This is a genomic window from Phreatobacter stygius (assembly GCF_005144885.1).
GTDB classification, from domain to species: Bacteria; Pseudomonadota; Alphaproteobacteria; order Rhizobiales; family Phreatobacteraceae; genus Phreatobacter; species Phreatobacter stygius.
In genome coordinates this window covers 1,297,439-1,355,109 of the sequence record NZ_CP039690.1, presented here as the reverse complement: position 1 = coordinate 1,355,109, position 57,671 = coordinate 1,297,439, and the positions used below count along the sequence as shown (strand labels likewise).

Genomic DNA, 57,671 nt, shown 5'->3' with positions numbered 1-57,671 from the left:
GCCGGCACCCATACGGCGCGCTCGGGTGGAACCAGCCAGCGGCCGGTTGGCGTGGTGACCTGCATGGTGCCTGACACCGCGAAGATCAGCTGGGCCGTCTCATGCCGGTGCAGGGCGAGATGGGTGCCCTGCGGGTAGCGCCGGGCCAGCACGCCGATGCCAGCCTCGAACGCAGTATCTGGCGTCTTATCGACAGGAGTTGGCGTTACATCCTTCATAAGCCATCCTAGGCTGGCGCCACTGATCCTGCCAATGGACGTGCCTGATGAACCGCCCGACCACCGTCATCGCCTATATCAATATTGCCCATGCGCTCGACCATCTGATGATGCTGATCTTCGCCACGGCCGTGCTGACCATGGCGACCGAATTCGGCGTGCCCTTCGGCGACCTGCTGCCTTTGTCGCTCGGCGGCTTCATCGCCTTCGGCGCCTTGTCGCTGCCGGCCGGCTGGCTTGGCGACCGGTGGAGCCGGCGCAACATGCTGGTGATCTTTTTCATTGGCGGCGGGCTGGCGGTCGCGGCGACCGGTCTTGCCCGCAATGCCACTGAGCTTGCGATCGGGCTCACCGCCATTGGCGCCTTCGGCGCGATCTATCACCCGGTCGGCACCGCCATGCTGGTGTCGCATGCGCAAAGGCTCGGCCGCGACATCGGCATCAACGGCGTCTGGGGCAATCTGGGCGTCGCGCTGTCGGCGCTGATCACCGGGGCGCTGACCCAATGGTTCGGCTGGCGGGCCGCCTTCTTCATCCCAGGGGCCGTCAGCATTCTCGTCGGTGTCGCCTTCATGGCCAATGTCCGGGACGAGAAGCGGCTCGGCTCGAAGGCCGGCGGCCAGGCGCGCATCGGCCGCGACGAGATGATGCGGGTCTTCGTCATCCTGCTGTTCGTCGCCTTTTCGCTCGGCATCACCTTCAATGCCGTGACGGTGGCGCTGCCCAAGCTGATCCAGGAACGCATCACCCTGTTCGGCTCGGCGCCGGCGGTGATCGGCACGATCGGCTTCCTGGTCTATCTCTGCGGCGCGATCTCGCAATATACCGTCGGCCATCTGATCGACCGCTATCCGCTGCGCAGCCTGTTCATCCCGATCGGTTTCGCGCTGACGCCGTTCCTGCTGCTCGCCTCGGTCGCCCAGGACTGGACCATGCTGATCGCGGCGACCGGGGTGGTCACCATCATGTACAGCCAGGTGACGCTGAACGACGCGATGACCGGCAAATATACCAGCGACGAGTGGCGGGCCCGCGCCTTTGCGGCGCGCTACACCATGACCTTCGGGGTTGGCGCCGGCGCGGTCTGGCTGGTCGCCTGGCTGCATCGTTCCGGCGGCTTCACCCTGACCTTCCAGGTGCTCGCCGGCCTGTGCGTGCTGATCGCGCTGGCCGCCCTGACCTTCCCGCGCGACCGCGAAGAAACGGCCGCCATGCCGGCGGAATGAAAAAGGGCCGGCATCGCTGCCGGCCCCTTATCCTGGGCACAAACGTTTTGAATTGTAGCAGCGGAACGGAATGCACCTGAACCACCGCCCCCACCTCGCCCCGGCGGGGAGAGGTCGACCGGAGCGCAGCGCAGGTCGGGAGAGGGGGCGAGGAGCGAGACGAGAAGCCACCGTGCGACGAGGGCAAGGCGGATTCTAAAGTCTCAATTCCCGCTCTCCCGGCCTTCGGCCGACCTCCCCCCGCCGGGGGGAGGTTTAGGGGGTGTCCTCGCGACGACCTCGGCATTCATGAGAGATGTGAATGCCGCCGCCGTGAGCCTCTTCGTCGGCCCGGCTGCCGGCCCTTACCAGGAGGCGATCACGGAACCCTGGAAGGTCTTGTCGATGAAGGCCTTGACCTCCGCCGACTGGTAGCTCTCGACAAGCGGCTTGACCCAGGGTTTGTCCTTGTCGATGGCGCGCACCGCGATCAGGTTGACGTAAGGCCCCTTCGGGTCCTCGCGCAGCAGCGCGTCACGGGTCGGATTGAGGCCGGCGGGGATGGCGAAATTGGTATTGACCGCGGCGGCCGCGACGTCGTCGAGCGAGCGTGGCGTCTGGGCCGCCTCGATCTCCAGGAAGCGGAACTTCCTGGTGTTCTCGATGATGTCGACGACGGTCGGGCTATAGCCGACGCCGGGCTTCAGCTTGATCAGTCCCTTGTCCTGGAACAGGAGCAGCGTGCGGCCGCCATTGGTCGGGTCGTTCGGGATGGCGATCTGCGCGCCGTCCGGAACCTCGGCCCAGGTCTTGTACTTCTTGGAATAGACGCCGAGCGGGAAATTGACGGTCAGACCGACGCTGACCAGATCGTATTTCCGGTCGGCGTTCTGCTGATCCAGGAACGGCTTGTGCTGATAGGAATTGGCATCGAGCTCGCCGGCGGCAAGTGCCGCGTTCGGGATGATGTAGTCGGAGAACTCGGTGATCTTGAGGTCGAGGCCGCGCCTGGCGGCGACCGGCTTCACGGCTTCCAGGATCTGCGAATGCGGGCCGCCGGTGCCGCCGATGCGGATGGTGGTGGGCGCCTGCGCCCGGACGAGGCCGGGAGCGGCGAGGGTCGCGAGGGTGGCGGTGCCGGCGCCGAGCAAGGTGCGGCGGTCGAAGTTGAAGCGATCGGACATGGGTGTCTCCAGGTTCAAGATTTGAGGGCGCCGCTCAGGCGCGGCGGATGCGCTTGTTGACCTTGCGGGCAATGGCTTCGCCAATGGTCTGGACCGCCTGGACCAGCACGATCAGAACCACCACCACGGCCGCCATGACGTCGGGCATGAAGCGCTGGTAGCCGAAGCGGATGCCGAGATCGCCGAGGCCGCCGGCGCCGACCGCGCCGACCATGGCGGAGTAGCCGATGAGGCTGACCACGGTCAGCGTCAGGCCGAGCGCGATGGCCGGCAGGGCTTCGGGCAGCAGCACCTTGAGAACGATCTGCAGCGAGGTCGCGCCCATGGCCTTGGAGGCCTCGACCAGGCCCTGGTCGACCTCGCGGATCGCCGCCTCGATGATCCGCGCGATGAACGGGGTGGCGGCGACCGTCAGCGGCACGATCGCCGCGGTGGTGCCGATCGAGGTGCCGGCGATCAGCCGGGTGAACGGGATGATCGCCACCACCAGGATGATGAAGGGCGTCGAGCGGGTGGCGTTGACGACGATGCCGAGCACGCGGTTGGCCGAGACGAATTCGAACAGCTCACCCTTGCCGCTGGTGGCCAGGAACAGGCCGAGCGGCAGGCCGAGCAAAGTGCCGATGACCGCGGCGGCAGCGACCATGTAGAGCGTCTGGCCGGTGGCCGCGACGATCAGGTTGATGATTTCAGGCGACATAACCGAGCACCTCCGCCTTGAGCCCGTGAGCATGGATCAGACCGGTGACGGCGCCGACCGTTTCCTGGTTTGCCGGGATGGTCACCAGGAGGTTGCCGAACGGCCGTTGGCCGATCTCGTCGACCTGGCCGGACAGCACGTTGACGTCGATGTCGAGCGAGCGCGACAGCCGCGACAGGATCGGTGCCGTGGCGTTCTCGCCGGTAAAGACGATGCGCAGCACTGCGTGGCGGGCGCCATCCCGGCTGGCGGTCAGCCGCTCGGTGATGTCGCGCGGCAGTTCGCCGCCGGTGACGGAGGAGACGAAGGTCCGGGTCGTGTCGGTCCGGGGGCCGGCGAAGACCTGATAGACCGGGCCTTCTTCGATGATGCGGCCGGCCTCGATCACCGCGACCTGGTCGCAGATCTCCTTGATCACCTGCATCTCATGGGTGATCAGCACGATGGTCACGCCGGTCAGTTCGTTGACCCGGCGCAGCAGCGCGAGGATCGACCGGGTGGTTTCCGGGTCGAGCGCCGAGGTCGCCTCGTCCGACAGGAGTACTTTCGGTTCGGTGGCGAGCGCCCGGGCGATGCCGACCCGCTGCTTCTGGCCGCCCGACAGTTCGGCTGGATAGCGGCCGCGCTTGTCGGCGAGGCCGACGAGCTCGATCAGATTGTCGACGCGGGCCTTGATGGTCGCCTTCGGCGTGCCGGCAAGCTCGAGCGGCAGCGCGATGTTGTCGAACACGGTGCGCGAGGACAGCAGATTGAAGTGCTGGAAGATCATGCCGATGCGCCGGCGCAGGGTGCGCAGGTCGGTCGCGTCGAGCGCCGCGACATCGACATTGTCGACGAAGACCGAACCGGAGCTCGGCCGCTCCAGGCCGTTGATGACCCGGAGCAAGGTCGACTTGCCGGCGCCGGACCGGCCGATAATGCCGGCGATCGAGCCTGGCGCGACCGACAGCGTCACGGCGTCGAGCGCGGTGACGGCGGGATCGCCGTTGCGTGCGGAATAGACCTTGGAGACGGCCTCGAAGCGAATGGCCGGCTCGGCGGCCGCGGCGACGGCGACCGGATCCTTGAACTGGGTGACGGCGTTCATCTCGGCGGCCCTCACCAGGTCGGCAGGATCGTGCCGGCGAATTTCGCCTGCACGAATGCCTTCACCTGCGCCGAGCGATAGAGCGCGATGTAGCGCTGGATGCGCGGGTCGTCCTTGCGATCTTCGCGGGCGGCGAAGACCAGGGTCCACTGGCTGTCGACGCCTTCGAGCTTCAGCGCCGTCTTCTGGTCGAGCCCGGCCAGGAAGGCATAGTTGTTGGTGACGAAGGCCGCCGCGACGTCGGCGAGCGAACGGGCGAGCTGCGCCGCGTCGAGTTCGACAAAGGTGATCTTGCGCGGGTTCTCGACGACATCCAGCACGCTGGCCTGGGCGCCGGCGCCGGGCTTCAGCGTGATCAGGCCGACCTCCTGGAACAGGAACAGCGCGCGGGCGGCATTTGACGGGTCGTTCGGAATGGCGATGCGGGCGCCGTTCGGGATGGCGGCGATGGAGGGGAACTTGGACGAATAGATGCCGGCGGGAACGACGATCGAGGGATCGAGCGCCACGATCTTGTAGCCGCGCGCCTTGATCTGTGCGTCGAGATAAGGCCGGTGCTGGAAATTGTTGAGATCGATATCGCCGGCCTGCAGCGCGGCATTCGGCAGGTTCCAGTCGGTGAATTCGATGATCTCGACCTTCAGGCCTTCGGCTTCGGCAAGCTTGGCCGCTTCGCGCAGGATGTCGCCGTAAGGCCCGGCCGAGACGCCGACCCGCAGCACTTGGGACCCTTGTGCGGCAAGCCCGGTGCCGGCAGCGGCGCTCAACGCGGTCGCGGCGGCGGACAGGAGGAATGTTCTGCGTTTCATGATGCAATGTCTTCGTTCGAAAGGCGACGCTGCTGCGGCCGAAGCCGCAGATGTCGCTGGGGTGAGCCAAGGTCGATCAGGCGGCGCGCCGCCGGGTGGCCGCGATCAGGTCGCGGGCGGCGCGCTCGATGCCGTGGATCGAACGAAACACCTGATGGTCGAGCGACTGGACCGATCGGGCGGAGGCGAAGAAGCGCAAGCCGCCGCGGGTCCGCTGACCAAGGCCAATGGGTTCGTCGTCGAGTTCGATGATGATGGTGTCGGACATGAAAAAATCTGCCACCGGGCGTCGCCGGTGCCTCTTGGAGGGGAGATCGAGGGAGGGGTGATCAGACGCTTAAGAGCGTCGACACGAGCCCATCACCGACGACATCCGGTGGCAGTGTCCAGTCTGGGAGGAAGCGCCCGAAGGCCAAGTCCCGAAACTCATCGCAAACTCTCCAAAACGGGAGCCCACGAATTCGCTTCGTGGCGCTTTAGCCCTTGGTGACGCGGTGCAAGCTGCTCCATCAAATCCCGCGACCGTCCAACGTCAGGCGCTGGGCAGTGAGTTCAAAATGATAGCGCTCGGTCGTTATGTCAACCGAATTGTTCTTTTAAAAGAATGCGCGAATTGGAAATTTATTGTCGTGAATGGCTGCCGGGAGAACGCAATCATATCCAGCCATGGCTCGCAGGGCGCCGTGGCGACAAGATCTTCCTCTTTGTCCGGAAACGCAGCACGCCGCGAGCGGCATGGCGGCGGGACCCTGGCACAAGGCCCGGTGTCTCGCCCGCGACGGCTGCGGACGGATCAGACGGCCATGTTGGAGCTGGCGCCCGGCGTGACCAGGATGTTGCGGTCGACCGTCTTGACGTCGCGCAGCCCGCACAACGCCATGGTGGTGTCGAGCTCCTTGCGGATGATGTCGAGGCACAGAGTGACGCCTTGTTCGCCCATAGCGCCGAGCCCATAGAGGAAGGCGCGGCCAATGAAGACGCCCTTGGCGCCGAGCGCCAGCGCCTTGATGACGTCCTGGCCCGAACGGATGCCGCCATCCATCAGCACTTCGATCCGATCGCCGACGGTCTGGACGATCGCCGGCAGGGCAGCGATCGACGACAGGGCACCGTCGAGCTGCCGACCGCCGTGGTTGGAGACAACCAGGGCGTCGGCGCCGCTCCGGGCCGCCATTTCCGCGTCCTCCGGATCGAGAATGCCTTTCAGGATCAGCTTGCCGCCCCAGCGGTCCTTGATCCACTTGACGTCGTCCCAGCTCAGCGTCGGGTCGAACTGTTCGGCGGTCCAGGCCGACAGCGAGCTCATGTCCTCGACGCCCTTGGCGTGACCGGCAATGTTGCGGAAGGTGCGGCGCTTGGTGCCGAGCATGCCGAGGCACCAGCGCGGCTTGGTGGCGAGATTGATCAGATTGGCAAGCGTCGGCTTGGGCGGGGCGCTCAACCCGTTCCGGATGTCCTTGTGGCGCTGGCCAAGGATCTGCAGGTCCAGGGTGAGCACCAGCGCCGAGCATTGCGCCGCCTTGGCGCGGTCGATCAGCCGGTTGATGAAGTCGCGGTCGCGCATGACGTAGAGCTGGAACCAGAACGGGCTGGAGGTGTTCTCGGCGACATCCTCGATCGAGCAGATGCTCATGGTCGACAGAGTGAAGGGAATGCCGGCCTTCTCGGCGGCGCGGGCGGCAAGGATCTCGCCATCGGCATGCTGCATGCCGGTCAGTCCCGTCGGGGCGATCGCCACGGGCATGGCGACCTTCTGGCCCACCATGGTGCTCTCGAGCGTCCGGTTGCTCATGTCGACGGCGACCCGCTGGCGCAGCTTGATGCGGCCGAAATCAGCCTCGTTGGCGCGATAGGTGCTCTCCGTCCAGGCGCCCGAGTCGGCATAGTCGTAGAACATCCGCGGCACCCGCCGCTTGGCGATCAGGCGCAGGTCTTCGATGCAGGTGATGGTCCGGGACATTGATGTCTTCTTTCAACAGCACTGTTGCCTTCGGCGCTTCGGGTGCGCGGCCGATCTGTAGCACAGCCTGATAGAGCCGAGCGACAGGCCGCCGAGCGGCCCGCCCATGCCGCAAACGCCGGCGCGGCCGCAGTCGAGCGGCACCGGCCGTGACGCGCGATCGCTCAGGCCGGCCGCCGCGCGGCCAGGTAGCTTGCGAGATCCCGCCCGGGCTCGTCGGCAAAGGTCGCCGCCGAGATCCTCGGCTCCCTCATGCGGTCGAGCCGGAAGGTGCGAAAGTCGGTGCGCAGTTCGCACCAGGCGATCAGCATCCAGCCGTCCGAGAAGGCGGTCAGCGCCAGCGGCCGCACTGTCCGCCGGCTTTGCCGCGCCTCGGCATCGACATAGTCGAACGCGACCAGGCGTCGCGCCCGCAATGCCGCGCGCAAGCCGGCGGCAAAGGTGGGCGCGCGCCGATCAGGCCGTTGCCGGGCACGCAGCGGCCGTCCGGCGACGCCAGGGCTCGGCTGCCCGGTCCAGGCGCTGTCGATCTTGGCACGCGCCGCCGCCGCCGCGGCCGCCAAGGCGGGATCGCCGACCTCGACGACATAGGCGAGGCCGAGCGCCAGGGCCTCCAGCTGGTCGTGATCGAAGGTCAGCGGCGGCAGGTCGACCGGGCCGCGCAGCACATAGCCGACGCCGGCCTGGCCGTCGATCGGGAAACCCTGCGCCTGCAGCGTCGCGATATCGCGGTAGACGGTGCGGACCGAGACCTCCAGCCGTTCGGCGAGCGCGTCCGCGGTGACGAGCGTCTTGCCGCGGAAATGCGACAACAGGTCGATCAGCCGATCGGCGCGGCGCATGCCGTCTCTCCTGACGCAATGCTGTCAGGAGCCAGTCTCTAGGCTTGTCGGCTCCAAGGCAATCCGGAGCCACCGTGACCGATCTCCCCGCCATCCCGCATTCGCCGTCCGCCGCCCTGCTTGGCTGGCGCCTGCTGGCCTGTGACCGAGCCAAGGGCTGGGTCAGGATCGGCTTCGACGGCAAACGCGAATTCCTCAACCCGGCCGGCACCGTCCAGGGCGGCTTCCTGGCCGCGATGCTGGACGATTGCATGGGGCCGGCTGCCTGGATCATGACCGGCGGCGAGCGCTATACCGCAACCATCGACATGACCGTCAGTTTCCTGGCGCCCGCCAAACCCGGCCCGATCATCGGCGAGGGACAGGTGGTGCAGCTCGGCGGCAGCATCGCCTTCCTGGAGGCGCGCCTGTTCGGGCCGGACGACCGGGTGCTGGCACGCGCCACCTCGACTGCACGCCTGGTCGCCGGCACGGCTGCGGTCAAGCCGGCGACGGGCCGGGCTTAGCGTGGCGCGAGACCTCAGTTTCCCGCACCGAGGCGGTTCGTGAAGCTCCGGTCGAAAGCGGCCGTCACGTCGATCCTGGCAGGCAACACGCCGTGGCGGGTGAACAGATCGGCCTCGCCCTGGGTTTCGCGCACCACGGCATCGTCAATGGCGATCGGCGTCTCGCGTTTGGTTTCGAGCGAGCGCAGCACCGTCGCTTCGGGAATGCGGGTCAGGCCGGCGCTGATCCGGGCAATGGTGCCGGGATTGGCGAGCGCCCAGAGCTTGGCGCGGGCGACACGGTCGTTGAAGTCCTGCAGCGCCGCGCGCTTGTCGCGGATGGCATTCAGATGGGCATGAACGAAGGTCTTGCTCGGAAACACAGCCGTTGCGTCGGCCACGACCCGCGCGCCGTCCTCGATCGAGGAGATCGAGACATAGGGCTCCCAGATGATCCAGGCGTCGACCGCGCCGGTGACGAAGGCCGAACGGGCGTCGGTCGGTCCGAGAAAGACCAGCGTGACATCACTCGGTTTGAGCCCGGCCTGTTCGAGCAGGCCGAGCGCCTGGAAATGGCCGTTGCCGCCGCGATTGACGGCAATCCGCTTGCCCCTGAGATCGGCGAAGTTGCGCGCCGGCGAGGTCTTCGGCACCAGCACGGCATTGGCCGCCGGCAGCGAGCGGGAGGCGCCGATCACCCGGATCGGCGCGCCGGCGGCGTAGACGAACAGGAAGGGGATGTCGCCGGTGAAGCCGACATCCAGCGCACCGGCATTCAGGGCCTCGAGCAGGGGAGCGGCGGCGGGAAACTGCGACCATTCGATCTTGTAGGGCAGGCCCTCCAAGGCATTGGCGGCCTCCAAGATCGAGCGGACGCCGGCGATCTGGTCGCCGACCCGCAAGGTGATGTCGGCGCGTGCCGGGCCGATGAGGCCGAGCGCGATGGCAAGGCCGGCAAGAAGACGTTTCATGGATGTCACTCCGAGGGGATCGGGAAGGGCGCGCCGGCGTTCATCAGCCGAGCAGGTCCGGTTCGGCGGCGACGATCCAGTCCCACAAGGGCTGGAATGAAAAATAGCCGCCCTTATGGGTGCCGACCTGCGAGGCGGTCAGCCTGGCGATATCGTCGGAAATCAGCTTCGGTTCGCCGGCGGCTTCCGCGAGCAATTGGGTGCGTGCCGCATTGTCGGCAGCGATGAACCACCAGGCCGCGGCCTCGATGGTCGGACCGACGGTCAGGAAGCCGTGGTTCTGCAGGATGACCGCTTTTTTCGAGCCGATCGCTTCGGCGATCTTCTTGCCTTCGCCGTCTTGCAGCACGACGCCGGAGAACGGATCGAACAGGGCGTGGTCTTCATAGAAGGCGCAGGAATCCTGGGTGAGCGGATCGAGCAGCCGGCCGAGCGACGACCAGGCCTTGCCATAGGTCGAATGGGTGTGGGCGGCCGCCACGACATCCGGGTGGGCGGCATGGATCGCCGAATGGATGACGAAGCCGGCCTGGTTGATCGGCCGGTTGCCGATCAGGATCTGGCCGTCATGGTCGACCAGTTGCAGGTCGGACACCTTGATCTGGCCGAAAAAGGCAGCCAGCGGATTGATCCAGAAGCGATCGGGAAACTCCGGATCGCGCACCGTGACATGGCCGGCAAGCCCCTGGTCGAAGCCATAACGGGCGAACAGCCGGAAGGTCGCGGCGAGGCGCTGCTTGCGGTGCAGCCGCTCGTCCTCGAAGGTCGCCGCCGGTGCGCGCTCGACCAGGGAATATTGTTTCGGTTTCTGGACGATCTGGTTCACGGCCTGCTCCTGTTCGGTTCAAATTCCGGCGATGGGATCGGTAACCTCGGAGGCAGCGCCAGGCTCACGACAGGGCGCGCGCGAGGCCGTCGTTGAAGCGCCGGTCGAACAGCGGCGCGACATCGATCGGCCGTGGCAGCACCTTCAGGTCGCGGAACACGTCCGCGACGTTCTGCGCCGAGGCAATGTCGGCATCGGTGACGGGGAAGAGATCGCGCCGGCGCGAGGCCTTGGTCAGGATTTCGTAGTCGACCGCCGTGGGCACGCCGATCGCCCGCGAACGGATCTCGGCCCAGCGTTCGAGATTGGCCTCGCGCCAGACATAGGCCTGTCGGAGGCGGTGGAACAGATCGGCGATCGCGGCTGTGTGCCTCGCGTCCTGCAGCGTCGCCGGGTTGGCGGCATAGAGGGAATTGCCCGAGAGATAGCCGCTCGAGGTGATCAGGACGCGGGCGCCGTCATTGATCGCGAAAGGCACGTTGTAGCCGTAGATCGCCCAGGCATCGAGCGAGCCCTGGACGAAGGCCGACTGGCCTTCGGCAGGCGTCAGCGCCACCGGCGTGATGTCGGAAAAGGACAGCCCGACCTTGGCCAGCATCTTGGCGAGATAATAATGCGTGGTGGTGGCGCGGACGTAACCGACACGCTTGCCTTTCAGCTCGGCGACCGACTGGATCGAACTGCCCTTGGGCACCAGCACGACCTGCCAGTTCACGTCGTCCTTGATGACCGCGACAACAGAGATGCGCGCGCCGGCGGCGGCGCCGAACACCGGTGGCGTTTCGCTCATGCTGCCGAGATCGATAGCGCCGGCATTGATCGCTTCGACGATCAGATTGCCGGAGGCGAATTCGGCAAGCGCGATCCTGTAGGGCGTACGGTCGCGGCCGGCGGCCTTCAGCACCAGGCTGTCGCCGCCCTTGTAGTCGGCGAGCCGGAGCGTCACCCCGGTCAGGTCGACGGCTGGCGTCGCCGTTGCTTGCGCGTCGGCGGCTGTCCCAAGGCCGGCCAATGCCGATGCCGCAAGGCCGGATGCGGCAAGGCCGAGGACATGCCGGCGGTCGAGCGAGGCCGGCCGGGCGGGCGGGGTCTTGGCGGATCCATGCGACATGGTCGTTGCTCCGGACGGGGTAGGCGATCCGGTCAATGGATCGGCGCGTGGATCGACGCCGACCGGGCGGGCGCCGGATGAGGTTGGGCCGGTTCCCCGACGCCCGCCGGGCGACGGGTGGTGTCCGGAACCTCGACATCGGCGGAGCCGATCCCGGTCTCGTCGACCCCCAGTTCGGCGAGCAGGCGCGAGCGCAGGGCAATGAAGGCCGGGTCACCGTGGCGGCGCGGGCGGGAGAGACGGATCGGGATGTCGGCGGCGATCCGCCCTTCGTCCAGGATCACCGCGCGATCGGCGAGCAGCAGCGCCTCGTCGACGTCATGGGTGACCAGCAGCACCGCTGGCGCATGGGCTCGCCACAACGACGCGACGAGGCCCTGCATGCGCAGCCGCGTCAGCGCATCGAGGGAGGCGAAGGGTTCGTCGAGCAGCAGCAGTTTCGGCTCGCGGACCAGTGCGCGGGCGAGCGCCGTGCGTTGCGCCTCGCCGCCCGACAAGGTCAGCGGCCAGGCCTCGGTGCGGTGCGACAGACCAACCTCGGCCAGGGCTGCCAGCGCCCGGTCCCGGATGTTCGGCACGCGCAGGCCAAGGGCGACATTGCGCCAGACCCGCTTCCAGGGAACCAGGCGCGGCTCCTGGAATACCACGGCGCGCTCATCCGGCACCTCGACCGTGCCGGCCGGCGCTTCGTCGAGCCCCGCGAGCGTGCGCAGCAGCGTCGACTTGCCGGAGCCGGAGCGGCCGAGCAGGGCGACGAACGAGCCGGCCGCTATCTCGAGATCGAGGCCGTCGAGAATGTTCGGGCCGCCGAAGGAGCGGACGAGGCCGGAGACGCGCACCACGGGTTCGGCGGCGGTGTGAGCCAGATCGAGGTGAGCGGGATCGACATGGTCGGGGTCGACGTGAATTGTCATCGCGGTCATTCCTTGACGAAGCTGGGGCGCCAGACGAGCACCGCCCGCTCGACGGAACGGACGATCTGGTCGGTCGCGAGACCGAGCATGGCGTAGACGATGAGGGCGACGAAGATGATGTCGGTGCGCAGGAAGTCGCGGGCCGACATGGCGAGATAGCCGATGCCGCTGGTGGCATTGATCTGCTCGCCGACGACCAGGCTGAGCCAGCCGACGCCGAGCGAATAGCGCAGGCCGACCAGGAAGGAAGGCAGGGCGCCGGGCAGGATGACGTGGCGGATCAGTTCCAGCCGCGTCAGGCCCAGCGCGCCGACCGCCTCGACCACCTTGGTATCGACGCCACGGATGCCGGAAAACAGGTTGAGATAGATCGGGAACAGGGTGCCGAGCGCGACCAGGGCAATCTTGGGCGTCTCGCCAATGCCGAACCACAGGATGAACAGCGGCACCAGGGCCAGATGTGGCAAGGTCCTGACCATTTGCAGCGTGGCGTCGACCGCATCCTCGCCCTGTCTCGACAGCCCGGCGACCAGCGCCAGGACCGTGCCGAGCGACACGCCGATGGCAAGGCCCGCCGAGACGCGGCCGAGCGAGATCAAGAGATGCTCGAACAGCTCGCCCGACTGGATGAGGCCCCAGAAGGTCACCAGGATCAGCGCCGGCGACGGCACCGAGCGGGTCGGGATGAAGCCGAGCGAGGAGGCGATCTGCCAGAGACTGACGAGCGCCAGCGGCGTGGCGAAGCGGCGATACCGCGCAAGCGCCGCCAGCAGCGATGGGCGCTCACCCGGAGATGTCGTCACCGCCAATGTCATGGTCACCTCGATCGTGTTCGGTCGGATCGGCCGGCTGGAATGCCGCGCCTCGGAACGGCTCCTGGATGCGGTCCCGTTGGGCGCCCGGCTCGACCTTCCAGAGGCAGGTCGTCCGGTTGTTTCAGGGTTCCTTTCATCCCCGCCCATGTCAACAAGAACGTTCGTTTTAAAGAACGATTTCAGAGAACCAACCATTGCTGTCCACCCAGGCTTCGGGAGAAGCAATCGTTTCTTTGCCTGGATCGGAGGCGGATTTTCTGATGAGATGACCAGTCTTTCCTTGCAGTGGTCCGGAAAATAGCGCCTGCGTGCAGAAATGATGGCGACGCCTCCCGTTCCGGGGAACAATCCTCTCGCGGGGCCGGTCGATGGAGATGCCAATTTGCCTGTTGTCTCGTTCTTAATAAAGAACATTCTCATTGACATCAGGCGATCACCTCCGGACACTTCAGGCGCTCCGGCAAAGGCCTCTGCGGTTGCCGCCGGACGCGCGCCGGGAGCCCGGTTGATCGAGGCGCCGGGCGCGCGAAGCGCCAGGGGGATATCGAACCATGAGCAAGCAGGACATGCCGAGCCGGGCCCTTGATGTCGATCCGGCCGGCCGCCCGCCGGCGCCCTCGCGCCGGTCGCTGCTGGCAGGCGGGGCGGCGCTCGGCGCCACGTTCCTGGCCGCGCCGGCGCTGGTCCGGGCGCAGCCGGCCGTGCTGCTCCGGCTCGGCGACCAGAAGGGTGGGGTCGAAGCCTTGCTCAAGGCCTCCGGCCAACTCGCCGACCTGCCGTTCCGGGTCGAGATCAACCAGTTCGTCGCGGCCGCGCCGCTGCTCGAAGCCTTGAATGCCGGCGCCGTCGACGTCGCCTGGGCCGGCGACGCACCGACCACCTTCGCGCTCGCCAATGGCACGCCGGCGAAGATTGTCGCAGCCCATCGGACCACCGGCGCGGCGACCGCCCTGCTGGTCAAACCGGGTTCGCCGATCCGGAGCGTCGCCGACCTCAAAGGCAAGACCATCGGCACCAGCCGCGGCTCGATCGGCCAGGCCCTGGTGCTGTCGGCGCTGAAGGCCAATGGCCTGCCGTTCAATACGGTGAAATTCGCCTTTCTGCTGCCGGCCGAAGCCAAGACGGCGCTCGAGTCGGGCGCGGTCGACGCTTGGTCGACCTGGGGCGTGTTCATTGCCCAGGGCCGGGTCGTCGACAATTACCGGGTGGTGGTCGACGGCTCGAACGGCATCCTGAGCGGGCTCAGCTACCTCAATGCACTCGACAGCGCGATCAGGGACAAGCGCGCCGCGGTGGCCGAGATCGTTCGCCGGGTCGCCATCGCCAGGCATTGGGCGAACCGCCATGTCGACGACTATGCGCGGTTCTGGGCTGGTCTCGTCGGCGTCTCCTTCGAGGTCGCCAAGTTCTCCTTCGAGACGGCGCCGAGCACGCCGGAACGGATCGACGACAAGGTCGTCGCCGACCAGCAGGCGACCGCCGACCTCTACACCACGGCCGGGCTGGTGCAGCGCAAGCTCGACGTCAGGCAGTTCTTCGACACCTCGTTCAACGGCTCGGTCGTCGTTTGACCGGGATGTCCGGCATGGCCACGACGCCGAACCGCGAGGCCCCGCCGGACACGTTCGAGCGTGATGCCGACGTGCTGGTGATCGGTGGCGGCATGGCAGGAGCATGGGCGGCCGCTGCGGCGGCTGCCGAGGGCGCCGCTGTGGTACTGGTCGACAAGGGCTATTGCGGCACCAGCGGTGTCACCGCCGCCGCCGGGCCCGGTCATTGGTGGGCGCCGCCGGATCCGCCGCAGGCACGCGAGACCGCGATCCGCAATCGCCAGGCCATCGCCTTCGGCCTCGGCGATCCCGCCTGGATGTATGCCGTCCTCGACCAGACCTGGCGGACGTTGCCGACGCTCGGCCAGCATTACCGCTTTCCGATCGACGACCGCGGCCAGGTGAATTACCGCGCGGTGCGCGGCCCCGAATATATGCGCGCGCTCAGGGCCCTGATCGAAGAACGCGGCGTCACCGTGCTCGACCACAGCCCGGCGCTCGAATTGCTGGCGCGGCCCGACGGCACCATCGGGGGAGCGCAAGGGTTGCAGCGCCAGCAGGCGAACCGGCCCTGGCGCGTCCGGGCGGGAGCGGTGGTGCTCGCCGCCGGTGGCACCAGCTTCCTGTCGCATCTGCTCGGCGCGCGCACCAATACCGGCGACGGCTATCTCATGGCGGCGGAGGCCGGCGCCGAGCTGTCCGGCATGGAGTTCACCGCGGCCTATACGATCGCGCCGGAGCGCTCGACCATGACGCGCACCATGTCTTATGCCTTCGCGACCTATTACGACGCCGACGGCCGCGAGATCGACGCGCCGTTCGGGCCGGACCAGACCGAACGCATCGCGCGTGCCCTGTTGGCCGGTCCGGTCACTTGCTCGCTGCATCGCCTGCCGGCCGATATCCAGGCGCGGCTGCCGACCATCTCGCCCAATGTCATGCTGCCGTTCGACCGCTGGGGCATCGATCCCTACCGGCAGCGCTTTGCGGTGACGCTGCACACCGACGGAACGATCCGCGGCATTGGCGGGGTCAAGGTGGCGGACCGGGACTGCGCCACCACGGTGCCCGGCCTGTTCGTCGCCGGCGACAATGCCAGCCGCGAACTGGTGGCCGGCGCGAGCTCGGGCGGCGGCAATGTCAATTCGGCCTGGGCATTGTCCTCGGGCACCTGGGCCGGGCGCGGCGCGGTCGCCTTCGCGCGACGGGCGGGTGGCTCGGCGACGGCCCGGCTGAAGCCGCTCGGCCGCGCCGGCCTGCATCCGGTGGCATCGCAAGGTCCCGTCGATGTTGCGGCGCTGCGCGCCGCGGTCCGGTCCGAAATGCAGCCTTATGACAAGAACCTGTTCCGTTCCGGCGACCGCCTCATCCGGTCGCGCCAGGCGCTGGATGCCGCCTGGCGCCTCATCGCCGATCACGCCGGCGGCCATGACACGAACCCACTCGCCGCGCGTGAGACCGCCGCACTCATCGCCACGGCCCGCTGGTCGGTGACCGCGGCGTTGGCCCGCGACGAAAGCCGCGGCATGCACCGGCGCGAGGATCGGCCCGGGCTCAACCCGGCGCTCGGTCGTCGGCTGCTGGTCAGTGGCTTCGATGATGTCTGGATCCGGCCGGACGAGGCTTTGCCCGGGCCGGGCCTCCACGCCAGGGAGCTGGTGGCGTGATCGAGCTCGTCATCGCCGAGCGCTGCACTGCCTGCAATGCCTGCGTTGCGGTCTGCCCGACCAATGTCTTCGACGCGGTGGCCGCCGGCCCGCCGGTCATCGCGCGGCAGGCCGATTGCCAGACCTGTTTCATGTGCGAGCTCTATTGCCGTGCCGATGCGCTCTATGTCGCGCCGGATTGTGAGAGGCCGACGCCGTCCGACCCGGCCGCCATCGTCGCCTCCGGCCTGCTCGGGCAATATCGGCGCGATTCCGGCTGGGACGAGTGGGCGGAGCGCTATCCGAACGAGCAATGGCTGATGGAGACGGTGTTCCGCCGGGCCGCCGAAGCGGCGAAGGCGCCGCCGAGCCTTTAGAGTGTGATCGTTTCGAATTGAGGCGCGCGGCACAACCTGCCTCGGTAGTCTTCCCTGATCATGCCAGGACATTGCCCGATCGAAGCGAGACCCGATGCGCCGTTTCATGATGGCGGCTCCGGGCGCGGCGTCGCGCTGGCGCTTCGTGTCGCCCCCTGAGCATCTCCTCGCAGCCGAACGGACGCCAGCCAAACGACGGCCTTCTTTTTGCGCGCCGAGCCGAAACCTCGCCGGTCGAGCGGAGATGCCGCTGCGTTGGCAAGCGGTCCGGCGATCGGCCCCTGGTGATCATCCCCCGATGGGTTCGGGGTATTGCCCGATCCAAGCCGGCGCCATTTCGGCGTTCAGTGGGCCTGCTGCCGTCTGCGCCGAAAGCCGGGGGTTGAGCAAGGACCGCGTGTCGCCGCCCTTGGTGCAGGCAGGTTGGCCGGGCAATCGCGGATGGCACCGCCGAGGATGCGCCATGACGGTTGAAGCAGGGCAGGGTCAACCGATTGCCGGGACCGAGCCAATCGAGACGCCGCTGTTTCAAGGGGGGCCGCCGCACCGCGTGCAGAGCTGGATCGGCTTGGTTCGACCCGGTCGGCCCAATGTCCTGCGCCGGGCGCTGCTCGCCGTGCTGGTCGGCTGGGTGCCGCTGTTCCTGCTGGTCGCGCTTCAATCGGGCACGGCGCAAACCGGCGGGCTCGGAGCGTTGCTGCTCGATTGCGGCTTTCACGCCCGCTCGCTCATTGCCGTTCCCTTGCTGATCCTGGCCGAAGTGAGCTGTGCCCGGCAGCTCGGCGCCATCATCCGGCAATTCGGCGAAGCCCGCCTCGTTCGCGAGCAGGACAGGATCCAGTTCGATCAGGCGATCGCGTCAACCCGGTCGCTGCTCTGGTCGCCGCGCGCCGAACTGGTCGCGCTGGTCCTGACCTTCCTCATGGTGGTGGCCCTGATGACCTCGGTGCATCCGGAGCACATTCCGTCATGGCAGAAGTCGGCCGGAGCGGTCGAGGGTCTGTCGGCCGCCGGCTGGTGGCACGCTCTGGTCAGCTTGCCGCTGCTGCTCGTCCTGTTCATCGGCTGGCTGTGGCGCCTGGCGCTCTGGACGCGTCTGCTCTGGCTGATATCGCGGCTGGACCTGCGGCTGGTGGCGTCGCACCCTGATCACGCCGCAGGCCTGATGTTCGTCGGCCATTCGCTGCGCGCTTTCGCCGTCGTCGCACTCGCAACCAGCGCGATCGTCGCGGGCCGCTTCGCCAATGAGATCCTGGCGAATGCGGCCTTCTCGGTGGCCCAGCAGATCGCGGCAGTCAGCCCGCTGGTCGTCGTGCTTGGCCTGTTGGCGGCGCCGGTGGTCATGTTCACCGGCACGCTGGCCGGCCAGGCGCGTCGCGGCGTGTTCGACTATGGCAAGCTCGCCGGCGAGGTTGGACAGCAGTTCGAGGCGCGATGGATCAAGCGTGATCGCAAGGTCTCCGAGGATGCGCTCGAAGCGCCGGATTTCTCGGCGACCACGGATCTCTACCAGGTGGTCGCCAACGCTCAATCGATCCGCATCGTCCCGATCGACCTGCAGAGCATCATCATGCTGGTCGCCAGCATGGTGCTGCCCTTCATTCCGGTCATGTTGATGAAAGTGCCGATCGATGTCGTCCTGCACGGGCTGAAAGGCCTGCTGCTCTAGGTCGCCGCGGCCATGGTGCCGCCGATCGCCGGCCCGGCGGCCGCGCCATGCCGGCAAGCCATTCGGAGCCTGGCCGTTCCGGATCTAGGTGTATCGAAGCGAGCATGGCTATGATGGCCGCCGCAAACCTTGAGCCTGTCTGCCGAGCGGAGAGCCATCAATGCCTGTCGTATCGACCAACCAGATCGAGCTCGCTTATGACGAAGTGGGCGACCAGGGCGCGCCGGCGATCCTGCTCGTCATGGGGCTCGGAACCCAGATGACCGCCTGGTCGGAGGAGTTCTGCCGGTCGCTGGCCGGTCGTGGCTTTCGTGTCCTGCGCTTCGACAACCGCGACGTCGGCCTGTCGTCGAAGATCGAGACGGCCAAGCCGGTTGCGATCGCCGCGGCCTTTGCCAGCCTGATGACCGGCAAGCCGGTCGAGGCGCCCTATACGCTCGACGACATGGCCGCCGACACGGTCGGGTTGATGGATGGGCTGGGCCTTCGCCAGGTTCACCTGGTCGGCGCCTCGATGGGCGGCATGATCGCGCAGATCATTGCCGCCAAACATGCCGACCGCGTGTCGAGCCTCACCTCCATCATGTCGTCCAGCGGGGCTCCCGGCTTGCCTCAGGCCAAGCCCGAGGCGATCTCGGCCTTGCTGGCGCCGCGCCCGGCGAGCGAAGATCGCGAGCAGGCGATCGACCATGGCGTGAAGGTCTACCGCGTCATCGGCAGCCCGGGGTTTCCGACATCCGACGCGGACCTGCGGGTCAGGATCGGCAGGGCGGTCGATCGTTCCTATTATCCAGCCGGCGTCGGCCGCCAGTTTGTCGCGGTTCTGGCCGGCGGCAGCCGGGTCGAACTGTTGAAGCGGATCGTGGCGCCGACACTTGTCATCCACGGTGCCGACGATCCGCTGGTGCCGGTCGAGGCGGGCATCGACACCGCGCGGCATATCCCGGACGCGGCGTTGAAAGTCATCCCAGGCATGGGCCATGATCTGGCGGCCGGCCTGGTGCCGATCCTTGTCGATGCCATTGCGGCGCACTGTCAGGCCGTCGCGCATGTGAGATGACTGCGCGGCCGACGGCCGGTCAGCCGGCCAGCCGGCCATGGCCTCGCCCGCGGGATCGCCATCAGCATGACCAAACGTCGTCCGGACGCGGGCGAAATGCCGTCTATCGCCGCCGTTCCGGCGAAAGCCTGCGCTCGAGGAACTGGCTGTAGCGCGACAGGATCGTGCACAGGCAGAAATAGACCAGCGCTGCGAAGACATAGGCCTCTTTGGAAAAGCCGAGCCAGTTGGGATCGCCGAGCGCGGCGCGAATGGTGGTGAAGAAGTCGAGAATGCCGACCACCACGACCAGCGTCGTGTCCTTGAACAGGCCGATCAGGGTGTTGACCTGGGGCGGAATGGTGATCTTCAGCGCCTGCGGCAGGATGATCAGGCGCATCTTGCGCCAATAGGTCAGGCCGAGTGCGTCGGCCGCCTCATATTGGCCCTGCGGGATCGCCTGCAGGCCGCCACGAATGGCTTCGGCCAGGAAGGCGGCCGAGAAGATGGCGTAGGCGACGAAGACGCGGAACAACCGGTCAATGCTGACATCGCTCGGCAGGAACAGCGGCAGCATGATCGCCGACATGAACAGCACGGTGATCAGCGGCACGCTGCGGACGATCTCGATGAAGCCGGTCGCCAGCACGCGGTAGAGCGGCATCTTGGACCGGCGGCCGAGCGCCAGCGCGATCGCCAGGGGATAGCCGGACGTCAATCCGAAGATGACGATGAAAAAGGTGACGACGAGGCCGCCCCATTGCCGCGTCGGGACATAGGGGAGGCCGGCGAAACCGCCGATCATGATGGCGAACATGACCGCGGCGGACAGGATGCAGGCGACAAGCGTGGCGCGCGACCAGAGCCTGGGCGTCATGGCGGCAGCAAATGTCAGGGCGACGAGAACCAGCACCAGCGCCGGCCGCCAGCGTTGTTCGTAGGGATAGAGGCCGAAGATCGTGAAGAAGAATTTCTCGCGGATGAAAGACCAGCAGGCGCCCGCCGCCGTGCGGCAATCATTGGCAGTGCCGAGCCAGACCGCGTCGAGGATCGCCCAGCGCAGCAGGGGCGGCACGACAAGAACGAGCAATCCGACACAAAGGAGCGTGATCACGACATTGAGCGGCGTGCCGAAATAGGTCTTCATCAGAACCTGGAGCCGTCCGCGCGAGCCGGCGGAGGGCCCTGCCACGGCCATGTCCTGCGGGCTCGCCATGTCAGCGCTCCACCAGCGCGACGCGCCGGTTGAGGACGCCCATCAGGCCCGCGATCGCCAGGCTGAGGATCAGATAGACCGCCATCATGATGAGGATGACCTCGATCGCCTGGCCGGTCTGGTTGATCGTCGTGTTGGAGAGCGACACCAGTTCGGGATAACCGATGACCACGCCGAGCGAGCTGTTCTTGGTCAGGCTGAGATATTGATTGGTGGTTGGCGGAATGATCACGCGCAGCGTCTGCGGCACGATGATCAGCCGCATGATCTGCGCCTTGCCGAGACCAAGCGCCTTGCCGGCGTCCCATTGGCCCGGGCCAATGGCCTGAATGCCGCTGCGGACGATCTCGGCTATGAAGGCCGAGGTATAGGCGGTCAATCCGATCAGGATCGCCGCGAATTCCGGCGACAGCGCCACGCCGCCGGTGATGTTGAAGCCGCGCAATTGCGGGCGCTCGATCCCGATCGTCGCGCCGCTGGCGACTGCCAGGCCCACCGGCACCAGGGTCGCCGCCAGCAGAATCCAGGGCCAGATGCGGATCTGCTCGCCGGTTCTGGCCTGGCGCCACCGTGCCCAGCGCAAGGCCAGGGCGGAGGCGATGAGAACCATGGCGAGGCCGATCAGCGCCGGCGCCAGCCTGGCGTCGGCCACCGGCATCGGCAGATTGATGCCGCGCTGCGACAGATAGACACCCTCAAGCGGGTTGAGCGCCTGGCGGACCACCGGCAGCGACAGGATGATCGCGTGCCACAGAACCAGTTGGAGCACGACCGGCGTGTTGCGAAAGATGTCGATCGTGATCCCGGCGTAGCGGCTCAAGAGCGGGTTCGACGACAACCTGCCGATGCCGAGCAGAGTGCCGATAATGGTCGCGGCAAGACACCCGATGACGGCGACCCGCAGGGTGTTCATCAGGCCGACGAGCAGGGCATAACCGTAGGAATCGCCGGGGGAATAGGGGATCGCGCTCTCGCCGATCGCGACCCCTGCGGGCCGGCCGAGCCAGGCAAAACCGAAGCGCACGCCGCCGCGCGCCATGTTGTCGTTCATGTTGACGACGGCCGCGGTGACGATCGCCAGCAAGACCACGACGAGCACGGCCTGGAGAGCGACCGCGCGCCATCTCGCGTCATTGATGACGAAATGCAGAACCGAACGTCCACGCATCAGCAAACCGACCGCCGGAGAGGATAGAGAGGAACCGGCCGGCAAGCGCTCGATCAGCTTGCCGCCGGTGCCAGCCCGGCTCAGCGCTGCGGCGGTGCGTAAAGCAGCCCGCCCTGGTTCCACAGCCGGTTCTGCCCGCGCTCGAGGCCAAGCGGCGTTTGCGGCCCGAGATGGCGATCATAGATCTCGGCATAATTGCCGAACTGGCGAATGATGGTGCGCATGTAATCCAGTTTCGCCGTGCCGACCGCCTCGCCGAGATTGCCTTCGACACCGAGAAAACGCCGGATGCGCGGGTCGGTGCTGGCGGCCATCGCATCGACATTGGCCTTGGTAATGCCGAGCTCTTCCGCCTCGATCAGGCCGAACACCGTCCAGGCGACTATATTGGTCAGTTCTTCGTCGCCCTGGCGGACCGCGGGTCCGAGCGGCTCCTTCGAGATCCGCTCGGGCAGGATCAGGTGATCGGCCGGCTTGGCCAGGATGCTCCGCTGCGCGGCGAGCTGGGAGAAGTCGCTGACGAAAACATCGCAGCGGCCGCTGTCATAGGAGCGGCGGGTCTCGTCGATGTCGGCGATCACCACCGGCGTGTATTTCATGTTGCTGCGGCGGAAGAAGTCGGAGAGGTTCAGCTCGGTGGTCGAGCCCGGCTGGACGCAGACGGTTGCGCCGTCGAGCTGCGCAGCGCTGGTCACGTTCAACCGCTTCGGCACCATCATGGCGTTGCCGTCATAGAAGACCACGGCCGGAAAATTGAAGCGGTTGATATTGGTGTCGCGCGACAGCGTCCATGTGGTGTTGCTCGACAGCACGTCGACCTCGCCCGACGACAAGGCCGGGAAGCGGCTCTGCGAGGTCACCGGCGTGAATTCGACCTTGTCGGGATCGTTGAGGATCGCCACGGCGAAGGCGCGGCAGATCTCGACGTTGAAGCCTTGCCACTTGCCTTGCGAATCCGGCACTCCGAAACCCGGATTGGACGGCGCCTGGACGCCGCAGCGCAGAACCCCGCGTTGACGGATGGCATCGAGGGTGGCCCCCGCCTCCGCCGGCGCGACCGCCGTGACGCCAAACGCAAAAATCGCCCCGATCAGCTTGAAATAGCGCATTGTCCCCTCATGCTCCCGTGCGGTCTGCCCTCGTGCCAGCGGCCTCGGGTCTGTCCCGTCTACGGGGCGCGATGGTCGATGCCGGCCGCGGAACTGTCAAATGATCCCTGCGCCCGTCGGCATGGCTCTGGCCTGCGTCGCGGCCAAGGTCAGGCTGATGCGCCGGCGCCAAAAGAAAAACCCCGGCGGAGCCAAAGGCTTCGCCGGGGTTCTAAATGGTGGGCACGACTGGGATCGAACCAGTGACCCCTACGATGTCAACGTAGTGCTCTCCCGCTGAGCTACGCGCCCTTTGCGGCCGGGGCCGCGAATGCGAGGCGCTCCGTATAGTGGGGAACGCCGGCCGGTGCAAGACCGGTTGGGGATGGATTATGCCGCCTGCTGCAGCATTTTTTCGACCTCGTTGACGAGATCGCGCAGGTGGAAGGGTTTGGACAGGATCTTGGCATCCTTCGGCGCCTGCGAGTCGGGCTGCAAGGCCACCGCAGCGAAGCCGGTGATGAACATCACCTTGATGTCCGGATCGAGTTCGGTGGCGCGGCGGGCCAGCTCGATGCCGTCCATTTCCGGCATGACGATGTCGGTCAGGAGCAGTTCGAACGGCTCCTCGCGCAGCCGGTGATAAGCCGACAGCCCGTTGTCGAAGGAGGCCACGTCGTAACCGGCATTGTGGAGCGCTTTCACCAGGAACCGGCGCATGTCGTTGTCGTCTTCGGCCAGCAGAATTTTGCCCATACGCCCGTCCGGTCCTTCGCGCCATGCCAGGAAATGCAATGCGGCCGAACCGGAGTTCGCCACCCGGAAACACTCAACACCCGGACGGTAAATATGGCGTGAAGGGGAAAGCAAGAATACAATGCTTAAGCGCCGCATTCTTTGCTTTTGCACAGGCAAGCGGCAGCGCAAAATCCGTCATCCAGGGCCAGAATCACCCCTCTTGATGTGACAATTCTTATGACAATTGGCGGTCTCGGCCGGCGCTGGCCGCCCCTGAGCCAGGCTTCCGCGGGCTGCGCCGGCCAGGCGGACAGGACCGGCCGGGGGGCAAGGCCATCGGCGATATCGGGTCTCACCCTTGCGTGACGACGGGGCTGTTCCGGCTTTTCATCGCGAAGCGGCATGGGCTAAGCTTTGTGACGCGACGTCCCGGGCACACGGCATTCGGGGCGCAAGCGCCACGAGGCCAGCCACGGACCCGCGATGAGCGACGCCCAGATCCGCGATTTCGACCCGGCGTTCGAAGCGCTCGAGCCGGATGTTCTGGTCGCTCCGGTGGTGTTCAACTCGCCGCATTCCGGCCGTGTCTATCCGGCGCGCTTCCTGCAGCAGGTCCGGCTCGACCTGCCGACGCTCCGGCGCTCCGAGGATACCGATGTCGACGCCCTGTTCGAGGGCGTGGTCGAGCGCGGCATGCCGCTGCTCCGGGCGCATTTCCCGCGCTCGATGGTCGACGTCAACCGCGAGCCCTACGAACTCGATCCGCGCATGTTCGACGGACGCCTGCCGACCTTCGCCAATACCCGTTCGATGCGGGTGGCGGGCGGACTTGGAACCGTGCCGCGGGTGGTTGGCGAGGCCCAGGAGATCTATGCCCGCCGGCTGCCGATCGAAGAGGCGATGGTGCGCATCGACACGATCTACAAGCCCTATCACCGCACCCTGAGGCGAATCATCGCCGGAGCGCACAGGGCCTTCGGCGAGGCCCTGCTGGTCGATTGCCATTCCATGCCGTCGCTGGCGCCGGCGCGCGAGGACCGCCCGCGTGCCGATATCGTCATCGGCGACCGCTACGGCACCAGCTGTTCACCTGTGGTGAGCGACGTCATCGAGACCGTGCTGCGCGGCCGCGGCTACAATGTCGTGCGCAACAAGCCCTATGCCGGCGGCTTCATCACCGAACATTACGGCCAGCCGCAGAGCGGCACCCATGCCGTGCAGATCGAGATCAATCGCGCGATCTACATGGACGAGCGCAGCTATCGCCGAAGCGCCAGTTTCGAAGCCCTGCGGCTCGACCTGATGGCGCTCGCCGACGGCCTGATGCGCCTGCCGCTCGATCGCCCCGGCGACTGGCGCATCGCGGCGGAGTAGCGAGGCAGCCATTCGCACAGCGCATGGCTGGCCGATTTACCGATCGAATCCGGTTCATCGCGCGGGTGTCGCCGTGAGCGCTTTTTTCCTGACTGTTCGACTGATCAGGGTGCGCTGCACAATAGGTGAGTGACGCCAAATTTGCGCGGTCGCCGAACCGAGGCCCCTGACGTGCCACGGAAGATTTGCCGCTTAGCATTGAAATAATTCGAAAATTCGACCTGGAAAAGAAAGAGGCCGCCCACTTTCGTGAGCGGCCCAAGTCTAGGGAGGAAACGCCCAAGGAGGGCTGCGCGATGTCGCCGGAGCGACACCGCACTGCAGCAATATGGCAGGGGCCTTTAGAAAAGGCAAGATGGTTGACCCATTTTTTCGCAGGGACTGATCGCTGGTTCAGGGCCCCGCGACATCAGCCGATGGCGCGGCGCGGGTCCGGCGCGCCGGCATAGACCAGCGCCGCGGTTGCCAGCAGCACCGCCTGCATGCCGAAGGCGAGCTGAAAGGCGGCGACCGGATAGACCAGCGCGGAACCGGCCACGGCCTTGACCGCGAGGCCGGTGAGCCATTGGGTGGCAAAACCGCCGCCGACCGTGCCGATATTGAGCAAGGTCATGCCGCGGCCGGTCAGGGCTGGGGGAAACATCGCCTTGCCATGGGCGACGATGACGGGCGCATAGGCACAACTGAAGCCGAGCGCCGCAATGATCGCCGCGGCACCGAAGGTATCGAGCCGATGGCCGACAACGATGAGGCCGACCAGCAGGGCGACGCTGAGGCCGGCCGCGGTCAGCGTCAGCGGCCGATAGGCTTTGACGATGCGGTCGGCCAGGCCCCAGAACAGCATGCCGCAAACCTGGGCGACCGCCATGGCCAGCAGTACCTGTCCCTGGGTCTGCAGGTCGGAGCCATGGACATGGGCGAGGTAAGGGCCGCCCCACAGGCCAATGATCAGGCCAAATGTCGAATAGCTGGAGAACTGGATCAGGAAAAGCCGCCAGAAGCCGGGGGCGCGGGTAGCCCGGGCCACCCCCCTGAGCGCGTCGGCCAGCGTCTCCTTCGGTGAGCCGGCCTGCGGCCCGGCGGCCGGGCCGCGCACCACGACGAAGATCGCCAGCGTCAGCGCCAGGCAGCCGAGCCCCGCCGCGATGAAGGCCGCGCGCCAGCCGAAGGCTTCGGTGGCCAGCGCCAGCGGCACGGTCGCGCCGATATTGCCGAGGCTGGAGATCGACAGCTGCAGGCCGGTCAGCGAGGCGAAGGTGGCCGGCGGAAAGGCCCGGCTATAGATGACCAGCGGGGCCATCAGGAAGGTCGAGCAGCCGATGCCGAGCAGCAGCCGGCCGGCGAGCAGGCTGCCATTGCCCTGGGCGAACGCGAAGACGAAGGAGCCGAGAATCACGAAGGCGGCCGAGCCGAGCATGGCGCTGCGCGGGCCGTAGCGGTCGATGACGATGCCAACCGGGATCTGGCACAAGGCGAAGACCAGGAAAAAGCTCGAGGACAAGGTGCCGAGCTGGGCTGCGGTCAGTTCCAGTTCGCCGGCGAGCGTGGTCGCGATCACCCCGACCGAATTGCGGTAGAACTGACTGAAAGCGGTTGCGAGCCCAAGCGTGCCCACCAACGCGATCATGGCGGATCTCGCCAGCGTCGCTTCGCCCATGCCCTTCACATCGTCCTCCGGGGCGGACCCTGCCTTGTCGGCGGGGCCGGGACAAGCGCGTGGGCAGCAGCACTGGCCCCGCGCCGATGCTTGCCCCGATATCGCCGGGTTGCAGGGTTTTGCTCCGCCGGCCTATAGCTCTGGGGAGGGCCGGCGCCAGCCGGCCGGCAGCGAAGAGGACGTTCCCGTGAGCGCCGTCGACATCGAGGCTTTCGTCCACGACCTGGCGAGGATTTCCGGCGAGGCGATCCTGCCATTCTTCCGATCCAGTATCGGCGTTGAGAACAAGGCGGAGGTTGGCGCCTTCGATCCGGTCACCGAAGCCGACCGCGCCGGCGAAGCGGCGATGCGCCGGATGATCACGGCGACCTTCCCGGAACACGGCATCATCGGCGAGGAGCACGGCTCGGAAAACCCCGATGCCGAACATGTCTGGGTGCTCGATCCGATCGACGGCACCCGCGCCTTCATTGCCGGCATTCCGGTCTGGGGCACGTTGATCGGCCTCTCCCGCAAGGGCATGCCCGCCTTCGGCATGATGCATCAGCCATTCACCCGGGAAACCTTCTGGGGTGATTGCGCGCGGGCTCGCTATGAGGGGCCGGCCGGACAGCGGGCGCTGCGCGTGCGCGCTTGCGAGACGCTGGCGGAGGCGACCATCATGACCACCTCGCCGAAGATGTTCCGCGACGGCGACAAGACCCGTTACGACCGGATCGAGGGCGAGTGCCGCACCTACCGCTATGGCGCCGACTGCTATGCCTATTGCATGCTGGCGGCGGGCCATGTCGACCTGGTCGTCGAAGCCGGCCTGAAGCCTTATGACATCCTGGCCCTGGTGCCGATCATCGAAGGGGCGGGCGGCATCGTCACCACCTGGGACGGCGGGCCGGCCGGCGAAGGCGGGCGGATCCTGGCCGCCGGCGACCGGCGTGTGCACGATCAGGCCATGGCCATCCTGAACGGCTGATGCCGCTCGCGCGCATCGCTACAGAAATGGTTGCTCGCCCGGCACGAAGGCGTCGAAGGCAGCCCAGAACTGCTGGCGGAACACCTCGCGCTCGAACAACAGCTCGTGCTTGGCGCCCGGCACCACCACGCTATGGCCGGCCTTGAGTCGGCTGCCGAACTCCTCCACGGCCGGGGTCGAGACCAAGGGGTCCTTGCCGGCCGCGATGATCAGGATCGGCTGGCGGATATCGGCGGCGTAGAGCGGATGGGCAAAGGTCGCGGTGGCCTTCAGCGCCTCGCGCACCCAGGAGACGGTCGGCGCGCCCATGCCGAGGCGCCGGTCGACATCGGCATAGGCGGCGACGCGGGCATAACGCTCGGGATCGGAACAGACCGGATTGGTCTCGAACGGCCGCTTGGACAAAGGTTCGAGCGAGCCGCCGGGAATGACCATGCTGCCCAGCCCGATCAGGGACAGCGCGCTCAGGGCGGCGAGCGGCAGGATCGGCCGCGGCACCTGGGCGAGCTTGACCATGGGGGCGCTCAGCACCACCCGGTCAAACCAGGTTCGGCCGGCCTTCAGTGCCTCGATCATGATGGCACCGCCCATGCTGTGGGCAAGCGCATAGAAGGGCGGACGGCAGTCTGGCAGGGCCACCGCCTCCATGATCGTTTCGAAATCGATCTGATAGTCGGCGAAGCGCCGGACATGGCCCTTGCGGATGTCGCTGGTCAGCCGTCCCGAGCCGCCCTGGCCGCGCCAGTCGAAGGCCAGCACACCGAAACCGCGGGCGCGCAACTCCTGGATCGCTTCGAAATATTTCTCGATGAACTCGGTGCGGCCCTGGGCGATCACCAGCGTGCCCTTGCGTGGGGCGCCGGTCGGCTCCCAACGGGCATACCGGATCGGCACGCCGTCGCGCGTGGTGACCGTTCCGGCGCGCGCGCCTTCGGGAACCGGGCAGTCGGGCAGGGCGACGAGATCCATCAGCACACCAGGGTCGCGAATCGGCCGATGCTCAACGGCCTGAGGTCGACAGGATAGCGCCGGTTGTGGCGCGCCGACATGACATCGACGGCGGCATAGACGGGCAACAGGAGGGCAGGAAAAGGCGCGCTGCTACCAGGCCGGCACCAGCCGCCAGCGATAGACCGGCCGGCCGCGGCCGTCATAACCGGAGGGCGGAATGACCGCCAGGGCATGTGGCGGCGGCGGCAGCAGATAGACTTCGCCACGCGCCTCGCGGCAATAGCCATAGGCTGGTTCGATGGCAATGAAGGCGCGGCCCCAGTCGTCGCGCTTGACGACGCGGATCGGCGGAGCGCCAGGCGCGCAAGGGTCGAATGGATAGTTGCGCGGCAGCCACTGAACCTGCAGCGTCCGGCCGGATGCGGCGCCGGCCACGGCAACCGATGGGACGATCGGCATGGCGGAGGCGGCACCCGGCGCCAGGAGGCCGGGTGCCAAGAAGAGTTCCGAGGCCAAGAGTCCCGATGCCAAGAGTCCCGAGGCCAAGAGTGCCGATGCGGCGGCGCGGATGATCGGCAAAGCCATGGGCAGGGCTCCGTCCCCTTCAGGCGCTGATGGCCGAGATGGTTCCCACAGATGCCCGCTGCCGCCAAGGATTTGTGCTCGCAATGGTGAATGAGGGTGGAGTTTCAAGGTGATGGGCGGATTGCCGATGCCGATGGACGGTCACTCGGCCGGCTGGCATCGACGGTACGCATGCCGATGACTTCGGCAGTGCGGCCGTCGATCACGATGCGCAGCCGCCGGCCATGGCTGTCGGTGCCGGTGGTGAGATAGGTCGGGCCGCGCTGGACCGCCGGTTCGCCGACGGTATAACCGCGCCGGGCGAGCCGCACGGCAATTTCGGGCCAGGGCAGCAGCACCGGAGTGGCGGGCGCGGGCATTGGCCCGGCCACCGCCTCGGTGGGCGCCGCGAATGTGCGGGCAGCGCCGGGATCGGCTGCCCCGCGCAGATTTTTGGGCTCCCCAAAGGCCAGGGTTGCGACGCAGACGAGCCAGGCGCCGGCCAACGCAAGAAGCACCGCTTTGCCGGGTGCGACCCTGAACATTTCGGAAAAACCTCGGGTGGAAAGGGGCACCGGCCGATCTGGCCGAGCCTGGTCATCATGGGCATGACCCTAGCGGCCGGCCCCTGAACTCATCCGGAAGCGCGCGTTCATGTGGTTGTCAGAAAGCCGGGCCGGCGGGACATGCGCCGCGCGGCCAGAGGAATTGGACGGCGCGTCGGGGGTCTTGCGAAGCGGAAATGCGATGCCTAACTCCATGGCCATGCAGGCCCCTGGTGGCTGCATGTCACGAACGGCCTGGCCATCCGGCGGGCCCCATTTCTGATGTCGCTTGAAGGAGGACATCCATGCGCACGTTCGATCTTGCTCCGCTTTACCGTTCGACGGTCGGCTTCGATCGCCTGTTTTCGTTGCTCGACCAGGGTTCCGGTGCCGATGTTCCGGTTCCCGGCTATCCGCCCTACAATATCGAGAAGACCGGCGAGACCGCCTATCGCATCTCGGTCGCTGTCGCTGGCTTCACCGAGCAGGACCTCTCCATCGAAGTGAAGGAGCAGGCGCTCACCATTCGCGGCGAGAAGGTTGTCGCCGAGGGCGAAACCAAGGCCGAATATCTGCATCAGGGCATTGCCGCGCGCGCTTTCGAGCGCCGCTTCCAGCTGGCCGACTATGTCTTCGTGAAGGGCGCCGCGCTCGAGCACGGACTGCTGCATGTCGACCTGGTCCGGGAGATCCCCGAGGCGATGAAACCGCGGCACATTGCCATCGCCAATGGCGGCGGCGCTCGCGTCATCGAGAGCAAGCCGGCCAAGAAAGCCGCCTGAGCCTCGGCCACAGTGCCTCACTCTGCTGACTCTGCCTGAACCGGCCTCCAACCGGTTCTCCCATGCACGAACGCCCCGGTGCTTGCACCGGGGCGTTTTGTTGTGGCTGGGTCTGTTGGCCAGGCTCGGGCGCGTGGATCGGCCCGATCAGTTGCCCGGCGGGGGCGTCACCGACCTGACGGTGCCACGCGGCTCGGGTGCGCCGGGCAATGTCTCGCCGTTTGGCCCAAGGAACCGTCCGTCGACCATGACGCCGTCATCCGGTTCGGCCGGCCGGACAGCCGCGCTCGGGGGGGTGGCGGGCGGTACGGCAGGCGCCGCCTCGACCGGGGCCGGCACGACCGGCGCCGGGGTGATCACCGGCGGCGGCGGGGGCTCGGCCGGGGTTGGCGGCAGGGCGGCGCTTGGCGGGACCGGGGCTGGCGGTTCGACCGGCGTGGCCTGGGGCGCCGGCGGCACCACTTGCGGCGCTGGCACGACGACGGGCGGCTCGGGCACGGGTGCCGGCGGCAATGCGGCACTCGGCGGCACTGGCTCGACCGGCGCCGGCGGAGTTGCCTCCTGCACCGGCGGCGCGGCCGGCGGGACGAAAGGCGTGCGCGGCTCGACGCTCAGCGGCGGATCCTGCGGCGCGATGCGGGCCGCCGGCGGCGGTGCGTAAGGGGTGGCGTCGGCCGGCGGGATGGCGACCGGCGGCAAGGCAGCCGGCGGCACGGTCCCCGGCGGGTCGATCTGCGGGCGGGGGGTTGGCACCGGCACGAGGCGCGCGGTGATCTCACGTTCGGGTTTGGCCGCGCGCTGTGACCGATCCGGCCGATCCGGCCGTTGGGCGCGGTCGAAATCCTGATCGAGCCGGCCTTCGCGCTGCACCGGCGGCCGGCCATCGCGAGACTGGAAAGTCGGCCGCTCTTCCGGCCAGACCGGCGGCGTGCCGAAGCGCGGACCGGGTGAATCGAGGTAACGCACACGCACCGGCCGGCCGCTGAAGGCGTCGATCGAGACACGTACGCGCAGGCCCTGGCGATCGACCGTGTCGATCACCCAGGCGCCTTGGGCGAGCCGCGGCTGGCTCACCGCGCGATAACCCATCGAGCGGGTAATGCTGACCGCTTCGCTGGGATGGATGGCGTCCGATTCCGGTTCCAGGTCCGGCTCGAGATAACGCGGCTCATAATAGCGCCGCTCGCGATGGCGCGGGCCCCATTCGCCCCAAAACTGGACCTGTTGGGGCTGCCCGATCGAGCCGATCGCCTGATCCGTCGACCCAAGCGGCATCGCCCGAACCGGGCTCATGCCGGCGGCGAGCGCGGCAACGGCGGCCGCTAGCAATAGACTCTGGCGCACGATCTGCGTCCTCTTTCCCCAGCGAAGCCCCAGGTCAAGACTTCGGCAAGGAGAACGGCGATTTCAGGGCAACTCGCGAAAAGTTCAAGGCAGGCCGCTATTCGGCGGCAAGCGGCGTGGCGGCCTTGGCGGCGGTCGCGATGAACCGATCGACATCGTCGGCCTTGGTGGCGAAAGAGGTGATCAGGCGCACGATGGTCTCGTCCGCGCCGACCGTGACACCTGCCGGCAGGCTCTTGTCCGACCAGGGATAAAAGACCGCGCCGGCCGCTTTCAGGGCCGCCTCCATGGGCTTCGGCAGGATCGGAAAGACCCCGTTGGCCTGGGGCGTGAACGGCACCTTGACGCCCGGAACGGCGGCAAGGCCGGCGGCGAGCCGCGACGCCATGGCATTGGCGTGGCCGGCAAGCTCCAGCCAGTGACCGTCACCAATGAAAGCTTCCATCTGGGCAGCCAGGAAACGGTGCTTCGACAGGAGGTGGCCGCCGCGCATGCGCCGGCGCACCATGTCGGAGCCCTTGGCCGGATCGAAGAACACCATGGCCTCGCAGGCGAGCCCGCCGCCCTTGGTGGTGCCGAAGGACAACACATCGACACCGGCCTTCCAGGTGACCTCGGCCGGGCTGCAGCCGAGCGAGGCGACGGCATTGGCGAAGCGCGCGCCGTCCATATGAACGTTCAGCCCCTTGGCCTTGGCGATCGCGGTCAGCGCCTTCACCTCATCGACCGAATAGACCAAGCCATATTCGGTCGACTGGGTGATCGACAGCGCGTGGGCCGGCGCGTTGTGCGGCACTCGCTTCGGCAGCCTGGCCAAGGCGGTCTCCAGCGCCGCTGCGCTGAATTTGGCGCCGGGGCCTGCAATGCCGACCAGCTTGGCGCCGCCGGTGAAGAATTCCGGGCCGCAGCATTCGTCTTCGATGACGTGGCTTTCCTCGTGGCACAGCACGAGGCCCCAGGGCGGCGTCAGCGTCGACAGGGCGAGGCCGTTGGCCGCCGAGCCGGTGATGACCATGTAGACGCCGACATCGCGCTCGAACAGGTCGGACAGCATCCGCTCGACCTTCTTGGTGCCGTCGTCATTGCCATAGCCGAGGCGCGCGCCGCCATTGGCGGCGACGATCGCCTGCATGACCTTGTCGGAGGCGCCGAGCCCGTTGTCGCTTGCAAAAAACATCGAATGAACTCCCTGTCCCCCAAGCTTATTCGGGAGACAGGGCCGATGTCACCGCTCAACGCGGCAGGGTAGTCGTGCCCATCAGATCCTTGTCGACGGCGTGCGCGGCCTGCCGGCCTTCGCGGATCGCCCAGACGACCAGCGACTGGCCGCGGCGCATGTCGCCGGCGGCATAGACCTTGTCGACCGAGGTCTTGTAGTCGGTCTGGTTGGCCAGGACATTCTTGCGCGGATCGAGCGTCACGCCGAGGCTTTCGAGCATGCCTTCATAGACCGGGTTGACGAAGCCCATGGCCAGCAGCACCAGGTCGGCGCGCAGGTCGAACTCGCTGCCCGGGATCGGCTGCATCTTGGCGTCGACGCGCACGCAACGCAGCTTGTTGACCTTGCCGTTGACGCCGGTGAATTCGGTGCTCAGCACGGCGAAATCGCGCTCCGCGCCTTCCTCGTGGCTCGACGAGGTCCTGAGCTTCAGCGGCCAGAGCGGCCAGGACAGGCCCTTGTTCTCCTTTTCCGGAGGTTTCGGCATGATCTCGAGCTGGGTCACCGAGACGGCACCCTGACGCACCGAGGTGCCGATGCAGTCGGAACCGGTGTCGCCGCCGCCGATCACCACGACATGTTTGCCGCCGGCCAGGATCGGCTCGTTGGTGCCGATCGATTCGCTGGACACGCGGCGATTCTGCTGCGGCAGGAAATCCATGGCGAAATGGATGCCGTCGAGCGCGCGGCCGGGGATCGGCAGATCGCGCGGCTGCTCCGAACCGCCGGTCAGCACGACGGCGTCATAATCGGCCACCAGCCTGTCCACCGGGGTGGTGACGCCGACATGCTCGTTGTAGCGGAAGCTGACACCCTCGGCTTCCATCTGGCTGATGCGCCGGTCGATCAGGCGCTTCTCCATCTTGAAGTCGGGAATGCCGTAGCGCAGCAGGCCGCCGGCCTTGGCGAATTTCTCATAGACATGGACGTCGTGGCCGACGCGGGCGAGCTGCTGGGCGGCGGCAAGACCCGCCGGGCCGGAACCGACAATGGCGACAGCCTTGCCGGTCTTCTTGGACTTGACCTCCGGCTTGATCCAGCCGGCATTCCAGGCCCGGTCGACGATCGCGCATTCGATCGTCTTGATGGTGACCGGGGTGTCCTCGATGTTGAGCGTGCAGGACGCCTCGCAGGGCGCCGGGCAGACCCGTCCGGTGAATTCCGGAAAGTTGTTGGTCGAGTGGAGGTTCTGGCTCGCCTCTTCCCAATTGCCTTGATAGACGAGGTCGTTCCAGTCGGGGATCTGGTTGTTGACCGGGCAACCGGTATGGCAGAACGGAATGCCGCAATTCATGCAGCGCGACGCCTGGTTGCGCGTGCTTTCCTCGCTCAGCGGAATGACGAATTCACGGTAGTGGCGGATCCGGTCGCCGGCCGGCGCATAGCGCCGATCCTGGCGATCGACCTCGAGAAAACCCGTTACCTTCCCCATGTCATCATTCTCCTGCCAGCGCGAAGGGGCGCTGTTCGGCCTGCGCGGCCATTTCGGCCAGCGCGCGGCGATATTCCACCGGCATCACTTTGCGGAACTTCGGCAGCATCTCGGACCAGCGGTCCAGGATGTCCTGCGCCCGTTTCGAGCCGGTATAGCGGGCGTGATTGGTGATGAGCTGGTGCAGACGCTCGGCGTCGAACCGGGTCATGTCGCTCATCACGTCGACCCGGCCATGGCCTTCCAGGCCGCCGGACTGGTGATAGTGCTGGGCCAGCAGTTCCTCTTCCTCCAGGACGTGTTCGAGCTCGACCATCGACATGTTGCAGCGCGAGGCGAAGTCGCCGATTTCGTCGAGCACATAAGCGATGCCGCCCGACATGCCGGCGGCGAAGTTGCGCCCGGTCTGGCCGAGCACCACGACAATGCCGCCGGTCATGTATTCGCAGCCGTGATCGCCGGTGCCCTCGACCACCGCGATGGCGCCCGAGTTGCGCACGGCAAAACGTTCGCCGGCAATGCCGCGGAAGTAGCATTCCCCGTCGATCGCGCCATAAAGCACGGTGTTGCCGACGATGATCGAGTTGTCGACGTCGAGATCAACAGCCTCTTTCGCCGGATAGATGGCGATGCGTCCGCCGGACAGGCCCTTGCCGACATAATCGTTGGCCTCGCCTTCGAGCTCCATGGTGACGCCGCGGGCAAGCCAGGCGCCGAAGCTCTGGCCGGCCGTGCCCTTCAGCTTCACATGCACGGTGTCGTCGGGCAGGCCGGCATTGCCGTGGGCCGCGACGATGGCGCCCGACAGCATGGCGCCGGTCGAGCGGTTGACGCTGCCGATCGCGGTTTCGATCACCACCGCCTTGCCGTCCTCGATGGCCGGCTTCGCCTCGATGATCAGCTTGCGGTCGAGCACCGCCTCGAGATGGTGGTTCTGGTCCTCGAGCCGGCGGATGCCGACCGTGTCGGGCATGTCGGGCTTGTGGAACAGGCGCGAGAAGTCGAGGCCCTGGGCCTTGCCGTGGGCGACCACCGCCTTCTTGTCGAGCATCTGCATTTGCCCGACCATTTCGTCGAAGTTGCGATAGCCCATGGCGGCCATCAGCTCGCGCACTTCCTCGGCGACGAAGAAGAAGAAGTTGACGACATGTTCGGGCTGGCCGCGGAAGCGCTTGCGCAGCACCGGGTCCTGGGTGGCGACGCCGACCGGACAGGTGTTGAGGTGGCACTTGCGCATCATGATGCAGCCGGCGGCGATCAGCGGCGCGGTGGCGAAGCCGAATTCGTCGGCGCCCAGGAGCGCGCCGATGACGACGTCGCGGCCGGTGCGCAGGCCGCCATCGACCTGAACCGAAATGCGCGAGCGCAGCCGGTTGAGGACGAGCGTCTGATGGGTCTCGGCAAGGCCGATCTCCCAGGGGCTGCCGGCATGTTTGATCGAGGTCAGCGGCGAGGCGCCGGTGCCGCCCTCGAAGCCCGAGATCGTCACATGGTCGGCGCGTGCCTTGGCGACGCCGGCGGCAACCGTGCCGACACCGACCTCGGAGACGAGCTTGACCGAGATGTCGGCGGCCGGATTGACGTTCTTCAGATCGTAGATGAGCTGGGCCAGATCCTCGATCGAATAGATGTCGTGGTGTGGCGGTGGCGAGATGAGGCCGACGCCGGGCGTCGAATGGCGGACCTTGGCGATGACCGCATCGACCTTGTGGCCGGGCAGCTGGCCGCCTTCGCCGGGCTTCGCGCCCTGCGCCATCTTGATCTGGATCATGTCGGCGTTGACCAGATATTCGGTGGTCACGCCGAAGCGGCCGGAGGCGACCTGCTTGATCGCCGAGCGCATCGAGCGTCCGTCGGGCAGCGGCTTGAAGCGCTCGGCCTCCTCGCCGCCTTCGCCGGTGTTCGACTTGCCGCCGATCGAGTTCATGGCGATGGCGAGCGTCGTGTGCGCCTCGCGCGAGATCGAGCCGTAAGACATGGCGCCGGTGGCGAAACGCCGGACGATGTTGGCGGCTGCTTCGACCTCGTCGATCGGCACCGGCTGACGGCCGGCCTCTTCCGCCATCTTGATGTGGAACAGGCCGCGAATGGTCTGCAGGCGGCCGGCCTGGTCGTTGATCAGGCGGGCGAATTCGCGGTAGCGGTCCTGGCTGTTGCCGCGCACGGCGTGCTGCAGCGCTGCCACCGTATCGGGCGCCCAGACATGGTCCTCGCCACGAATGCGATAGGCATATTCGCCGCCGACCTCGAGCGTGGTGCGCAAGGTCGGATCATCGGAGAAGGCGGCGGTGTGCCGGCGCACGGTCTCGTCGGCGATTTCGGCAAGGCCGGCGCCCTCGATCCGGGTGGCGGTGCCGGTGAAGAAGCGCTGGACGAATTCGCTCGACAGGCCGACAGCGTCGAAGATCTGCGCGCCGCAATAGGACTGATAGGTCGAGATGCCCATCTTGGACATCACCTTCATGATGCCCTTGCCGATCGACTTGATGAAGCGCTTGACCACCTCGTCGGCATCGACCTCGGGCGGCAGCTCGCCGCGGGCGTGGATCTCCTCCATGGTCTCGAAGGCGAGATAGGGGTTGATCGCCTCGGCGCCATAACCGGCGAGACAGCAGAAGTGGTGGATTTCGCGTGCTTCGCCGGTCTCGATGACGAGGCCGGCGGCAGTGCGCAGACCCTTGCGGATCAGGTGGTGGTGGACCGCCGCCACGGCCAGCAGCGAGGGGATCGGAATGCGGTCCGGGCCAACCATCCGGTCGGATAGGATGATGATGTTGTAGCGGCCGTGGACGGCGGCCTCGGCGCGGTCGCACAGAAGCTGCAGCGCCTCCGCCATGCCGCCGGCGCCCTTGGTCGAGGGGTAGGTGATGTCGAGCGTCTTGGTGTCGAAGGAATCTTCGCGATGACCGATACAGCGGATCTTTTCCAGATCCTCGTTGGTCAGGATCGGCTGGCGCACTTCGAGGCGCTTGCGCCGCGAGGTGCCGTCGAGGTCGAACAGGTTCGGCCTCGGCCCGATGAAGGACACCAGGCTCATGACGATTTCCTCGCGGATCGGATCGATCGGCGGGTTGGTCACCTGGGCGAAGTTCTGCTTGAAATAGGTGTAGAGCAGCTTCGACTTGGTCGACAGCGCCGAGATCGGCGTGTCGGTGCCCATCGAGCCGACGGCTTCCTGGCCGGTGGTCGCCATCGGCGCCAGCAGGATCTTGGTGTCTTCCTGGGTGTAGCCGAAGGCCTGCTGCTTATCGAGCAACGGCACGTCGGTGCGCGAGGCGCGCGGCTCGACCGGCGGCAGATCCTCCAGGATCATCTGCGACTTGGTCAGCCATTCCTTATAGGGGTTGCGACTGGAGAGATCGGCCTTGATCTCCTCGTCCGAGATGATCCGGCCCTGCTCCAGATCGACCAGCAGCATCTTGCCCGGCTGCAGCCGCCACTTCCGGATGATCTGGTCCTGCGGCACCGGCAGCACGCCCATTTCGGACGCCATGATGATGCGGTCGTCCTTGGTGACGAACCAGCGGGCCGGGCGCAGTCCGTTGCGGTCGAGGGTCGCGCCGATCTGGCGGCCGTCGGTGAAGGCGATCGCGGCGGGGCCGTCCCAGGGCTCCATGACGGCGGCGTGATATTCGTAGAAGGCGCGCCGCGCCTCATCCATCAGCTTGTTGCCGGCCCAGGCTTCGGGCACCAGCATCATCACGGCATGGGCGAGCGAATAGCCGCCCTGGACCAGGAATTCGAGCGCGTTGTCGAAACAGGCGGTGTCCGACTGGCCTTCGTAAGAGATCGGCCAGAGCTTGGAAATGTCGTTGCCGAACAGTTCGCTGTCGACGCTGGCCTGGCGTGCCGCCATCCAGTTGACGTTGCCGCGCAGCGTGTTGATCTCGCCGTTATGGGCGACCATCCGGTAGGGATGGGCGAGCGACCAGGTCGGGAAGGTGTTGGTCGAGAAGCGCTGGTGGACGAGCGCCAGCGCGCTTTCGAACGCCGCGTCATGCAGGTCGGGATAATAGCTGCCCAGCTGGTCGGCCAGGAACATGCCCTTGTAGACGATGGTGCGGCACGACAGCGACACCGGATAATAGCCAAGCGTCTTCGGGTCGTTGCGGTCATAGACCAGGTTGGAAATGACCTTGCGCAGAACGAACAGCCGGCGCTCGAACTCCTCCTCGGAATCGACATCGGCGGCGCGGCCGATGAACAGCTGCATGTGCTTCGGTTCGGTCGGCGTGACGCTGAAGCCGAGCGACGCATTGTCGGTCGGCACCTCACGCCAGCCGAGCAGGACCTGGCCCTCGTCGGCAATGACCTTCTCGATGGTCTCGCGGACGATCACCTGTCCTTCGGGGTCGCGCGGGAAGAAGATATAGCCGGCGGCGTAATGCCCCGGCTCGGGCAATTCGAAGCCGAGCTCGGCGGTCTTCTTGGCGAAGAAGGCATGCGGGATCTGCACCAGGATGCCGGCGCCGTCGCCGGCGCGCGGATCGGCGCCGACGGCGCCGCGATGCTCCAGGTTGAGCAGGATCTGCAGCGCGTCCTGGACGATCTTGTGCGACTTGCGGCCCTTCATGTCGGCAATGAAGCCGACACCGCAGGAGTCCTGTTCCTTGGCCGGGTCATAGAGGCCCTGGGCCTTGGGCTGGCCGGGATGGATGATCGGCCGCGTACGGTTTTTCGTACGGTTGGCCGTATTGGCTTTCGCGGTGCGGTTGGTCCGCGCCTCGATACCCCGACCCTTGCCCGCACCAAAACCGTGAGTGCTCATCATCGACCTCGTTTTGCGGTCAATAGCCGCCGTTCCATGCCCTGACTGTGACACATCCAGCCGGCTGCGATCCCGGGAGTTCCCCGGTGCCGGCCGGCCTGCCACTTTGCGGCCTTGGGCCGCTTTCGACTACCCCTGAGGGGTGTATTGCAGATAGGGCAGCGATGCTGACCTTTCTGAAGTCGTTTCTTTGACAGATTTCAAACAGGGTTACAAGCGGCAATCCGTGCGGAAAAGTCGGTTTGGATGCGGTTTGTTGCCGGACGCTGTATCGCCGAATCATAAATGGAAGGCAATCAGCTTGTGCGGCGCAATATTATTGCCTGAGCGCGTGCAGCAATGCTACCCGCCAAAGGGCTGATGTCTCAGCGGGTTTGTGGCCCGCTGGCGGTCGCGGCGGCCTGTCCGGTTGCATTTTCCGGCACGGATGAGGCTATCGAACCACGTGGCCAGCGGAAATCATCGACCCGTCCGGGCGCCGGCGGTGGCTCTTCGCCACGCACCAGGACGGCGGCTGCCGCCCCTTGCGCCGAGATGGACGGACGCTCGCCGGCGAGGCCGCGCGGCGCGGCGACGGGCGGCGCGGGCGGCGGGTTGCCGGCAACCGCGGGGCGCGGGATGGTCGGATTGCCGGCAAGCGGCAGGATCGGCCCCATCAGCGGTCGCGGCCGGGGCGGTTCGAGCTCGAGGCTCGGCAGCGCCGCTTCCGGTTGCGGAAGGCCCGTCTCGGGCGGGCGCGGGCGGTCGGCGGCAGGCGCGCCGGGGATCGCCGGGGTGATGCGGCCGACCAGATCGCGCCGCAGATCCTGTTCGACGAAAAGCGCAAGCTTGCGGGCGCCGGCCGAGGTGAAATGGACGCCGTCGGCCGTGCGCAGGCGCCGGATCTGGCCGGCGAAGTCCGGTCCGAATTGCGAATATTGCCCCTGCTCGTCGACAAAGCCGTTCCAGACATCGACATAGGTCACGCCGTTGCGGGCCGCGCGTTCCTTGTAGACGTCGTTGAGATAGGCCATGTCGGCCGAGGCGCGCTGGCCGCGCAGCGGCGGCATGCCCACCCAGTAGACCGGCACGCCGCGGGCTTTGAGGGCCAGCATCGCGGCATCGACCCGCTGCACATAAATCTCGCGCCAGCGTTCCGAGCGCGGCTCGAATGCTTCGCGGTCGACGCGCAGCGCCTGACGGTCGTTGGAGCCGATCATCATGACGATGAAATCGACCTTGGTCTCCTGGGCCAGGACCTCCGGGATCACCTTCGCCCAGTCGTAGAATTCCGAGCGGACGAGGCCCGAGGACAGGCGGCTCTTGTCGGTGACGCCGATCTCGGGAACGTCCTCGAAGGCCCGCTCGATGCCGAAGGCCAGCCATTCCGCGAGGTTGTCGCCAAGCACCAGCACGAAGGTGGTCGGCGCGACCTCGGCCGTGCCGGGTGCCGCCGCCGTCGCCGACGGGCCGGTGCGTTCGCGCGGCGGCCGGGTGATCTCGGTCGCGGCCGGCTGGGTGGTTCGCGCCACCGGTGCCTGGCGGGTCGACTGCGGCGGGATGGTGAACAACCGCGGCCGCTGGTCGCGCGGCGCGAACAAATGCGGGAAACGGTCATCGGCATAACCGGTCTGGGCCCGCGACGACCCGCCGACCGCCGCGCAAGCGACGGTCAGGATCAGCAGAGCCAAGACATGTCCGAACCGCCTCACGCCAGAACCTCGGTACCGATGCCCCCCGGCTCCGGACCAGCCTTTCTACCACGAAGCGGCGACATGGCCACAGGCCCGCCGACCGCAGGCCTCAGCCGCCCTGGCGCAGCCGCTGCAGCACCGCCGCGGTCGGAAAACCGTCGGCGGCCATGCCGGCGCGCGCCTGGAACCGCTGCAGGGCCTCGCGGGTGCCGGCGCCGAGCTTGCCATCGACCGTACCGCTATAGAGCCCGACCTGGGCCAGGCGCTGCTGCAGTTCGATGCGCTCATCGCGCGACAAGGCCCGTTCGGTGACCGGCCAGGGCCGCATGAAAGGCCCGCCGCCATGCAGACGGTCGGCCAGGTGACCGACCGCCATCGCGTAGTTTTCCGAGTTGTTGTATTTCATGATCACCCGGAAATTCGGCAGCATCAGGAAGGCCGGGCCGCGGGCGCCGCCGGGCAAATGCAGGAAGGCCATGTCGCCGCGCCGCGGGAACGGCCGGCCACCGGCGCGGCTGACACCGCGGGCTTCCCATTGGGCGATGCTCTGCGGCCGGTCGCGGCCGGCCAGGCCAAGGTCGAGCCCGGCCGGCAACACCACCTCGTAACCCCAGCCCTGGCCGCGCGCCCAGCCCTCTTCGCGCAGCAGGTTGCCGGTGGACATCATGGCGTCGGCGACCGAGCCGACAATGTCGATATGGGCCGAGCCCGAGCCGGAGCGCGCCGCGCGCAGGAAGGTCGAGGGCATGAACTGGGTATGGCCGAACGCACCGGCCCAGGAGCCGCGGAAATTCTGCGGCGCCACATGGCCGCGTGCGATGATCTGCAGGGCGGCCAGGAACTCGTCGCGGAAGAACTCCTGGCGCCGGCCGTAGCAGGCCAGCGTCGCGGTGGCGCGAATGACCGAGGTATTGCCCTTGGCCTTGCCGAAGCTGGTTTCGATGCCCCAGATCGCGGCGACGATGTGCCGGTCGACCCCGGTCGTCTGCTCGACGCGGTCGAACACGGCCCGATGGCGCTGCAGCAACTGGCGGCCCTCGGCGACGCGGTTCGCCGCCACCAGGCCGTTGATATATTCCCAGGGCTGGCGCGAGAATTCCGGTTGGGAATCGAGCAATCGGAGGATGCTGGTGTCAGGGGTGAGGGCGCTGGTCGAGCGCTCGAACACCTGCGGCAGAATGCCGCGCTGGCTGGCGTCGCGGCGGAGCGTCTGGATGCAGCTGGAAAAGCCGCCGTCCTGCGCGCCGGCCGGCGCGGGCGCGGCAAGGCCGGTCGCCAACGTCGCCAGGAAAACGGCCAGGAAGCCTTGCAGGGCCTTGCCGGAACGATCCATGCCAAATGCCTCCGATCCGGGATGGAACCCGCCGAAGAACCAGTGGAACAATGGCCATGGTGAACGAAGCGTTAAGCCCGTTCAACCGCCGCGCCTGAGCCGTTCCAGGAAGGCCCGGTCGGCGTCGCCGGTCGCCGGCATTCCGAAGCGGCCCTGCATCGAGCGGATCGCCACTTTCGACTTGTCGCCGATAATGCCGTCGGGGTCGCCGAGATCGAAGCCGAGCGCATTCAGCCGGCGCTGGATCTCTTCGCGTTCGGCATGGACGAGCCCGCCCTCGCCGGGCGGCCAGGGTTTGGAAAAGCGCCCGGCGCCCTTGATCCGGTCGCCGAGATGGCCAACGGCGAGGGCGTAGGAATCGGCATTGTTGTAGCGCTTGATCACATTAAAATTGCCGGTGACGAGCAAATGCGGTCCGCCTTCGCCGGCGGGCTTCCACAGGCTTGCGGCAGCTCCGCCCGCCATCGATCCGCCGCCGATGCGGCTGACCCCCTGGGCGCCCCAGGCGCTGATCGCCTGGCGGCTGCCGCGATTGCCGGCAAGGCCGGGAGCATGGACCTCGAACCCCCAGGGAACGCCCGCGGTCCAGCCGTTGCGGGCGAGATAATTGGCCGCCGAGCCCATGGCGTCGGGGATGGAATTCCAGATGTCGCGCCGGCCGTCGCCGGTGAAATCGACCGCAAAGCGCAGGAAGCTGGTCGGCATGAACTGGACATAACCCATGGCGCCGGCCCAGGACCCCATCATGGCCTGGGGCGCGATGTCGCCGGCCTGCAGGATGCGCAGCGCCGCGATCAGCTCGCTGCGGAAGAAATCGGTGCGCCGGCCGGCATGGGCGAGTGTCGCCATCGCCTGGATGACGTAATGGTCGCCCTTGAACGTGCCGTAGGAGGTTTCGTTGCCGAAGATCGAGCAGACGATCTCTCCGGGCACGCCGAAGCGGTTCTCGACCGCGGCAAAGGTGGCGCGGTGCTCGCCAAAGGCGGCACGGCCATTGGTGATGCGCTTGTTGGAGGTGCGCAGGTCGACATAGTCACCGAGCGTCTTCCTGAATTCCGGCTGGCGCTGCGACAGTTCGATCACCCGCGGGTTCGGCTGGACGCCCGAAAAGGCGCGGTCGAACGTGCCGCGCGATACGCCGGCCGACGAGGCCTGGGACCACAGGCTGTCGACGAAGCCCTGGAAGGTGGCGGCGTCCGCCTGGCCGATCAGCGAGGGGATCGCCAGCGATGCGGTGCCGAGAAGGGCGGTACGGCGGGTGAGCGCGCTCATGTCGGGCCTCCAGTCTGGTCCGGCCAAGCCATTCCGGTCCGGGCCAGACCGGGCGGAAACGGATGATTCGCCCGCGAAGATAACCTGGGCGGCGCGAACCGGCACGTGGCAATCGGCGGGCGGACAAGGACCTTTGGCCGCAGCGGGTGGCGTGGTCCGACGGAACGGAGCCTTGTGTCACGGGTTCTTCCTGGATCGGAGGACGGTGACCATGCCCGCGATCAAAATTCCCCACGATGCTCTCATCCTCATTGGCGACGGCGAAAAGGCCCTGTTCCTGCGCAACCGGGGGCATGCCCAGCGGCTCGACCTGGTCATCGAGGACGTCCTGCAACAGGACAACCCGGCAACCCGCGAGCAGGGCACCGACCGCCCCGGGCGGTCGTTCGCCAACGCCGGCACCCGGCGCAGCGCCATGGAACAGACCGACTGGCACCGGCTGGGCGAGCAACGCTTCGCCATCGACATCGCCGAGGCGCTGCGCCGCCATGCCCAGGCTGCCCGGTTCAAGGAGCTGATCGTGATTGCTTCACCGCGGGTTCTGGGCAACCTGCGCAAGGCGTTCCACCGGGACGTCTCGGACCGGATTACCGGCGAGATCGCCAAGGAGCTGACGTCGCATCCGCTGGCGGATATCCAGAGCCTGCTGACCGCCTGACGCCGGGCCAACCCCGAAAGCAGCCTTATCTGTCGCTCCGCCCTCGCGTGCGTGGGCGCGAGCGACTATATGAGCATCTCCCGCTACACTGGCGAACCGAATCGCAAGGCACAGATTGTGGCCTTTCCGGCCGCTTTGGAGACCCGCTCACCATGGCTGAAACCGCCCGCATCGACATCCCGGACGCCGAATATGGCGCCGACAGCATCAAGGTCCTCAAGGGCCTGGACGCCGTGCGCAAGCGCCCCGGCATGTATATCGGCGATACCGATGACGGGTCCGGCCTGCACCACATGGTCTATGAGGTGGTCGACAATGCCATCGACGAGGCGCTGGCTGGCCATGCGACGGCCGTGACGGTGACCTTGAATGCCGATGGCTCGGTGACGGTGACCGACAACGGGCGCGGCATTCCGACCGACATCCATACCGGCGAAGGTGTCTCGGCGGCCGAGGTCATCATGACCCAGCTGCATGCCGGCGGAAAGTTCGACCAGAATTCCTACAAGGTCTCCGGCGGCCTGCATGGCGTCGGCGTCTCCGTCGTCAATGCGCTGTCGTCCTGGCTGAGACTGTCGATCTGGCGCGGCGGCAAGCATTATTCGATGGAATTCCGCCATGGCGATCCGGTCGCGCCCCTCGCGGTGATGGGCGAGGCCAACGGCAAGCGCGGCACCGAGGTGACCTTCCTCGCCTCGACCGAGACCTTCACCATGGTGGAGTATGACCTCGCCACGCTGGAGCACCGGCTGCGCGAACTCGCCTTCCTCAATTCCGGCGTCCGGATCATCCTGACCGACCTGCGCCATGCCGAGGAAAAGCGGATCGAACTGTTCTATGAGGGCGGCATCGAGGCCTTCGTGCGCTATCTCGACCGCAACAAGGCCGGGCTCTTCGAGCAACCGATCATGATCAAGGCCGAGCGCGACGGCATCACCGTCGAGGTCGGGCTGTGGTGGAACGACAGCTTCCACGAGAACGTCCTCTGCTTCACCAACAACATTCCGCAGCGGGATGGCGGCACCCATCTGGCCGGCTTCCGCGGCGCGCTGACGCGCCAGGTGACCGGTTATGCCGGCGCTTCCGGCGTCACCAAGAAGGAAAAGGTCGACCTGACCGGCGATGACTGCCGCGAGGGCCTGACCGCCATCGTCTCGGTCAAGGTGCCCGATCCGAAATTCTCGTCGCAGACCAAGGACAAGCTGGTTTCGTCCGAGGTGCGTCCGGTGGTCGAGAGCGTCATCAACGAGGCGCTGGGCAGCTGGTTCGAGGAGCACCCGACCGAGGCCAAGCAGATCGCCCACAAGGTGGCGGACGCGGCGGCGGCGCGCGAAGCCGCGCGCAAGGCGCGCGAGCTGACCCGGCGCAAGACCACGCTGGACGTCGCCTCGCTGCCCGGCAAGCTCGCCGATTGCCAGGAACGTGACCCGGCGAAGTCCGAACTGTTCATCGTCGAGGGTGACTCGGCCGGCGGCTCGGCCAAGCAGGGCCGCGATCGCGCCTTCCAGGCGGTGTTGCCGCTGCGCGGCAAGATCCTGAATGTCGAGCGTGCGCGCTTCGCCAAGATGCTGTCGTCGGAAATGATCGGCACGCTGATCACCGCGCTCGGCACCGGCATCGGCAGCGACGAGTTCAACGCCGACAAGCTGCGCTACCACAAGATCATTCTGATGACCGATGCCGACGTCGACGGCTCGCATATCCGCACCCTGCTCCTGACCTTCTTCTTCCGGCAGATGCGCGAGATCATCGACCGGGGTCATGTCTACATTGCCCAGCCGCCGCTCTATAAGGTCGCTCGCGGCAAGAGCGAGACCTATATCAAGAACGAGCGCGCGCTCGACGACTACCTGGTGACCGGCGGGCTCGACGACGCCGTCCTGGTGATGGGCACGGGCGAAATCCGGGCCGGCGCCGATCTTGGCGCGATCGTCGACGAGGCCCGCCAGGTCAAGAACCTGATCGGCAGCATCCACTCGCGTTACAACCGCGCCGTCGTCGAACAGGCGGCGATTGCCGGCGCGCTCGATATCGAAGCGATCAAGGAGCCGACGCGGGCCGAGGCGATCGCGGCCAAGACCGCGCTCAGGCTCGACGCCATCGCGGAGGAAATGGAGCGCGGCTGGGAAGGCCGTTTCGACGGCCAGGCCTATGTGTTCTCACGCACGGTGCGCGGCGTGAAAGAGGTCGCGGTGCTGGATGCGGCGCTGCTGTCCTCGGCGGAAGCACGCCGCATCGACGAACACACCAAGAGCCTCAGCGAGGTCTATGACCAGCCGGCGGTGTTCCGCCGCAAGAGCGGCGAGCTGCCGATCTCCGGGCCGATCGCCCTGTTCGAGGCGATCAAGGAGGCCGGCGCCAGCGGCGTCAAGCTGCAGCGCTACAAAGGCCTGGGCGAGATGAACGCCAGCCAGCTCTGGGAAACCACGCTCGATCGCAATGCCCGCTCGCTGCTGCAGGTCAAGGTGAAGGAGGTCGACGAGGCCGACGACATCTTCGTCAAGCTGATGGGCGACGTCGTCGAACCGCGGCGCGAGTTCATCCAGGAAAATGCGCTCAACGCGACGGTCGACGCTTGATCGTCCCCATCCTGGTGTGACGGGCCACCAAAACCGGATCCAAACATTGGCCCTGCGATTTTCGGTTGCAGGGTCAAGTCGGCGCTTTCGCTGACTTTTCATTGATCACTGTGCGGCGCGGGCGTGGGAGCCGCGCGTGTCTGATCGGACAGGGCACCGGCTAGATCGTGTTGATCACCCGCACGATCCAATAGGCCTGATAGGCAATGTGAACCAGAACGACGCCGATCTGGACGTTGCGGTTCTTCGAACTCCAGGCGACTGCGCAAAGCGTCAGGCCGAGTGGCACCTGAACCAGATATTCCGTGCTCAGGCGGTTCCAGTGCTCTGCGCCCTTGATGATCGTGTCGACGACATCGAAGGCAAAGGTGACGGCCAGAAGCGAGAAGAACCAACGCCGCCGCTTGATGAAAAAGTCCTCGTAGCCGCCGTATTCCGCGATGTTGTCCGGAAACAGCAGGGCGGCAAGGAGGAAGAGCACAACGGCATAGCTGATCAGGAACAGATAGGCGGCGAAGTTCCAATGGGCGATGCGTGCCAGCGCGAACTCCCACCACCAGAAAAGAACCAGCTCGATCAGTGTCGAAGCCACCCACAACATGTGGAGCGAAGAGACGCGGTTCCGCCCGGGATGTTGGATGAAGCTGGCAATGCCGGTCAGGATGCGGGCAATGCCAACGCCGATGACCATGCCCAGCACGATGCGGACATGCGTGAAGAGCTCGGAAGGGGTAGCCGTATCCATCACGTGTTCTCAGTTTCGGGCCAATGCCACTCAATGGCGCCCGGGTTCCAGCAGGCGGCTCCTGCATCCCCAGGTGCTGACGACGCGTCTCGGGCGTCTTTGCGAGACAATGTCCCATTAAAGATTCTTCTTTACGGAAAGGAAAAACGCGAAGGGCATGCCGCATGAAACGTCGCGATTTTCTGATCAACGCATCGGTTCTCGGCCTCGCCGCGCCAGCGCTGTTCAAGGCCGCTGTGTCGCCTGCGCAGGCGCAACAATCGGCCCCCGCGGGAGCGCGGATCGTCTGCGCAGCGATTTTCCCGGCCATCGGTTTCTCGCGCGTCGGCAACGGTGATGAATGGTTCCTCGCCCCCGAGGTGCCGGGCTTGATGATCGAGCCGCCAGGCGGCTTCAAGCAGGGACCGGATCGTATCAAGAAGCAGGTCCAGCGCTTTCGCGTCTATGGCTATGACGATCAGGGGCGCGTGGTGCGGGAGCTCGGCGCGGCCGACAGCCTCAGCTGGACCGTCCATGTCGCCAATACCAAGGCGGCCTGGTACGGCTACTCGAATGCCATGGATGGCGGCGAGCATGCGCCCGGCATTCCCGGGCCGTTGCGCAACGCCTCCATCGGGCCGGCCCGGCGCGAAAAGATGCTGGCGATCGATGCCGGTCCCGTCCGCATCGACGGTGCCGCGGCGAATACCGCGGGGCGCAACCCGGCTTATCAGATGGCGGGCCTGTTCTGGAACAAGCTGCCGGTGATGCTCGGGCATCTTCGCACCGATGATGCCGGCCGCCTCCTGGTGTTTCCCGCGGATGGGGTCTCCGCCACCGCCCTGCCGCAAAATCCGGTGCGCGACTTCACCAATAACGATGGCTGGCATGACGACTGGTGCGATGGCTGGGTGAAAGCCACTGTGCGGGTCGGCGAGGCGGTCATGGATTGCGAGCCGGCCTGGGTGGTTTGCTGCGGTCCGAAATTTGCGCCTCAGATCGAGCCGATCGTGAGCCTCTACGATGCGGCGCGGGAAGCGATGATCGCGACGGGCCACCTGCAAGTGCCCGGCGGCGCCTTGTCCTTCCGCCGCGATGTGCTGCCGATCCTCAGGCGCTCCGGCATGATGCAATGGGTCGCGCAGGCGTCCTTTCTCGGCAAGGCCTGGCATGATCTCGACGACCTCTCGGATCCCGCGGTCATCACGGCGCTGGCCGAGTCAGGACCGGGCGCGCGCGCCGCACGTGAGAAGGTTCTGGCGGCGTTCCGCGAGCCCGGTGGCGACGATGTCCGCTCGGACGCCTTGCCGCCCATGCTCGGTGACGGCGTCAACTTCCCGGGCAGCCCGACGGGCTGGCTCACGCTGACGCCCACCCAGCACACAATTCTGAGCGCCTGGGCCCGGGGCGATTTCGTCAATGACCTTGATGATCCCGCGGCCGATGCGGTCCGGCAGATCGACGACATCCCGCTGTCGCAGCGACCGGAGGCGCTCACCCGGGCTGCGCTCGATGCCTGCTCGGGCGGCGCATTCCATCCAGGTGTCGAGATCACCTGGCCCATTCGCCACGCCGCCCTCTATCGGACGCCCAAAGAAACGCCGCTGCCATTCCGCATTGCCATATCCACCCGGAAGAGCCTGATCCAGGACGTCGGGCTGCAGCTCAATCCGCGGAATGTGTTCTCGGGCCATCCGTTCCGCCGTGAGGACGGCGCGCCGGTCGGTCCTCAGGCGCCCGGCGATCTCACGCGCTGGATGGGCGTGCCTTGGCAGGGCGACGCGTTCAGCTGCCAATCCGTCCTGACGGGAGACGGCTTCCCGACACCCGTCTGGTGGCCGGCACTTCTTCCGGTCGATGTCCTTCCCGAGGGCTTCTACAAGCAGATGATGCGGGCCGATATTCCGCTGGAGGAGCGGCTGCGCTTCTATCACGCGCGGGTCGCCTGGTCGCGTGGCGCGGCCGGGATCGGCTTGCATGTCGAGGCCGGCTATACGGATGGCCTGCGCCGGATGATCGAGCTGTGGACACGGATGGGTGTCGTCGTGCGCCGCGCCGGGCCGAAGGACATTCCCGCGATTCCCTCCGACGTCTTCGTCGAAGTTCAGCGGGGCTCGATGGATTTGGCCCTGAACCGAGCGCCCGACCAGCAAGAATGAGGCAGGTTGTCGTTCTGGGCGCTGGCATGGCAGGGATGGCCTGCGCCCGCAGCCTGCTGCAGCGCGGCTATCGGCCGCTGCTCGTCGCGCCGCGCGGCGACGTTGCCAACCACGGTGAAACGCTTTCGTTTCATGCGTCGTCTTCGCTCGAGACCCTTGGATGGCTCGGACTGCTCGACGAAGAGACGGCATTGGCGAGCCAGGGACGCTATTCCGTCTGGGGCGGTTCGGCGCTGCGGCGCGCGGAGGCAGCGTCGGGCTGGCACATCGACCGGCGACGGCTCGAGCTGCGCATGTCGGCAGCCCTTGAGGCCGACGGCGTGGAACGAAGCGTCGAGAGGGCCCGGCGGCTGTCGAGATCGCCGGCTCAGGTTGCGGTCGAGCTGACCGACGGTTCGTCGATCGCAACGGAGTTCGTGGTCGATTGTTCCGGTCGTTCCGCCATCTCGTCCGGCGCCGGAGCGGCGCCCCGGCGTCTCCACAAGATGGTGGCCGCGTTCCGTATTTTCCGCCTGGACGACGATGTCGAGGCTGCCGCGGCCACGCTTGTCGAGGCGGTGGCGACGGGATGGTGGTACATGGCGTTGATGCCGGGACGCCGCATCATGGTCGGCCTCTTCAGCGATTCCGATCTGCTGCCCGCCGGCATTCGCAACGACGTCACTCTGTGGGCCGACATGGTGTCGCGGACCACCGCGATGTCCCGGCGCCTGTCGAGTCTGGGTCTTGATCCGGTCATGGCGGCCGACCTTCATTTTGCGCCCGCAAGCACGGTGACGGCATCAAGATTGGTCGAGCCGCGCATTCTCCGCGCAGGCGATGCCGCAAGCGCCCTCGATCCCCTCGGCGCGAACGGGCTTGCCACGGCTCTCTGGAGCGGCATCCAGGCGGCCGAAAGTGTCGCGGGGCTGCTCGTCCGGGACGATACCGCAGCGCTGCGCTACGAACGGCATTTCCTCGAGGGGATCGCCTCGCATCTGGCAACGCAGACGGCGCTCTATGCTTCCGAGCAGCGCTTCCCGGACATGCCGTTTTGGCAGAGGCGACGCGGTCCGATGCTTTGAAGCGGGGCTGACGGAGATCGCCTCGATCGTGTAGCCAGCCCGGTCGACCAGCGACATCTTCGTCAAGCCTATGGGCGACGTGGTCGAGCCGCGGCGCGAATTCATTCCGGAAAATGGGCTGAACGCGACGGTCGACGCGGTCGGGCCCAGACGCCATCATTTCGCCGGGCAGGTCAGGTCGACGTGATCATGGCAGGGAGCGGCAAGGCCCGATGGCGGCGCCGCGCCAGCAGCGGCTTCGGGACACGGCCTCGGCGAAGCGAGCCCGCCGCTCGGCGCGTCGGGCCTGGCGCGGATGGAACAGGCGGTCGTGGTCTGCCTTTGGCCGTGGCAGATCCTTGCCGATGGCGCGGGCGGCAAGCGCGGCGGTCCCGAAGGCGGTCAGCTCGTCGAAGCCGGCGACGACGATGGTCCGGCCCAGGGTGTCAGCGAGGAATTGAGCGAAATAGCCGCTGCGTGCGAGGCCGCCGTCGATCGGCAAGCGGTCGGACAGCGGCACATGCCGGTCGATCGCCTCGATCATCTCGCAGGTCTGCAGCGCAATGCCTTCCAGCAGAGCCTGGCAGAGGTCGACGCGGGTGGTATCGGCGGTCATGCCAATGAACAGCGAGGCGGCCGAACGGTCCCAATGCGGACAGGCGAGGCCGGACAGGGCAGGCACGAAGGTCAAGCCGCGATCGATTGCCGGCAGCGCCGCGAAGGTGTTCAGCTCCGCGACATCTGTGACAATTCCGATACGCTGGGCCCATTCGACCGCCGCGCCCGCGTCGTAGACGCCGCCATCGACCGCATAGGTTCTGGTTCCGGCCCACTGCCAGGCGACCGTCGGCACCAGCCCATCGCCGGCTGAGCGGACGATCCGCTCGCCCGTCAGGGCGAGGGCAAAGGCGCCGGTGCCGAAAGTGATCTTGACGTCGCCGTCGCGCCGGCAGCCGTGACCGAAGAGCGCTGCCTGCTGGTCGACGATCGAGGCCTTCAGCGGCGACGAGCCGGCCAGACCGAAATCCCCGACGGTCGGACGGATCTCTGGCAGGCATTCGATTGGAACGTGAAAAAGGTCGCAGAGCGCGGCGTCCCAGCAACCTGTTTCGAGATTCATGAGCGAGGTCCGGGACGCGGTGGATATGTCGGTCGCGAAGGAGCCGGTCAGGCGGTCGAGAAAAAAGGCATCGGTCGTGCCCAACCGCAGCCGGCCGGCGCGGCGGGCAGCTTTCGCTTCGGGAATGTTGTCGATCAGCCAGGCCAGTTTCGTCGCCGAAAAATAGGGATCGAGCGGCAGACCGGCGCGCGCAGCGACCTCATCTCCCGCGCCGTCCGCGGCGAGGTGTGCGATGTGCTCGCTCGTCCGATTGTCCTGCCAGACGATGACCGGCGACAGTGGTACGCCGGTGATCGAATCCCAAGCAAGGCAGCTCTCACCCTGATGGGCGATCCCCAGTGCCTCGACCCGACCGGCCGCCGTCAGGCAGTCCCGGACATGGGCCAGCAGTTCGCGCGGATCGTGCTCGACCCAGCCAGGCCGTGGATGATGCTGCGCGTGTCGGGCGGCATGGTGGATGCGCGCGGCGCCGGTCTCGTCGGTAACCAGAACGCGCGTGCTGGTGGTCCCCTGGTCGATCGCCGCGAATTTCATTGCGATATCCCGGGCTCATTGCCTTTCGATGCGCCCGGTTTCGCGGCTTTCCCGCATCCCGATGTGCAAGCCGGGCCCCCGCCCATGCCGACGGTCAAGGCAGAAGCGTCGGGCGGCAGGGCGGCAAGGTCGAGCCGCAGGCTGATGCGACGCTCGGGTTTGGCGGCAAGCCGGCGCCGGACGACGACGCGCTCGCCGGAGGCGATCTCGATCGTGCCCGTCGCAGGCTCGTCGACACGCAGTTGCAGATTGATCCTGGCGGGCCGCCCGGCGCCGATGGTCAGTCGCTGCGGAACGACATATTTCACGATCCCGCTCGTCGTCAGGTCGACCGTGACGATGGTGACCGGCGCGCGCGCCGCGAGATCTTCGACGATGACGCGCGCGAGCTGGCGGCCTTCGCGGAAGCAGCGCCCCGCCGTCTCAACGGCGCGCGTCACATTGCCGGCGGCGAAATAGACGGGGTCCGAACAGCGGCCGAACTGGTCGAGGGAGGGACCCGCGCTGCCGCGGTCGAAGACGAGATGGCTCTCGGCGACGAGGCTCGCCTCCGGCACGAAGCGGCCGGTGAACAGGACACCGTCACAGGCGAGTTTTTTCATGGTGCCATCAGCGGTCGCGATCGTGACGCTTTCGACCTGGGCTCGTCCCTCAATATCGACGATCCGAGCGCCGTAGTGAACCGGAATGCGCAACAGATGCGGGAACAGCGTCAGGGGCCAGCGCGCGAGCGGGCGGGCGCGCTGTTCGATCATCGCCACCGGCTCGATCCCGGCGGTCCGGCACGACATGAGCGCGGAGAGCGTCACGAGTTCACTGCCGACGATCAGCGGCCGGCGGAACGGTACGATGCCCTTGCCGTAGACGAAGGCCTGGAAACTGCCGGTTGTCATGATGCCGGCGGGGCGGTCGCCGGAGACCATGAGGGCCGAGCGGGGCGTCTCGCGGGCACCGGTCGCGACGATCACGCGCCGCGCCGAGAGGATCGCAGGACCTGCGGGAGTCATGAGGTCGATCCGTCCGCCGGGCCTGAGCGCCGCGACGCTGTGGCCAAGCCGGATCTCGACGCCGGCGGCCAGCGCGTCGGCGGTGAGACGCCGGGCATAGGCGGGCCCCGACAGGACGCGACCATATTCGCGCAGGCCGAAAGGCGGGTGGCCGCATAGCCGCGGCCGGCCCCCTGCGGCCGTGTCGCGCTCGAGGACCAGCACCTTTTCGATGCCACGCCGGCGCAGTTCGGTGGCGGCAGCCAGTCCCGCCGGGCCAGCGCCAATGACAGCGACATCGCAAGCGACATCGGTCATGGTGCGCGCGTCGGGGTGGCGGCCGCGCTGGCGAGGCGGCCTCCTGCGATCTCGGCGACGTCGGCCTGGCAATAGAAACCCTGGCATCGGCCCATGCCGGCCCGCGTTCGCCGCTTGAGGCCGCCAGTGTCGCCGGCCGGCAGCGGGCCCTGCAGGGCCTGCTCGATTTCCCGGCGCGTGACGCGCTCGCAATGACAGACGATTTCGCCGCATCCGGGCAGCGTGCAATCGCGTGGCAGGTGCTCGGCGAGATTGGGTACCATCGGCCAGATGATATCTTGCGGCGGAGATCTCGAGAGGCCGAAGGCGCGGAAGAGATCGAAGACGTGCGTGGCGATGCCGAGGGCTGCCGTCAGTCCGGTCGAGCGGATGCCACCGACCGTGATCCAGCCCTTCGCCGGGTCGGAAGCAATGCGATAGTCCTTTTTCTCCGTTGCCGGTCGAAGGCCGGCATAAACTGCGGTGACGGGCATGTCCCTCAGGTCCGGCACCATGCGGGCGGCAAAGGCGGTGAGATCGTTCAGGGTCTGCTCGTCCACCGCCGCGCGGCAGCGGTCGTCCTGTTCTTCCGCGGTCGGGCCGACCAGAAGATTGCCGAAGATCGTGCGGGCGATGACGACGCCCTTGGTCTGTTCGGTCGGCACCGGCAGCAGGATGGTGCCGAGCAGGGCCGCAGCCTGCTTGTCGAAGACGACGAATTGTCCTTTGCGCGGCCTGATCTCGAAGGCGGAGCGTTCGAAGGCGAGTTGCTCGAGCCGGTCGCCGAACAGTCCGGCGGCGTTCACCACGACCCTGGCCCGGATCGCGCCTTTCGGCGTGCGCAGCAGCCAGAGATCGTCCCGGCGTTTCGCCTCGCCGACTTCGGCGCCGAAGACGAAGCAGGCTCCATGGGCGGCGGCCTGTCGGGCATAGGCCAGTGGTGTCGACCAAGGGTCGATCACATGCTCGCCCGGCACCAAAACGCCGCCGAGTACCGCGCCGGACAGTCGTTGTTCGCGCGCCAGGATCTCGACGCGGCTGATACGCCTGACATCGGTCACGCCATTGGCATGGGCGCGCTCCTCGACCGCGTCGAGGCGCGCCAGTTGTTCATCGTCCCAGGCCGCGACGATGGCGCCGGTCTCCAGTACCGGCAGATTGAGGCGCTGGCGGATCGCAAGGAATTCCGCATGGCCCGCCTTCATGCAGGCGAGTTCGAGGCTGGCGGGCGGCGCATCGAAGCCGGTATGAAGGATCGCGCTATTGGCCTTGCTGGCGCCGCTCAGAATGTCGGCGCCCTTTTCGAGCAGCACGACCGAGGCGCCCTCGAGCGCGAATTTGCGCGCGATGGCGCAGCCGACGACGCCGGCGCCGACGATCGCGACATCGAAGATCTGATTTGGCTGCTCGGCCACGCTGCGAGCCCCTGGCAAGGCCGGATGCAATCCTGGCCTCAATCGAGATGAACTTTCGGGCCGTCATATGACCATTCGGTCATCGAAGCCAGCAGGCCTGATCGGCAAGGAGGTGGCTCGGGTGATTTCGGACGATCGTCGAAGTCCTCAAACACTCCGAAGGCGGAGCACCCGTTCCGGCGGCGGAGTACAGCGCCGCCGGAACGTCTTGGGCCGATGGTCAGTTGGTCCGCTTCTCGACGTTCCAGAATACCGGAATGGCGGAGGGAACGATGTTGACGAGCTCGTTGCGATGAGCCGCAGGCTGGGCCAACTGGCCCCACATGACGGCCGGAACGATCTCGTAGGCGACCTTGGAGATCTCGCCGGCAAGGCGCTTGCGCTCGGGCTCCGTCGGGGCCTTGGCGAAGGCCGCAAGCAGTTCCGTCAGGCGCGGGTCGCAGTGCCAGCCGGCATAATCGATACAGTTGTTGCTGACGTAGAAATGGGTCCGCGGCGAGGCGAGGTCGAAGCCGGAGGCGTGGACGCCGAACATGTGCCAGCCGTCGCGTTTGGCGCGGCGCGCCAGCACCGTTCCCCAATCCATGGCCTGAAGTTCGACGTTGAATCCGGCGCGACGGAGCAGGTCGGCGACGACCGCCGACGACACCCGGGGGGCATCGATGTCGGTCGCCTGCAGGACGATGATCGGCTCGCCGGCATATTTGGTGCGCTTCAGAGCCTCGCGGGCGGCTTCGACAGAGGGGTTCTCGCCCATCTCGCCGCCAACAGTGGTTTCGTAAGGCGTGCCGCACATGAAGAACGAGCGGCAGCCCGGCCGCATGTAGCGATCGGGAAGGCCGAGGCCGTTGAGGACCGAAGTCTGATCGATCAGCCGCCACAGAACACGCCGAATTTCCGGGTCGTCGAACGGCTTGTTCGCGGAGTTGATGCGGAAATAGCCCTGGAAGCTCTGCATGCCGTCGAAGGGCACCACCGTCACGCGGCGATTGCGCTCGAGCATCGGCAGCAGGTCGAAGGGCACATATTGGAGGAAGTCGATTTCTCCGGTTTGCAGGGCCGAGGTGGCCGTCGAGCCATCCGGCATGGTGCGAAATGCGACCCGTCCAACCCGCGGGACCTTGCCGCCGGCCAGGAAGTCGGCAGGTTCGGCGCGCGGCGCATATTGGGCGTTACGCTCGACAACCAGGACGTCGCCTGGACGGTGGAGATCGGGGCGGAACTTGAACGGGCCGGAGCCGATGACCTCGGGGATGCGCTGCTCGCCCGGGGTGCGTGCCAGGCGCTCGGGCAGCATGAACGGCACCGGCGCGTTGGGGCGGCCGAGGGCATCGAGGACCAGGCCGAACGGTTCCTTCAACTTGATGACAAAGGTGCGGGGACCGGTTGCGTCGATCGAGGCGGTCGCGGCCGTCAACAGGCGGCCGAGTGCGGCCTTCGGCCCCCAGCGGCGGATCGAGGCGACGCAGTCGGCAGCCGTCACCGGCGTGCCGTCATGCCAGGCGAGACCCTCGCGCAGATTGAACGTCCAGGTCAGACGATCCTCGGAGACCGTATAGTCCTGGACCATCTGCGGCTTGATCTCGCCCTTCGAATCCATCGCGAACAACGTGTCGAAGACCGCATAACCGAAGGTTCGGGTGATGTAGGCGGACGTGAAATGAGGATCGAGCGTGGCGATCTCGGCTTCCAGGACCGCCGTCAGGGTGGTGGTCGGCGCCGGCGCCGGCTGCGCCCCGACCGCGGCGGGTGTGAAGGCGAGAAGCACGGCCACCGCGGTGCTCCCGAAAGCTCGTTTTGCGAATGTCAGCATGCCCAGCGCTCCTTGTGCCAATTACCAACCGTGATGCGAATGGATGAGGTCCGCGGCCTTCTCGCCGATCATCAGCGAGGTGGCGTTGGTATTTCCGGCGATGTGATGGGGAAAGATCGACGCATCGGCGACCCACAGCGCTTCCGCGCCACGGACCTGAAGGGTCGGCGACACGACGGCCGCGGCATCCGACCCCATCCGGCAGGTGCCGACGGGGTGGTAGAAGGGCCGCGTCGCCGAGCGGATGAAGGCCTCATCCGCCTCGGCGCCCGCATCGGGCGGGGGCACGCCGATCAGTTCGCGCACATGCGGTCCGAAAGGTGGCGTCGACGCCATCTTCCGGACCCAGGCGAGCCCGCGCATGACGGCTGCCAGGTCATCTGGGTGGTCGAGCAGGCGCGGATGGATGGCGATCGGTTCGAGGGGGTCTTTCGACCGCAGCTCCAGCCAGCCCCGGCTCTTTGGATAGTTGGCATTGACCAGGATCGTCGCCAGGTTCTGCTTCGGGATGACCCGCTTGCCGCCGCGCAGGATGCTGCCGAATGGAAAGAGATGGAACTGCAGGTCGGGCTCCGGTTCCGCCGGCGATGACCGGAAGAAGGCGAGCACCTGGGCCGTCGGCACGCTCATCGGGCCGGTGCCCTTGATCAGCCAGCGCGCGAAGGCCGCGGCCGCCTTGACAGGAGACGCCGTGCTGTTGGCTGTCGGGACATCCAGTTCGGCTTGAACATAAAGGCCGGGATGTTCCATCAGATCGCGGCCGACGCCCGGGCTGTCGATGACCGGGGAAATTCCCAATGCGGCCAATTGCGCCGCGCAGCCGATGCCGGAGAGCATCAGG

At 66.9% G+C, this 57,671-nt stretch carries 48 protein-coding genes and 1 tRNA gene (2 of these 49 running past the window's edge); 14 read left to right on the top strand and 35 right to left on the bottom strand.

The features are described 5' to 3' along the window. Window positions 1-218, bottom strand: the 5' end (the start) of a protein-coding gene (locus E8M01_RS06225) for an AraC family transcriptional regulator (RefSeq protein ID WP_136959333.1). The gene continues 577 nt to the left of window position 1, outside the view; 218 of the gene's 795 nt are visible here — the first part of the coding sequence; it begins with the start codon at window positions 216-218; the stop codon falls past the left edge of the window. A gap of 47 nt (window positions 219-265) precedes the next feature. On the opposite strand from E8M01_RS06225, the gene E8M01_RS06220 reads away from it, so the two are divergent. Further along, window positions 266-1,444 (top strand): MFS transporter, encoded by a 1,179-nt coding sequence (locus E8M01_RS06220; protein ID WP_136959332.1) that lies wholly within the window; start codon window positions 266-268, stop codon window positions 1,442-1,444. A 344-nt stretch (window positions 1,445-1,788) separates the two neighbouring features. Here the strand turns inward: E8M01_RS06220 and E8M01_RS06215 are convergent, their stop codons facing one another. From E8M01_RS06215 to E8M01_RS06185, 7 genes are all read right to left on the bottom strand, one after another. Further along, a complete protein-coding gene (locus E8M01_RS06215) occupies window positions 1,789-2,607 on the bottom strand; it encodes a MetQ/NlpA family ABC transporter substrate-binding protein (protein ID WP_136959331.1) in 819 nt (272 codons plus the stop codon). Window positions 2,608-2,641: 34 nt separating this feature from the next. After that, the gene (locus E8M01_RS06210; RefSeq protein WP_136959330.1) at window positions 2,642-3,307 is read right to left on the bottom strand and encodes a methionine ABC transporter permease; all 666 of its coding nucleotides are present in this window, start codon (window positions 3,305-3,307) and stop codon (window positions 2,642-2,644) included. After that, a complete protein-coding gene (locus E8M01_RS06205) occupies window positions 3,297-4,394 on the bottom strand; it encodes a methionine ABC transporter ATP-binding protein (RefSeq protein WP_136959329.1) in 1,098 nt (365 codons plus the stop codon). Before E8M01_RS06205 ends, E8M01_RS06210 begins: the two co-directional genes overlap by 11 nt. 11 nt (window positions 4,395-4,405) lie before the next feature. Next, window positions 4,406-5,203, bottom strand: coding sequence for a MetQ/NlpA family ABC transporter substrate-binding protein (locus tag E8M01_RS06200; RefSeq protein WP_136959328.1), 798 nt, complete (start codon window positions 5,201-5,203; stop codon window positions 4,406-4,408). Between the two features lie 76 nt (window positions 5,204-5,279). Then, entirely contained in the window at window positions 5,280-5,471 is a 192-nt protein-coding gene (locus E8M01_RS06195) for a hypothetical protein (RefSeq protein WP_136959327.1), read from the bottom strand. Between the two features lie 525 nt (window positions 5,472-5,996). Continuing rightward, window positions 5,997-7,163, bottom strand: coding sequence for an alpha-hydroxy acid oxidase (locus tag E8M01_RS06190; RefSeq protein ID WP_136959326.1), 1,167 nt, complete (start codon window positions 7,161-7,163; stop codon window positions 5,997-5,999). Window positions 7,164-7,327: 164 nt separating this feature from the next. After that, on the bottom strand, window positions 7,328-8,005 hold the full coding sequence (locus E8M01_RS06185; RefSeq protein WP_136959325.1) for a helix-turn-helix transcriptional regulator: 678 nt from the start codon (window positions 8,003-8,005) through the stop codon (window positions 7,328-7,330). Window positions 8,006-8,079: 74 nt separating this feature from the next. Between E8M01_RS06185 and E8M01_RS06180 the strand changes: the two genes are divergently transcribed. After that, the gene (locus E8M01_RS06180; protein ID WP_136959324.1) at window positions 8,080-8,511 is read left to right on the top strand and encodes a PaaI family thioesterase; all 432 of its coding nucleotides are present in this window, start codon (window positions 8,080-8,082) and stop codon (window positions 8,509-8,511) included. A 14-nt stretch (window positions 8,512-8,525) separates the two neighbouring features. On the opposite strand, the gene E8M01_RS06175 is transcribed toward E8M01_RS06180, so the two are convergent. From E8M01_RS06175 to E8M01_RS06155, 5 genes are all read right to left on the bottom strand, one after another. Further along, window positions 8,526-9,461: an ABC transporter substrate-binding protein gene (locus E8M01_RS06175; protein WP_136959323.1), complete on the bottom strand. Its 936-nt coding sequence runs from the start codon at window positions 9,459-9,461 to the stop codon at window positions 8,526-8,528. Between the two features lie 43 nt (window positions 9,462-9,504). Then, a complete protein-coding gene (locus E8M01_RS06170) occupies window positions 9,505-10,287 on the bottom strand; it encodes a class II aldolase/adducin family protein (protein WP_136959322.1) in 783 nt (260 codons plus the stop codon). Between the two features lie 64 nt (window positions 10,288-10,351). Beyond that, window positions 10,352-11,398, bottom strand: a complete 1,047-nt coding sequence (locus E8M01_RS06165; protein WP_136959321.1) for an ABC transporter substrate-binding protein — start codon at window positions 11,396-11,398, stop codon at window positions 10,352-10,354. Window positions 11,399-11,430: 32 nt separating this feature from the next. Beyond that, window positions 11,431-12,312, bottom strand: a complete 882-nt coding sequence (locus E8M01_RS06160; RefSeq protein ID WP_136959320.1) for an ABC transporter ATP-binding protein — start codon at window positions 12,310-12,312, stop codon at window positions 11,431-11,433. A gap of 5 nt (window positions 12,313-12,317) precedes the next feature. Beyond that, window positions 12,318-13,127, bottom strand: coding sequence for an ABC transporter permease subunit (locus E8M01_RS06155; protein ID WP_136959319.1), 810 nt, complete (start codon window positions 13,125-13,127; stop codon window positions 12,318-12,320). 551 nt (window positions 13,128-13,678) lie between these two features. On the opposite strand from E8M01_RS06155, the gene E8M01_RS06150 reads away from it, so the two are divergent. The 5 genes from E8M01_RS06150 to E8M01_RS06130 all read left to right on the top strand — a co-directional run bounded on the left by E8M01_RS06150 (window position 13,679) and on the right by E8M01_RS06130 (window position 19,429). Continuing rightward, window positions 13,679-14,698, top strand: a complete 1,020-nt coding sequence (locus E8M01_RS06150; RefSeq protein WP_136959318.1) for an ABC transporter substrate-binding protein — start codon at window positions 13,679-13,681, stop codon at window positions 14,696-14,698. Between the two features lie 14 nt (window positions 14,699-14,712). Then, window positions 14,713-16,344 carry an FAD-dependent oxidoreductase gene (locus tag E8M01_RS06145; protein WP_136959317.1) on the top strand — a complete coding sequence of 544 codons (1,632 nt, stop codon included), beginning with the start codon at window positions 14,713-14,715 and terminating at the stop codon, window positions 16,342-16,344. Further along, window positions 16,341-16,700, top strand: a complete 360-nt coding sequence (locus E8M01_RS06140) for a 4Fe-4S dicluster domain-containing protein (RefSeq protein WP_136959316.1) — start codon at window positions 16,341-16,343, stop codon at window positions 16,698-16,700. The genes E8M01_RS06145 and E8M01_RS06140 overlap by 4 nt, the downstream gene beginning before the upstream one ends. 94 nt (window positions 16,701-16,794) lie before the next feature. Continuing rightward, window positions 16,795-18,369, top strand: a complete 1,575-nt coding sequence (locus E8M01_RS06135; protein WP_136959315.1) for a hypothetical protein — start codon at window positions 16,795-16,797, stop codon at window positions 18,367-18,369. A 160-nt stretch (window positions 18,370-18,529) separates the two neighbouring features. Beyond that, entirely contained in the window at window positions 18,530-19,429 is a 900-nt protein-coding gene (locus E8M01_RS06130) for an alpha/beta fold hydrolase (protein WP_136959314.1), read from the top strand. Between the two features lie 103 nt (window positions 19,430-19,532). Here E8M01_RS06130 and E8M01_RS06125 read toward each other — a convergent pair whose 3' ends face one another. From E8M01_RS06125 to cpdR, 5 genes are all read right to left on the bottom strand, one after another. After that, window positions 19,533-20,624, bottom strand: a complete 1,092-nt coding sequence (locus E8M01_RS06125) for an amino acid ABC transporter permease (RefSeq protein WP_136959313.1) — start codon at window positions 20,622-20,624, stop codon at window positions 19,533-19,535. Window position 20,625: 1 nt separating this feature from the next. Further along, window positions 20,626-21,915, bottom strand: coding sequence for an amino acid ABC transporter permease (locus E8M01_RS06120; protein WP_215908859.1), 1,290 nt, complete (start codon window positions 21,913-21,915; stop codon window positions 20,626-20,628). Further along, window positions 21,873-22,901 carry an amino acid ABC transporter substrate-binding protein gene (locus E8M01_RS06115; RefSeq protein WP_136959312.1) on the bottom strand — a complete coding sequence of 343 codons (1,029 nt, stop codon included), beginning with the start codon at window positions 22,899-22,901 and terminating at the stop codon, window positions 21,873-21,875. Before E8M01_RS06115 ends, E8M01_RS06120 begins: the two co-directional genes overlap by 43 nt. Before the next feature lie 216 nt (window positions 22,902-23,117). After that, window positions 23,118-23,192, bottom strand: a tRNA-Val gene (locus tag E8M01_RS06110). A 78-nt stretch (window positions 23,193-23,270) separates the two neighbouring features. Beyond that, window positions 23,271-23,636: a cell cycle two-component system response regulator CpdR gene (gene cpdR / locus E8M01_RS06105; protein WP_136964470.1), complete on the bottom strand. Its 366-nt coding sequence runs from the start codon at window positions 23,634-23,636 to the stop codon at window positions 23,271-23,273. Between the two features lie 465 nt (window positions 23,637-24,101). On the opposite strand from cpdR, the gene E8M01_RS06100 reads away from it, so the two are divergent. Beyond that, complete coding sequence (locus tag E8M01_RS06100; protein WP_136959311.1) at window positions 24,102-24,992, top strand: N-formylglutamate amidohydrolase; 891 nt, start codon at window positions 24,102-24,104, stop codon at window positions 24,990-24,992. Window positions 24,993-25,401: 409 nt separating this feature from the next. Here the strand turns inward: E8M01_RS06100 and E8M01_RS06095 are convergent, their stop codons facing one another. Continuing rightward, window positions 25,402-26,619 (bottom strand): MFS transporter, encoded by a 1,218-nt coding sequence (locus E8M01_RS06095; protein ID WP_170181803.1) that lies wholly within the window; start codon window positions 26,617-26,619, stop codon window positions 25,402-25,404. Window positions 26,620-26,836: 217 nt separating this feature from the next. On the opposite strand from E8M01_RS06095, the gene hisN reads away from it, so the two are divergent. Further along, window positions 26,837-27,619 (top strand): histidinol-phosphatase, encoded by a 783-nt coding sequence (hisN, locus tag E8M01_RS06090; protein ID WP_136959309.1) that lies wholly within the window; start codon window positions 26,837-26,839, stop codon window positions 27,617-27,619. 18 nt (window positions 27,620-27,637) lie between these two features. Here hisN and E8M01_RS06085 read toward each other — a convergent pair whose 3' ends face one another. The 3 genes from E8M01_RS06085 to E8M01_RS06075 form a co-directional block, all read right to left on the bottom strand. After that, window positions 27,638-28,588: an alpha/beta fold hydrolase gene (locus E8M01_RS06085; protein ID WP_136959308.1), complete on the bottom strand. Its 951-nt coding sequence runs from the start codon at window positions 28,586-28,588 to the stop codon at window positions 27,638-27,640. Between the two features lie 132 nt (window positions 28,589-28,720). Beyond that, window positions 28,721-29,068, bottom strand: coding sequence for a hypothetical protein (locus E8M01_RS06080; protein WP_136959307.1), 348 nt, complete (start codon window positions 29,066-29,068; stop codon window positions 28,721-28,723). 191 nt (window positions 29,069-29,259) lie between these two features. After that, on the bottom strand, window positions 29,260-29,679 hold the full coding sequence (locus E8M01_RS06075) for a hypothetical protein (protein WP_136959306.1): 420 nt from the start codon (window positions 29,677-29,679) through the stop codon (window positions 29,260-29,262). 305 nt (window positions 29,680-29,984) lie between these two features. Here E8M01_RS06075 and E8M01_RS06070 point away from each other — a divergent pair, with 305 nt between their 5' ends. Further along, window positions 29,985-30,461 carry an Hsp20 family protein gene (locus E8M01_RS06070; RefSeq protein ID WP_136959305.1) on the top strand — a complete coding sequence of 159 codons (477 nt, stop codon included), beginning with the start codon at window positions 29,985-29,987 and terminating at the stop codon, window positions 30,459-30,461. Between the two features lie 147 nt (window positions 30,462-30,608). Here the strand turns inward: E8M01_RS06070 and E8M01_RS06065 are convergent, their stop codons facing one another. From E8M01_RS06065 to E8M01_RS06035, 7 genes are all read right to left on the bottom strand, one after another. Continuing rightward, window positions 30,609-31,805: a hypothetical protein gene (locus tag E8M01_RS06065; protein WP_136959304.1), complete on the bottom strand. Its 1,197-nt coding sequence runs from the start codon at window positions 31,803-31,805 to the stop codon at window positions 30,609-30,611. Window positions 31,806-31,902: 97 nt separating this feature from the next. After that, window positions 31,903-32,982 carry a threonine aldolase family protein gene (locus E8M01_RS06060; protein WP_136959303.1) on the bottom strand — a complete coding sequence of 360 codons (1,080 nt, stop codon included), beginning with the start codon at window positions 32,980-32,982 and terminating at the stop codon, window positions 31,903-31,905. A 55-nt stretch (window positions 32,983-33,037) separates the two neighbouring features. Beyond that, on the bottom strand, window positions 33,038-34,456 hold the full coding sequence (locus tag E8M01_RS06055) for a glutamate synthase subunit beta (protein WP_136959302.1): 1,419 nt from the start codon (window positions 34,454-34,456) through the stop codon (window positions 33,038-33,040). Window positions 34,457-34,460: 4 nt separating this feature from the next. Beyond that, a complete protein-coding gene (gltB, locus tag E8M01_RS06050) occupies window positions 34,461-39,227 on the bottom strand; it encodes a glutamate synthase large subunit (RefSeq protein WP_425467709.1) in 4,767 nt (1,588 codons plus the stop codon). 362 nt (window positions 39,228-39,589) lie between these two features. Then, window positions 39,590-40,894, bottom strand: coding sequence for an SGNH/GDSL hydrolase family protein (locus E8M01_RS06045; RefSeq protein WP_170181802.1), 1,305 nt, complete (start codon window positions 40,892-40,894; stop codon window positions 39,590-39,592). A gap of 112 nt (window positions 40,895-41,006) precedes the next feature. Then, window positions 41,007-42,230 (bottom strand): lytic murein transglycosylase, encoded by a 1,224-nt coding sequence (locus tag E8M01_RS06040; protein WP_136959299.1) that lies wholly within the window; start codon window positions 42,228-42,230, stop codon window positions 41,007-41,009. Between the two features lie 81 nt (window positions 42,231-42,311). After that, window positions 42,312-43,502, bottom strand: a complete 1,191-nt coding sequence (locus E8M01_RS06035) for a lytic murein transglycosylase (RefSeq protein WP_136959298.1) — start codon at window positions 43,500-43,502, stop codon at window positions 42,312-42,314. Between the two features lie 211 nt (window positions 43,503-43,713). On the opposite strand from E8M01_RS06035, the gene E8M01_RS06030 reads away from it, so the two are divergent. Both E8M01_RS06030 and gyrB read left to right on the top strand, forming a co-directional pair. Further along, window positions 43,714-44,160, top strand: coding sequence for a host attachment family protein (locus E8M01_RS06030; RefSeq protein WP_136964469.1), 447 nt, complete (start codon window positions 43,714-43,716; stop codon window positions 44,158-44,160). 152 nt (window positions 44,161-44,312) lie between these two features. Next, window positions 44,313-46,739 carry a DNA topoisomerase (ATP-hydrolyzing) subunit B gene (gyrB, locus tag E8M01_RS06025; protein ID WP_136959297.1) on the top strand — a complete coding sequence of 809 codons (2,427 nt, stop codon included), beginning with the start codon at window positions 44,313-44,315 and terminating at the stop codon, window positions 46,737-46,739. A gap of 160 nt (window positions 46,740-46,899) precedes the next feature. Here gyrB and E8M01_RS06020 read toward each other — a convergent pair whose 3' ends face one another. Continuing rightward, window positions 46,900-47,484 carry a hypothetical protein gene (locus E8M01_RS06020; protein WP_136959296.1) on the bottom strand — a complete coding sequence of 195 codons (585 nt, stop codon included), beginning with the start codon at window positions 47,482-47,484 and terminating at the stop codon, window positions 46,900-46,902. A 164-nt stretch (window positions 47,485-47,648) separates the two neighbouring features. Here E8M01_RS06020 and goxA point away from each other — a divergent pair, with 164 nt between their 5' ends. Both goxA and E8M01_RS06010 read left to right on the top strand, forming a co-directional pair. Continuing rightward, entirely contained in the window at window positions 47,649-49,622 is a 1,974-nt protein-coding gene (goxA, locus tag E8M01_RS06015; RefSeq protein ID WP_136959295.1) for a CTQ-dependent glycine oxidase GoxA, read from the top strand. After that, on the top strand, window positions 49,619-50,686 hold the full coding sequence (locus E8M01_RS06010; RefSeq protein ID WP_136959294.1) for an NAD(P)/FAD-dependent oxidoreductase: 1,068 nt from the start codon (window positions 49,619-49,621) through the stop codon (window positions 50,684-50,686). Before goxA ends, E8M01_RS06010 begins: the two co-directional genes overlap by 4 nt. A gap of 187 nt (window positions 50,687-50,873) precedes the next feature. On the opposite strand, the gene E8M01_RS06005 is transcribed toward E8M01_RS06010, so the two are convergent. The 5 genes from E8M01_RS06005 to E8M01_RS05985 all read right to left on the bottom strand — a co-directional run. Further along, complete coding sequence (locus E8M01_RS06005; RefSeq protein ID WP_136959293.1) at window positions 50,874-52,319, bottom strand: FGGY family carbohydrate kinase; 1,446 nt, start codon at window positions 52,317-52,319, stop codon at window positions 50,874-50,876. Then, complete coding sequence (locus E8M01_RS06000; RefSeq protein ID WP_136959292.1) at window positions 52,316-53,623, bottom strand: NAD(P)/FAD-dependent oxidoreductase; 1,308 nt, start codon at window positions 53,621-53,623, stop codon at window positions 52,316-52,318. Before E8M01_RS06000 ends, E8M01_RS06005 begins: the two co-directional genes overlap by 4 nt. Beyond that, complete coding sequence (locus E8M01_RS05995; protein WP_215908858.1) at window positions 53,620-55,017, bottom strand: NAD(P)/FAD-dependent oxidoreductase; 1,398 nt, start codon at window positions 55,015-55,017, stop codon at window positions 53,620-53,622. The genes E8M01_RS06000 and E8M01_RS05995 overlap by 4 nt, the downstream gene beginning before the upstream one ends. A 220-nt stretch (window positions 55,018-55,237) precedes the next feature. Next, on the bottom strand, window positions 55,238-56,830 hold the full coding sequence (locus tag E8M01_RS05990; protein ID WP_136959291.1) for an ABC transporter substrate-binding protein: 1,593 nt from the start codon (window positions 56,828-56,830) through the stop codon (window positions 55,238-55,240). A gap of 21 nt (window positions 56,831-56,851) precedes the next feature. After that, window positions 56,852-57,671, bottom strand: partial view of a GMC family oxidoreductase gene (locus E8M01_RS05985; RefSeq protein ID WP_136959290.1) — the end only. Its footprint extends 824 nt past the window's final position; 820 of the gene's 1,644 nt are visible here — the last part of the coding sequence; its start codon lies off the right edge, out of view; its stop codon occupies window positions 56,852-56,854.

Bases quoted from the DNA above. Each gene is read 5' to 3' on its own strand.
- E8M01_RS05990 (WP_136959291.1), bottom strand. From the start codon at position 56,830: ATGCTGACATTCGCAAAACGAGCTTTCGGGAGCACCGCGGTGGCCGTG.
- E8M01_RS06100 (WP_136959311.1), top strand. From the start codon at position 24,102: ATGAGCGACGCCCAGATCCGCGATTTCGACCCGGCGTTCGAAGCGCTC.
- E8M01_RS06030 (WP_136964469.1), top strand. From the start codon at position 43,714: ATGCCCGCGATCAAAATTCCCCACGATGCTCTCATCCTCATTGGCGAC.
- E8M01_RS06055 (WP_136959302.1), bottom strand. From the start codon at position 34,456: ATGGGGAAGGTAACGGGTTTTCTCGAGGTCGATCGCCAGGATCGGCGC.
- E8M01_RS06070 (WP_136959305.1), top strand. From the start codon at position 29,985: ATGCGCACGTTCGATCTTGCTCCGCTTTACCGTTCGACGGTCGGCTTC.
- E8M01_RS06155 (WP_136959319.1), bottom strand. From the start codon at position 13,127: ATGACATTGGCGGTGACGACATCTCCGGGTGAGCGCCCATCGCTGCTG.
- E8M01_RS06175 (WP_136959323.1), bottom strand. From the start codon at position 9,461: ATGAAACGTCTTCTTGCCGGCCTTGCCATCGCGCTCGGCCTCATCGGC.
- E8M01_RS06220 (WP_136959332.1), top strand. From the start codon at position 266: ATGAACCGCCCGACCACCGTCATCGCCTATATCAATATTGCCCATGCG.
- E8M01_RS06040 (WP_136959299.1), bottom strand. From the start codon at position 42,230: ATGGATCGTTCCGGCAAGGCCCTGCAAGGCTTCCTGGCCGTTTTCCTG.
- E8M01_RS06160 (WP_136959320.1), bottom strand. From the start codon at position 12,312: ATGACAATTCACGTCGACCCCGACCATGTCGATCCCGCTCACCTCGAT.
- E8M01_RS06060 (WP_136959303.1), bottom strand. From the start codon at position 32,982: ATGTTTTTTGCAAGCGACAACGGGCTCGGCGCCTCCGACAAGGTCATG.
- E8M01_RS06145 (WP_136959317.1), top strand. From the start codon at position 14,713: ATGGCCACGACGCCGAACCGCGAGGCCCCGCCGGACACGTTCGAGCGT.
- E8M01_RS06075 (WP_136959306.1), bottom strand. From the start codon at position 29,679: ATGTTCAGGGTCGCACCCGGCAAAGCGGTGCTTCTTGCGTTGGCCGGC.
- gyrB (WP_136959297.1), top strand. From the start codon at position 44,313: ATGGCTGAAACCGCCCGCATCGACATCCCGGACGCCGAATATGGCGCC.
- E8M01_RS06190 (WP_136959326.1), bottom strand. From the start codon at position 7,163: ATGTCCCGGACCATCACCTGCATCGAAGACCTGCGCCTGATCGCCAAG.
- gltB (WP_425467709.1), bottom strand. From the start codon at position 39,227: ATGATGAGCACTCACGGTTTTGGTGCGGGCAAGGGTCGGGGTATCGAG.
- E8M01_RS06035 (WP_136959298.1), bottom strand. From the start codon at position 43,502: ATGAGCGCGCTCACCCGCCGTACCGCCCTTCTCGGCACCGCATCGCTG.
- E8M01_RS06000 (WP_136959292.1), bottom strand. From the start codon at position 53,623: ATGACCGATGTCGCTTGCGATGTCGCTGTCATTGGCGCTGGCCCGGCG.
- E8M01_RS06135 (WP_136959315.1), top strand. From the start codon at position 16,795: ATGCGCCGTTTCATGATGGCGGCTCCGGGCGCGGCGTCGCGCTGGCGC.
- E8M01_RS06115 (WP_136959312.1), bottom strand. From the start codon at position 22,901: ATGCGCTATTTCAAGCTGATCGGGGCGATTTTTGCGTTTGGCGTCACG.
- E8M01_RS06010 (WP_136959294.1), top strand. From the start codon at position 49,619: ATGAGGCAGGTTGTCGTTCTGGGCGCTGGCATGGCAGGGATGGCCTGC.
- E8M01_RS06095 (WP_170181803.1), bottom strand. From the start codon at position 26,619: ATGATCGCGTTGGTGGGCACGCTTGGGCTCGCAACCGCTTTCAGTCAG.
- E8M01_RS06200 (WP_136959328.1), bottom strand. From the start codon at position 5,203: ATGAAACGCAGAACATTCCTCCTGTCCGCCGCCGCGACCGCGTTGAGC.
- E8M01_RS06130 (WP_136959314.1), top strand. From the start codon at position 18,530: ATGCCTGTCGTATCGACCAACCAGATCGAGCTCGCTTATGACGAAGTG.
- E8M01_RS06215 (WP_136959331.1), bottom strand. From the start codon at position 2,607: ATGTCCGATCGCTTCAACTTCGACCGCCGCACCTTGCTCGGCGCCGGC.
- E8M01_RS06085 (WP_136959308.1), bottom strand. From the start codon at position 28,588: ATGGATCTCGTCGCCCTGCCCGACTGCCCGGTTCCCGAAGGCGCGCGC.
- E8M01_RS06205 (WP_136959329.1), bottom strand. From the start codon at position 4,394: ATGAACGCCGTCACCCAGTTCAAGGATCCGGTCGCCGTCGCCGCGGCC.
- E8M01_RS06195 (WP_136959327.1), bottom strand. From the start codon at position 5,471: ATGTCCGACACCATCATCATCGAACTCGACGACGAACCCATTGGCCTT.
- E8M01_RS06005 (WP_136959293.1), bottom strand. From the start codon at position 52,319: ATGAAATTCGCGGCGATCGACCAGGGGACCACCAGCACGCGCGTTCTG.
- E8M01_RS06210 (WP_136959330.1), bottom strand. From the start codon at position 3,307: ATGTCGCCTGAAATCATCAACCTGATCGTCGCGGCCACCGGCCAGACG.
- cpdR (WP_136964470.1), bottom strand. From the start codon at position 23,636: ATGGGCAAAATTCTGCTGGCCGAAGACGACAACGACATGCGCCGGTTC.
- E8M01_RS06165 (WP_136959321.1), bottom strand. From the start codon at position 11,398: ATGTCGCATGGATCCGCCAAGACCCCGCCCGCCCGGCCGGCCTCGCTC.
- goxA (WP_136959295.1), top strand. From the start codon at position 47,649: ATGAAACGTCGCGATTTTCTGATCAACGCATCGGTTCTCGGCCTCGCC.
- E8M01_RS06150 (WP_136959318.1), top strand. From the start codon at position 13,679: ATGAGCAAGCAGGACATGCCGAGCCGGGCCCTTGATGTCGATCCGGCC.
- E8M01_RS06020 (WP_136959296.1), bottom strand. From the start codon at position 47,484: ATGGATACGGCTACCCCTTCCGAGCTCTTCACGCATGTCCGCATCGTG.
- E8M01_RS06125 (WP_136959313.1), bottom strand. From the start codon at position 20,624: ATGGCGAGCCCGCAGGACATGGCCGTGGCAGGGCCCTCCGCCGGCTCG.
- E8M01_RS06185 (WP_136959325.1), bottom strand. From the start codon at position 8,005: ATGCGCCGCGCCGATCGGCTGATCGACCTGTTGTCGCATTTCCGCGGC.